We start from the raw sequence: 56331 nt of genomic DNA, 5'->3' as shown, positions 1-56331 counted from the left end.
GGATGACGAGATGTTCGCCTCCTTCAAGCGCTGCGCGGAGCTGGGCGCGCTGCCGCTCGTCCATGCCGAGAACGGCGACATCGTGCAGGCCATGCAGGAACGGCTGCTCGCCGACGGCCAGACCGGCCCCGAGGCGCACGCCTATTCCCGCCCGCCCGAGGTCGAGGGCGAGGCCGCCAACCGCGCCATCATGATCGCGGATGCGGCGGGCACCCCGCTCTACATCGTCCACGTCTCCTGCGAGCAGGCGCACGAGGCGATCCGGCGCGCCCGCCAGAAGGGAATGCGCATCTATGGCGAGCCGCTGATCCAGCACCTGACGCTCGACGAGACCGAGTATTTCAACAAGGACTGGCAATACGCCGCCCGCCGGGTGATGAGCCCGCCCTTCCGCTCCAAGGACCACCAGAACAGCCTGTGGGCCGGCCTTTCCGCCGGGTCGCTGCAGGTGGTCGCCACCGACCATGCCGCCTTCTCCGACGCGCAGAAGCGGATGGGCGTGGACGACTTCACCCGCATCCCCAACGGCACCGGGGGCCTGGAGGAGCGGATGGCGATGCTCTGGACCCAAGGGGTCGAGACCGGCCGCCTGACGCCCGAGGAATTCGTGGCGGTGACGAGCACCAACATCGCCAAGATCCTCAACATCTATCCGCAAAAGGGCGGCATCATGGTCGGCGGCGACGCGGACGTGGTGGTCTGGGATCCGGGCATCACCAAGACGGTCAGCGTTTCCACCCAGAAGAGCATCATCGACTACAACGTCTTCGAAGGGTTCGATCTGAAGGCGCAACCGCGCTACACGCTGAGCCGCGGCGACGTGATCTGGGCCTACGGACAGAACAGCCAGCCCCAGCCGGGCCGCGGAAAATTCGTGAAACGCCCTGCTTTCGCCAGCGCACACACGGCCCTGTCGAAATGGAAATCGCTGAACACGCCGCGTAAGATCGAGCGCGATCCGCTGAACATTCCGAGCGGGGTGTGAGGGACGCCGCAAATCGAGAGCCCGCGCCCGAAAGGGCTGCCCCGGCTGCTGGCTGGGGCACGTACCTGCAGGTCGTGTTCCTGTCATGGTTTATCGGGCTCGCGGGCATTGTCCTGCTCTACGGGGCATTCGTTGTAGGTGTCGTTCAGGGCGGGAGCCTGCAGGGTATAGGTCAATTCCTGTCTTTCGCGCTGTCCATTGCAGGATTGTTGTCGGTCCCCCTGCTCTGTTTGCATGTGGTTCCCGGCTACATCGTTTGGCGCTTGGTCATTGGTGCCGCCGAGCCCACGCCATCTCGGTTCGCGGCAGCGGCAGCAGTCACCGTCGCAAGCGCATCGATCTGGCCGTTTTTCTTGACTCTCGTCGCTGAAGATCTCGCGCCTCTGGCGCCGATGACCGTCGTATTGATCGCCATGCCAATCTCGGCGTTGGTCGGTTGGGAGATGGGACGTCGATGGCAGGCGGGCACTTTGGGAAACCGGCCATAAAGGATACTCTTTCGCCGGTGCTTGCTGTCCTCCAGAACGCGTGCAGCGCCGTTCCTAGCTTGGTCTTCGTCAGAAACGAAAAGCCCAACACCACCCTTGACCACCCGGTCAAAAATCGCGTCAACTTGCCCAACCCAGCCCGAGGACGCGCCTTGCAAGACCCCGTCATCTCCGCCCGGAACCTGTCCCTGACCTTTCAGACCAGCGACGGACCGATCCATGCGCTCAAGGACGTGGATCTTGACATCGGCAAGGGGGAGTTCGTCAGCTTCATCGGCCCGTCGGGCTGCGGCAAGACGACCTTCCTGCGCGTCGCCGCCGACCTCGAACAGCCCACGGCGGGGGAGATCACGGTCAACGGCATGACCCCCAAGGCCGCGCGCAAGTCGCGCGCCTATGGCTACGTCTTCCAGGCCGCGGGCCTCTACCCCTGGCGAACCATCGGCGGCAACATCCGCCTGCCGCTGGAGATCATGGGCTACTCGAAAACGGAGCAGGCCGAGCGGGTGAAGCGCACGCTGGAACTGGTGGACCTCGCAGGCTTCGAGAAGAAATATCCCTGGCAGCTGTCGGGCGGGATGCAGCAGCGCGCCTCGATCGCCCGCGCGCTCGCCTTCGACGCCGACATCCTGCTGATGGACGAACCGTTCGGCGCGCTCGACGAGATCGTGCGCGACCACTTGAACGAGCAGCTCCTCGCGCTGTGGGCCCGGACGGAGAAGACCATCGCCTTCGTCACGCATTCGATCCCCGAGGCGGTTTACCTCTCGACCAAGATCGTCGTGATGTCGCCCCGGCCGGGCCGGGTGACCGACGTGATCGACAGCCCCCTGCCGCGCGAACGCCCGCTGGAGATCCGTGACACGCCCGAGTTCATCGAGATCGCCCACCGGGTCCGCGAGGGCCTGCGGGCCGGGCATCTGGAGGACTGAGCCCATGTCTTCAGCTTCCTCCAAATACGCCCTGTCCCGCCCTTTGCCGCGGGTGCACCATGCGTATTTCGCGGAAGCTGAAGGGGAGGGCCGCGCATGAAGTCTCTCGGTCCCGTCCTCGTCGTCGTGCTGGCCATCCTCGCCATCTGGTACGCCGCCGCGATCCCGCTCAACGCGCAATGGGCGCGCGATCAGGCCGCGCGGGCGGATCGGGAACTGGGCACGGCGGAGCTGGTGGCAGAGACGTGGAACCAGGACCGCCCCCGGCTGCCGACGCCGCATCAGGTCGCGACCGAGCTGTGGGGAACCACCGCCGCCCCCTGCCTCGACGGGCGACGCGCGGGGCAGGTGTCGTGCGTGACCAACAACCGCAGCCTCTTCAAGCACATGTGGGTCACGCTCAGCGTCACGCTGGCGGGTTTCGGCATCGGCACCGCGCTCGGCATCGCGCTGGCCGTCTCGATCGTCTACAGCCGCGCGATGGACATGAGCGTCATGCCCTGGGTCATCGCCAGCCAGACCATTCCGATCCTCGCCATCGCGCCGATGATCGTGGTGGTGTTCAACTCCATCGGCATCCCCGGTTTCATCCCCAAGGCGATCATCGCGACCTATCTCAGCTTCTTCCCCGTCACGGTCGGCATGGTGAAGGGGCTGCGCGCGCCCACGCATATGCAGCTCGACCAGATGCGGACCTGGAACGCCACGGGGCTGGAGCAGTTCCTGCGCCTGCGGTTGCCCTCCTCGATGCCGTTCCTCTTCGCCTCGCTGAAGGTGGGCGTGGCGGCGAGCCTCGTGGGCACCATCGTCGGTGAGCTGCCGACCGGTGCGGTCGCGGGCATCGGCGCGCGGCTTCTCAACGGCAGCTATTACGGAAACACGATGATGATCTGGGCCGCGCTGATCGCGGCGGCTGTGATGGCCGCGGCGTTGATCGCGCTGCTGGGGTTGATGGAGCGGCTGACCCTGCGCCGCATGGGGTTCACGGCATGAGCGCGGCCTTCGTCCTTGCCGCCCTCGTCATCTGGCTCGGCGGCTGGTGGATGAACGTTCGCCTCGCCCGGCAGGCGGGGCGCCGGCTCGGCCTGCTGCCGCCGATCCTGTTCGGGATCGTCCTGCTGGTCATCTGGGAGCTGGTGGTGCGGGGCTTCGACGTTCCCGGCGCCATCCTGCCGCCGCCTTCCGCCATCGGCGCGGCCTTCGCGGGCAATCTCGACACGCTGTGGGACGATTTCGTGCAGACCTTCGTGAAAGGCGCGCTGTCGGGCTATGCCATCGGCTGCGGCGCCGCGTTCCTTGTGGCGCTGGCGGTGGACCGCTCGCCCTTCCTGCGGCGCGGGCTCTTGCCGGTCGGCAGTTTCGTCGCGGCGCTGCCGATCATCGGCATGGCGCCGATCTTCGTCATGTGGTTTGGCTTCGGTTGGCAGTCGAAGGCGGCGGTGGTCGCCGTCATGTGCTTCTTCCCCATGCTGGTGAACACGGTGCAGGGCCTCGCGAGTGCCGAGCGGATGCAGTCCGATCTGATGCGCACCTACGCCGCCTCGCCCTGGCAGACGCTGACCAAGCTCAAGCTGCCCGCGGCCGGTCCCTTCATCTTCAACGGCCTCAAAATCTGCACGACTCTGGCACTGATCGGTGCCATCGTGGCGGAGTTCTTCGGTTCCCCCACCCTCGGCATGGGGTTCCGGATATCCACCCAGGTCGGGCGGCTCGCGCTCGACGTCGTCTGGGCGGTGATCCTGGTCGCGGCCCTCGCGGGCTCGGCCTTCTACGGTGTGGTAACGCTCGCGGAGAGGGCGGCCACCTTCTGGCATCCGTCGCAAAGGGGAAGGTGACGGGGCCGTCCAACAAGGAGAGAGACATGAAATTCCTGAAGACTTTGGCCGCGACATCCCTGCTCGCCGCGCCCGCGATGGCGCAGGACGAGGTGACGCTGCAGTTGCAGTGGGTCACGCAGGCGCAGTTCGCCGGCTATTACGTCGCGCTCGACCAGGGCTTCTACGAGGCCGAGGATCTCGACGTGACGATCCAGCCCGGCGGCCCGGACATCGCGCCGCCGCAGGTGCTGGCCGGCGGCGGAGCCGACGTGATGCTGAACTGGATGCCCTCCGCACTTGCCGCGCGCGAGCGGGGCGTGCCGGTCGTCAACATCGCGCAGCCCTTCAAGCGGTCGGGCCTGATGCTGACCTGCTGGGCCGACAGCGGTATCGAGAGCCCGGAGGATTTCCGCGGCAAGACCATCGGCGTCTGGTTCTTCGGCAACGAGTACCCGTTCCTCAGCTGGATGAGCCAGCTGGGAATTCCTACGGATGGCGGCGAGGAGGGCGTAACCGTCCTGCGCCAGGCCTTCAACGTCGACCCGCTGCTGCAGCGGCAGGCCGACTGCATTTCGACCATGACCTATAACGAGTACGGCCAGGTCCTCGACGCGGGCGTGTCCGAGGACGAGCTGGTGACCTTCCAGTACGAGGATCAGGGCGTCGCGACGCTGGAGGACGGCATCTACGTGCTGGAGGAGAACCTCGAGGATCCCGAATTCGTCGACAAGATGGTCCGCTTCGTGCGCGCCTCGATGGAAGGCTGGAAATGGGCCGAGGAGAACCCCGAGGAAGCTGCGATGATCGTGCTCGACTATGACGAGACCGGCGCGCAGACCGAGGAACATCAGGTCCGCATGATGGAAGAGATCGCGAAGCTGACCGAAGGCTCGAACGGCGCGCTGGACGAGACCGACTACCAGCGCACGGTCGAGACCCTGCTGGCGGGCGGCTCCGACCCGGTGATCTCGGCCGAGCCCGAAGGCGCCTACACGCTGGAGATCACGGATCAGGCGCTGAGCGACTGATCGCGCCTGCGTATTTTGCAGGAAGATGAAAACAGGGCGTCCCGTCGCGGGGCGCCCTTTCGACATGAAAACCCGCCGCTACAGCTGCCACATCTGTGCGCTCAGCAGGACATGGCCCAGAAAATACGTGGTCCAGATGACCGGGCTCGTGAGATTCTGAAGCAGGCTTCCGTCGCGGACGAGGACCATTTCGACACCGTAGAGGGTGACGCCCGACAGGGCCAGCAAACTGCCCGCCTGCGCCTGCAATCCGCCTTGCGGAATCATGAACGCGGCAGTCACCAGTGCTATGAGAGTCACGCCGTAACCCATCCAGGCGGGGCGCAAGTCCGGCCGAAGCGTGCCAACCGTCATATGGCATATCGCGAAAACGGTCAGCGTTGCCGATGCGGCGACGAGGGTGGCCGGCCCGATGGCCAGACCCAATGTGCTCAGCGAGGTCATGTGCAGGGCATAACCGGGTATGTAGAGCGCCTGCGCCACGGTCAGAAAACGGGTGCTCGACCAGTTCCGTCCTAGCGGGATGCCTGTATCCGCGAGGCCGCAGAACAGGATCGCGAGCACCGTGGTGGTCGGCGCTCCCGCCCGTTCTGCCGCGACAGCCAGCAAGCCCATCGACAGACCCTTGAGCGGTGCAAGCCAACGGCCCTTGTAGCGCCAGCTCTGCGTCGTGCCGTAGAGGGTCGAGAACAGGAAGGCGAGGCTAAGCCAGATCATGGATGCGGGGCTCCTGTCATGTCAGCCTGATTTAAGCGCCTCTTTCATCGCGTGCCAACTGGCTTTCGGCGTCCGCTCCAGCGTGTCGAAGTCGACATGGACGAGGCCGAAGCGCTTGTCGTAGCCATGCGCCCATTCGTAGTTGTCGAGCAGCGACCACACAAAATAGCCCGCCAGCGGTGCGCCCTGGTCCATCGCCGCCTTGGCCGCGGCGAAATGGTCGCGCAGGTACTTGATGCGCTGCGGATCGGGCACCTCGCCGTCCAGCAGGTAGTCGTGCCCCGCCATGCCGTTCTCGGTGATGTGGATCGGCAGGTCGCCGGAATATTCGCGCGACGCCCACAGCAGGAAGTTCGTCAGGTGGTGCGGCGTCACCTCCCAGCCGAAGGCGGTCGTCTCCTCCACCGCGTCGGCATAGCCGATCTGCGGCCAGGGCCCGCCCGCGTTCACGATGCGGTGGCGCGAGTAGTAGTTGATGCCCAGCCAGTCGACCGGGGCCTGGATCGTCGCGAAATCCTCCTGCCAGCCGGTCGGCAGGTGCGGCTCCAGCCCTTCGAGCGCCGCCTCGGGGTATTCGCCCTTGAACACGGCGGACAGGAACCACTCGTTGTAGATGGCGTGGTTGCGGGCATGGGCGGCCAGCGTCTCGGGCCTGTCGTCCACGGGGTCGGAGCCTTCGAGATTGGTGACGATGCCGATATTGTCGATGCCCTCCGCGCGCAGCGCCTGCGTCGCGGTGCCATGTGCCAGCAGGACATGGTGCATGGCGCGCGCGGCGGCGCGGATGTCGCGCAGGCCGGGCGCGTGGATGCCCATGAAATGGCTGAGCCACGCGACGCACCACGGCTCGTTGATTGTCGCCGTCGCCTCCACCCGGTCGCCGATCCGGGCCATCACGGTGCGCGAATAGTCCGCGAACCATGCGGCCACGTCGCGATTGGTCCAGCCGCCCTTGTCCGCCAGCGCCGAGGGCAGGTCCCAGTGGTAGAGCGTGGCGAAGGGCCGGATGCCGCGCGCCAGCATCCCGTCCACCAGCCGATCGTAGAAGTCGAGCGCCTCGCCGTTCACGCTCTCGCCGTCCGGCATGACCCGCGCCCAGCTGGTCGAGAAGCGATAGGCGTCGAAGCCCGCATCGCGAATCAGGTCGAGATCCTCCTCCCACCGGTTGTAGTGGTCGCAGGCGATCCAGCCATCCTCCGCCCGCTCCACGTTGCCGGGCGTGGCCGCGAACGTGTCCCAATGCGACTCTCCGCAGCCGCCGAATTTCACGCCCTCGATCTGGTAGGCGGAGGTGGCGGTGCCGAAGGCGAACCCTTCGGGAAACTCCGCGCGGGTGAAGCCGAGCTTGCTCATGCAGGCGCCTTTCCGGTCGAACGACCTTGGATGAATTCGCATGTCCAGATCCGGCTCTCCACCGGCTTGCCCGCCAGCTGGTCGATCAGCATCCGCGCACAGGTGGCCCCGGCCTGCCCGATGGAGGAGCGGAAGGTGGTGAAGGGCGGCGGATCGCCCACGTTGCGCAGGAAGGACAGGTCGTCGTCATGGCTGATCAGCGAGACGTCGTGCCCGATCGTCAGCCCCGCCTCGCGGACCGCGCGTTCCACCCCGAGCGCCGAAATCAGGCTGGAGGTGAGGATCGCCGTGGGCGGCGCATCCTCCGCCAGCCAGCGATTCGTGACGTTGTAGGCATTGGTCTCGGTCATCTCCAGGTTCACCATGCGCGCGGAGGCGAGCTCGATCCCGTGCCGCTCCAGCGCCTGCTCGAAGCCGCGGCGACGGCGGCGGGCGAAGCTGATCGTCTCCATTCCGTTCAGCAGGCCGAAGCGGCGATGTCCCAGCCCGATCAGGTGTTCGGTCGCCTGCTCGAAGCTCGCACGGTTGTTGATGTCGAGATAGACCGGCGGATCCTCTCCGTTCACCGCACGCCCGTGCACCACGAAGGGCAGGCCCAGTTCCTTGAGCAGGTCGATGCGCGGATCGTCGAGCCGCGGCGCGTGCACGATCAGCCCGTCGACCGAGCGCTTGCGCGCCAATTCGCGATAGGCGTTCTCCTCCTGCTCTGCGGGGATCGCGCTCAGGATCGTCTCGTAGCCTTCGGTCGAGTAGATCTCCGACGCGCCGGCCATGAATTCGGCAAAGATCGGGTTGATCATCTGGTGCTCCGACAGCGGGATGACGTGCCCGATCGCCATCGACCGCCCCGTGGCAAGGCGTCGCGCCATGGCGCTCGGCACGTAGCCGTATTGCTGCGCGGCCTGCTCCACCCGCGCGCGGGTGGCGGCATTCACTTCGGGGTAGCCGTTGAGGGCGCGCGACACCGTGGTGGGCGACAGGCCCAGCCGTTCGGCCAACTCCTTCAGCGTCATCGCGTCCTCCACTTTCAAACCGCTTCGACGATATCCCTACCGAGGATCGCTATGGCAACGCAACTGCGTGGCGCTAGCTAATCACATGCTTGACTTGAAGCGGAGGTCTAAGCATCGTGCGCGGACCTCAAAGCGGTTTGGTGCCCACAACCGGACCGCTTGGGACGAATTTAGGAAAGCCGCCGCAGTGCGGTCGACAACGGGAGAAGAGAATGAAACGCAACCTGTTTGCTGGTGTGGCCGCCGCGGCGCTGATCGCGGGACCGGTCCTGGCCGAGGCCCACATGCCCTTCGTGCCGGGCGACGAGGATCGCTTCTCGTGGGATGCCTACGAGGAATACAAGGCGAACGCGCCCGACCTTTCCGGTCAGACCGTGACCGTCGCGGGCCCCTGGCTGGGGCAGGAGCGTGACCGCGTCGTGGCCGCCTGGTCCTATTTCGAGGATGCGACCGGTGCGACCGTCGAATATGCGGGCTCCGACAGCTTCGAGCAGCAGATCGTCATCGATGCCGAGGCCGGCTCCGCTCCCAACATCGCCGTCTTCCCGCAGCCCGGCCTGCTGCGCGTGATGGCCGAGCGTGGCCTGGTCGAGCCGCTGAGCGCCGATGACAGCTCCTGGATCGCCGACAACTACGCTGCGGGCCAATCCTGGGTCGATCTCGCCACCTTCGAGGTGGACGGTGAGGAAGAGCTCTACGGCATCTTCTACCGCGTCGATCTGAAGTCGCTGGTCTGGTACGTGCCCGAGAACTTCGAGGATGCAGGCTACGAGATCCCCGAAACGATGGAGGAGCTCAAGGCGCTGACCGACCAGATCGTCGAGGATGGCGGCACGCCGTGGTGCATCGGTCTGGGTTCGGGCGGCGCGACCGGCTGGCCCGCGACCGACTGGGTCGAGGACATGATGCTGCGCACCCAGCCGCCCGAGGTCTACGACCAGTGGGTCGCCAACGAGATCCCGTTCAACGACGAGCGTGTCGTCGCCGCGATCGAGGAATTCGGCTACTTCGCGCGCAACGACGATTACGTCGCCGGTGGCGCGGGCGCGGTCGCCACGACCGATTTCCGCGACAGCCCGCAGGGTCTCTTCAACTTCCCGCCCGATTGCTACATGCATCGTCAGGCGTCCTTCATCCCGGCCTTCTTCCCCGAGGGGACCGAACTCGGCACGGATGCGGACTTCTTCTATTTCCCCGCCTACGAGGAAATGGATCTCGGCCAGCCGGTGCTGGGCGCGGGCACGGTGCTCGGCATCACGAACGACAGCGAGGCGACGCGCGCCTTCATCGAGTTCATGAAGCAGCCGATCGCGCATGAGGCGTGGATGGCGCAGGGTGCCTTCCTGACCGCGCATTCGGGTGTGAACCAGGACGCCTATATCGACGATGCGCTGCGCGCACAGGGCGCGATCGTGCAGAACGCGACGACGTTCCGCTTCGACGGGTCGGACCTGATGCCGGGTGCCATCGGCGCCGGGGCGTTCTGGACCGGCATGGTCGACTACGCGGGCGGCGCGGATGCCGAAGCGGTCGCCACCGCGATCGAGGAAACCTGGGCCTCCCAGGAATGATCGGCGAAGGCGACCCCTGGCCGGGTCGCCTTTTGCTATGAAATCCGTCGAAGGGCGGGCACACTGCCCTTCGACACCGTGGCGAGAGCGCCCGTGCAAGAGACGCTCCGTCCGACCATAGGGGAGGATGCCTGCGATGAATCCCATCGTGCTCGCGCTGATCACAGTGGCCCTCGGGGTCGTGGCCTGCGCCGGATATTTCTTCGGATCGAACTGGATCCTCGACCGCATCTATCCCGACGAGGGGCCGAATGCGGGGCGCAACATCAACAAGGCGAACGCGATCCGGCCCTGGCTGTTCCTGGCGCCGACGATCCTGATCCTCGGCCTCTACCTCGTCTATCCGGTCTTCAATTCCATCTGGCTCAGCGTGCTGGACCGGCGCGGCGACAATTTCATCGGCGCGGACAACTACATCTGGATGTTCACCGACGACAAGTTCCGCGAGAGCCTGTTCAACAACGCGATGTGGCTGATCATCGTGCCTGCCATGTCGACCTTCTTCGGCCTGATCGCCGCCGGGCTGACCGACCGGATCTGGTGGGGCAACATCGCCAAGTCGCTGATCTTCATGCCGATGGCGATCTCCTTCGTCGGGGCGTCGGTCATCTGGAAGTTCATCTACGACTATCGCGGAGAGGGGTCCGAGCAGATCGGTCTGCTGAACGCCATCGTCACCGGCCTCGGCGGCGATCCAGAGGCGTGGATCACGCTGCCCTTCTGGAACGACATCTTCCTGATGGTCATCCTGATCTGGATCCAGACCGGCTTCGCGATGGTCATCCTGTCCGCCGCCCTGCGCGGCATCCCCGAGGAGACGGTGGAGGCGGCGGTGCTCGACGGCGCGGGGCCGCTGACCGTGTTCTTCAAGATCAAGATCCCGCAGATCGCGGGCACCATCGCGGTGGTCTGGACGACCATCACCATCTTGGTGCTCAAGGTCTTCGACATCGTCTTCGCCATGACCAACGGCGAGTGGGGCACGCAGGTGCTGGCCAACTACATGTACCGCATGACCTTCATCGACCTGCATTACGGGCGCGGGTCGGCCATCGCCATCGTCATCATGGTCCTCGTCATCCCGATCATGGTCTGGAACATCCGCAACGCGATGAAGGAGAATTCGTGATGGACGGCAGCGCAGGCAAGAGCCCGGCAATCGTCTGGATCGTCAACATCTCCGCATTGCTTCTGGTGCTGTTGTGGACGATCCCGACCTTCGGCATCTTCGTGTCATCCTTCCGCGATCGCGACGCGATCTCGACCTCCGGCTGGTGGACGGCGCTCAGCGCGTCCGAGCAATCGCTCGTCACCCGCGCGGCGCCCCCCGATGAGGCGGTGCAGGAGGGCGACGTCTGGGTCATCTCCGGCAACGTGTTCGAGGGGGGCGAGGGCACCGTCTCCGCCTTCGGCTTCCGCGCGCAGGAACCGACCGCGGGCAGTCCCGGCGGCGCACTGGAACTGCGCGACGGCGGCGTCTTGCAGATGCAGGAAAACGGCGACTACACGATCAGCTATCAGGAGCAGCCGGAGGGCAGCCGCGGCGACCGGGTGTTCTACACCTCTGCCGTGCCGCCCGAGTTCTCGACCGAGAACTACGAGAACGTGCTGACCTCGGAAGGCGTGGCACAGAGCTTCCTCAACTCGCTGACCGTGGCGATCCCGTCGACCGTGATCCCGATCCTGATCGCGGCCTACGCGGCCTATGCCTTGGCATGGATGCAGTTCCCGGGCCGTGTGCTGCTGGTCGCCATCGTGGTGGGCCTGCTGGTCGTGCCGCTGCAACTGTCGCTGATCCCGCTTCTGCAGTTCTATGGCTGGGTGGGTGATATCTTCGGCGTGCCGGCCAAAGGTTATATCGGAATCTGGCTCGCCCATACCGGGTTCGGCCTGCCGCTCGCGGTATATCTGCTGCGCAATTACATGGCGGGCCTCCCGCGCGAGGTGATCGAGAGCGCGCGCGTCGACGGCGCCACCGATTTCGGCATCTTCATGCGGATCGTCCTGCCGCTCAGCTTTCCGGCGCTGGCGAGCTTCGCGATCTTCCAGTTCCTGTGGACCTGGAACGACCTCTTGATCGCCAAGGTGTTCCTGGGTCAGACGGACAACCAGATGGTCCTGACGGGCCGGCTGGTGGAGCTTCTGGGCTCCCGCGGGGGGGATTGGGAGATCCTGACCACCTCCGCCTTCATCACGATCATCGTGCCGTTGATCGTGTTCTTCTCGATGCAACGGTATCTGGTGCGGGGGCTCCTCGCCGGATCGGTCAAGGGTGGCTGACGCATGAACATGGCAACACCGGTGGAGCGTGACGCGGCGCAGGTTGTCGACAAGGACTGGTGGCGCGGGGCGGTGATCTACCAGATCTACCCGCGCTCCTATCAGGATTCGAACGGCGACGGGGTGGGCGACCTTTCGGGGATCATCCACCGGCTGCCGCATATCGCCAGCCTCGGCGTGGACGCGATCTGGATCTCGCCCTTCTTCCGCTCGCCCATGCTCGATTTCGGCTACGACGTGTCGAACTATCGCGACGTCGATCCGCTGTTCGGCACGCTGGGCGATTTCGACGCGCTGATCCACCGCGCGCACGAGCTGAACATCAAGATCATCATCGACCTGGTGCTCAGCCACACCTCCGACCAGCACGAGTGGTTTCAGGAAAGCCGCTCCAGCCGCGACAACCCCCGGCACGACTGGTACATGTGGGCCGATGCGAAGCCCGACGGCACGCCGCCCAACAACTGGCTGTCGATCTTCGGCGGCTCGGCCTGGGAATGGGACGGCGAGCGCCAGCAATACTTCATGCACAATTTCCTGAAGGAGCAGCCGGACCTCAACCTGCACAATCCGGACGTGCAGGACGCGCTGCTCGACGTGGCGCGGTTCTGGCTGGACCGGAGCGTCGACGGTTTCCGCCTCGACACGATCAACTTCTACTTCGCGGACGAGGAGCTGCGGGATAACCCCGTCTGCCCGCCCGAGCTGCGCAACGACTCCATCGCGCCCAGCGTGAACCCCTATAACTGGCAGGAACATCTCTACGACAAGAACCGGCCAGAGAATCTCGACTTCCTGCGCCGCTTCCGCGCGCTGATGGACGAATACCCGGCGATCACCTCCGTGGGCGAGGTCGGCGACGCGCAGATCGGCATGCAGATCCAGGCGGAATACACCTCGGGCGACGACAAGGTGCACATGTGCTACGCCTTCGAGTTCCTGGCCCCCGACCAACCCTCGGGCAACCGGGTCAGCCAGGTCCTGAGCAAGTTCGAGACGGTCGTCAGCGAGGGCTGGGCCTGCTGGGCCTTCTCAAACCACGACGTCGTGCGCCATGCGAGCCGGTGGAACCTTGGCGAGAAGGCGCAGCGCGTCTATGCCGCCCTGCTGATGAGCTTGCGCGGATCCGTCTGTCTCTACCAGGGGGAGGAGCTGGGCCTCACAGAGGCCTATGTCAGCTACGAGGAGTTGCAGGACCCCTACGGTATCCGCTTCTGGCCCAAGTTCAAGGGCCGCGACGGCTGCCGCACCCCGATCCCGTGGTCGGGCGACGGACCTAATGGGGGCTTCACCGACGGCAAGCCGTGGCTTCCGGTCGCGATGGAGCACCTGTCGCGCTCGGTCGCCAACCAGGACCGCGACGACGCGTCGATGGTGTCCTTCTACCGCGACATGATCGCGTTCCGAAAGGCGCACCCGGCGCTGATCAAGGGCGGGTTCGAGATGGTGGAGAGCGACGCCGATGTCGTGTCCTTCATCCGCACCGCCGAAGGGGGCGAGCGGGTGTTCTGCGCCTTCAACCTGTCCAACACCGCCCAGCCGATCCGCCTGCCCGCGGGCGACTGGCGCCAGGATCGCGGCGCACCCTTCACCGCCACGATCAACGACAAGGGCGTCACGCTGCCGCCCTACCAAGCCTATTTCGCGCAAGAAGACAGATAACGGCGCGCGACCGACACCAAAGGGGAGACTGACATGGCATCGCTGCTGCTGGAGAACATCGCCAAGTCCTACGGGACGGTCGAGGTGCTCAAGAACATCGATCTCGACATCCAGCAGGGCGAGCTGATCGTCTTCGTCGGGCCCTCGGGCTGCGGCAAGTCCACGCTGCTCAGGATGATCGCAGGGCTGGAGACGATCACCGCCGGCGATCTCTATATCGACGGGACCCGGATGAACGACGTGCCGCCCTCGAAGCGCGGCATTGCGATGGTGTTCCAGTCCTACGCGCTCTACCCGCACATGACGGTCTACGACAACATGGCCTTCGCGCTGAAGGTCGCGAAGATGGACAAGGCCCAGATCGACGAGCGCGTGCGCAACGCGGCCAAGATCCTGCAACTCGACCCCTATCTCGACCGGCTCCCGAAGGCCCTGTCGGGCGGCCAGCGCCAGCGCGTCGCCATCGGCCGGTCGATCGTGCGCGACCCGAAAGTCTACCTTTTCGACGAGCCGCTCTCCAACCTCGACGCGGCGCTTCGCGTCGATACCCGCATCGAGATCGCCCAGCTCAAGGAGCGGATGCCCGAGCGGACGATGATCTACGTCACCCACGACCAGGTGGAGGCGATGACGCTCGCCTCGCGCATCGTGGTGCTCAACAACAAGACCCACACCGTCGCGCAGTTCGGCAGCCCGCTGGAACTCTACCAGCGGCCCGAAAACACCTTCGTCGCGCAGTTCATCGGCTCGCCCAAGATGAACCTGCTGCCCGGCACGATCCGCGCGGGCGATGCGGGCCATACCGGCGTGGACGTCGCCGCCGGCGGCGTGGCCGAGGTTCCGGTCTCCGCCGCCAATGCCAGCGAGGGCGAGCGGGTGCAACTCGGCGTCCGGCCCGAGGATTTCGTCGTCGCGCGCGAGGGGGACCCGGTGATCTTCGAGGGCACGGCCTCGTACACGGAAAAGCTGGGCGAGGTCACCGTGGTCTACTTCGACGCACGCGACGGCGAGGATCCGGTGATCGCCAAGATCCCCGGCATCGCCGATGTCTCGAAAGGCACGCATCTGCGCCTGACTGCGGCGCCGGACAAGCTGCACCTCTTCGACACGGACGGGCACAGCTACTTCTACAAGTAGGCTTTTCATGCCGCTGCGTCATTCGGGGCTGGGCGTGGCGGCAAACGCAGGCTAAAAGCGCTTCGGACGCGCCCATGCGCCCGACTGACGATGGATGCCAAGCCCCATGTTCCTGATCTGCGGCGACAACCTGTTCGACATGTTCATGCAGCCGGGGGCGGAGCCGTCCGCCGCCGATTTCGCCGCTCGCGCGGGTGGCTCGCCCTTCAACGTTGCGATCGGCATGCGCCGCCTCGAAGGGGCCGCGGGCTACTTCTCGGCCCTTTCCACCGACCCGCTGGGCCGTGCCCTGCGCACCGTGCTGGAGAACGAGCGGGTGGACCTGCGCCATGTTCGCGATACCGAGCGCAAGACGACGCTCAGCCTCGTCACCCTCGATGCCGAGGGCGTGCCCGCCTACACGTTCTACTCCGAAGGGGCCGCCGATACCGGCGTGACGGTCGCCGATCTGCCGGAACTCGACGACGATCTGCGCGGCATCCATTTCGGCTCCTACTCCATCGTCCTGCCACCCACCGCTGATGCGCTGGCGGAGCTTGCCTCCCGCGCCGACTGGCGACTGGTCTCGCTCGACCCGAACATCCGCCCGACCGTCGAGCCGGACATGAGTGTCTGGCGCGAGCGGGTCGAGACGCTGATGGAGATGACGGACGTGCTCAAGATTTCGACCGAGGACCTGGGCCTGCTCTATCCCGGTGTCACGCCCGCGGAATTCGCGATCAAGGCGTTCAAGGCCGGCGTCGATCTGGTCGCCGTCACCGATGGGGGCGAGCGCGCGCTCGGCTGGACCTCCGCTGGCGTCGAGGCCGAGGCACGCCCACCGCAGGTCGACGTCATCGACACGGTCGGGGCAGGGGACACTTTCATGGCCGCCCTGCTGACCCGGCTGTCGCAGGCGCAGGACATGCGCGCCCATATCGCCGATCTCGACGCGGCAGGGCTGGAGGAGTTGCTCGCCTTCTGCGCACGGGCCGCGGCCATCACCTGCACTCGGCAGGGCGCCGACCTGCCGCGCCTGTCCGACCTTTAACGCCCCTCTAGCGGAGAACGCACATGGTTTCGCGCGTCATCCCGGTTCAACCGTTCGACCTCGTCATCTTCGGCGCCACCGGCGATCTCGCCCGGCGCAAGATCCTGCCGGGCCTCTATCGCCGCATGGTCGCGGGCCAGATGCCGACCGGGGCGCGCATCATCGGCGCCGCACGCTCCTCCCTCACGACCAAGGCCTTCCGCGAGATGGTGCGCGAGGCGCTCGACACCTTCGTCGGGACCAGCGAGATCGACGAGGAGATCGCCGCCGCCTTCCTCACAGCGCTCGATTACGTGGCCATCGACGCGACCGGGGAGGGCGGCTGGGCGGAGCTCGGCAAGAAGCTCGACAAGGGCGACAACGCCGTGCGCGCCTTCTACCTCTCCGTCGGCCCCTCCCTGTTCGGCCCGATCGCCGAGCGCCTGCAATCGACCGGCATCGCCACAAGCACCAGCCGCATCGTCGTCGAGAAACCGCTGGGCCACGACCTCGAAAGTGCGAAGGCCCTCAACGCCCAGCTCGCCGAGAGCTTCGACGAGCGGCAGATCTACCGGATCGACCACTACCTCGGGAAGGAGACGGTCCAGAACCTGATGGCCGTCCGCTTCGCGAACTCCCTGTTCGAGCCGCTGTGGAACGCGCGGCACGTCGACCACGTGCAGATCACGGTCAGCGAGGATATCGGCGTCGGCGGGCGCGGCGGCTACTACGACAAATCCGGCGCGATGCGCGACATGGTGCAGAACCACCTGATGCAGCTTTTGTGCCTCACGGCAATGGAGCCGCCCGCCCAGTTCGACGCCGACCGCGTGCGCGACGAGAAGCTGAAGGTCATCCGCTCGCTCGAGCCCGTCGATCCCGACGACACCGTGCGCGGACAGTATCGCGCGGGCCCCGACGGCCCCTCCTACAAGGAGGATGCCGAGAACCCCGACAGCCGGACCGAGAGCTATGTCGCGCTCAAGGCCTGCATCTCGAACTGGCGCTGGACCGGCACGCCGTTCTACCTGCGCACCGGCAAGCGGTTGCGCGCGCGGATGAGCGAGATCGCGGTGGTGTTCAAGGAGCCGCCGCACTCGATCTTCCCCAAGCTGCCGCCGCACCAGACCAACGCGCTGATCATCCGGCTGCAGCCCAACGAGGGCATCACCCTGCGCATGACGATCAAGGAGCCGGGGCCGGGCGGCATGCGCCTCGCCGACGTGCCGCTCGACATGAGCTTCGCCGAGGCGCTGGGCCCGAGTGCGGAGGCCATGCCCGACGCCTACGAGCGGCTGATCATGGACGTGATTCGCGGCGACCAGACGCTGTTCATGCGCGGGGACGAGGTCGAGGCCGCCTGGGCCTGGGCCGACAAGATCCTCGACGACTGGGAGGAGGAGCGCGACATCCCCCGCCCCTACGACGCGGGCGGCTCCGGCCCCGAGGACGCGCTGCGCCTGATGCACCGCGACGGCCGTCGCTGGCGGGAGATCGAGGGATGATGCGCTATGACAGCCGCGAGGCGCTGATGACCGGTCTCGCCGACATAGTCGCCGGTCAGCTGCGCGCGGCCCTCGCCACGCAGGACCATGCCACCCTCGCGGTACCGGGCGGCACCACGCCCGGCCCCTTCCTCGACGCGCTCAGCCGCGCCGATCTCGACTGGCCGCGCATCCGCGTCATGCTGACCGACGAGCGGTTCGTGCCAGAAAGCTCCGACCGCTCCAACACCGCGCTTCTGCGCCGCAGCCTGCTGCGGGGTGCCGCCGAGGGCGCGCAGCTGATCCCCTTCTACCGCGAGGCCGACCGCCCCGAGGACGTGTTCGAGGAGCTGACGGCCACAATCGCCGCCGCACTGCCGCTCGATGTCTGCGTGCTGGGCATGGGGGCGGACATGCACACCGCCTCGATCTTCCCCGGCGCCGACCGGCTGGGCGACGCGCTCGACGCAGGGGCGCCGCCCGTGCTACCGATGCGGGCCCCCGGCGCGCCCGAGCCCCGTCTGACACTCACCGCCCCGGTCCTCTCCGCCGCACGCCACCTGCACATCCTGATCCAGGGTCAGGACAAGGCCGAGGCGCTGGAACAGGCGCAGGCCGAGACCGATCCGAGCGCGGCACCCGTCCGCGTCGCGCTCGACGCAGGGGCGACGGTGCATTGGGCCGCCTGACCCACCGTGACACCTTGACCTGAGCCGCCGTTCCTCCACCGTCAGGCCAAACAGGGGAGGACACATCATGGGCACGCCCGTCACCATCCGCCACGACGGCGAAATCGCCATCGTCGAGATCGACAACCCACCGGTCAACGCCGTCGGCCAGGCAGTCCGGCAGGGACTGTGGGACGCCGTCGCCACGCTCGACGCCGACCCGCAGATCGAGGCGGTGCTGCTGACCTGCGCGGGCCGCACCTTCATCGCCGGGGCGGACATCCGCGAATTCGACGGCGGCGCGCTGGAGCCGTGGTTGCCCGAGGTGGTGGAGCGTATCCACGCGGCCCGGAAGCCCTGGACCGCCGTCCTCTTCGGCACCGTGCTGGGCGGCGGGCTGGAAACGGCGCTCGGCTGCCATTACCGCATCGCACATCCAGACACGAAGCTCGGCCTGCCGGAAGTCTCCCTTGGCCTCGTCCCCGGCGCGGGCGGCACCCAGCGCGTGCCGCGCATCTCCGGCGCCGCCGCCGCGGTGAAGCTGGTCACGACCGGCGCGCCGATCTGCACCGAGGAGGCGGAGCGGATGGGCCTGATCGACCGCATCGTGACCGACCTGCCCGCTGACGCGCTGCACTTCGCCCGCGATACGGCGGCAAAACCCGTCCCGCGCCTCGACCCCGGCCCGGCGCAGACCGACCTCACCTCCGAGGACTGGGAGGAACTGCGCGAAGACGTGACGCGCAAGGCGCGCGGCCAGATCTCCCCCGTCCGTGGCTTCGACACCGTGCGCAAGGCCTTCGAGACCGACCTCGCCGAGGGGATGAAGCTGGAGCGGCAGGCGTTCATGGACCTCAAGGCGAGCGCGCAATCGCAGGCCCTGCGCCATGCCTTCTTCGCCGAGCGGGCAGTCGCCAAACCCGCGGCACTCGACGGTGTCACCCCGCGCGAGGTCGCCTCGCTCGCCATCATCGGCGGCGGGCTGATGGGATCGGGCATCGCCACCGCCGCGCTGACCTCCGGCTTGCCGGTCACGGTGGTCGAGCAGTCGGAGGAGGCCGCGGCGGGTGCGCGGGACCGGATCGCGGGCAACCTCGCCTCCGCCGTCAAGCGCGGCAAGATGACCGAGGACCAGCGCGACGCGACACTGGCCCGCCTGACGACCGCGACCGGCTACGAGGCGGTGGCCGAGGCCGACATGGTGATCGAGGCGGTGTTCGAGGACACGGACGTCAAGCGCGCCGTCTTCGACGCGCTCGCCACCCACGCGCGCGGCGATGCGATCCTGGCCACCAACACCTCCTATATCGACCCGACCAGCTTCACGGGCGCAGTGCCGAACCCGGATCGGATCATGGGGCTCCACTTCTTCTCGCCCGCTCACATCATGCGGCTGGTGGAGGTCGTGCGCACGCCCGACACCGCGGCGGAGGTGCTGGCCGCGGGCTTCGCGCTCGCCAAGCGGATGCGCAAGGTGGCGGTGCTGTCGGGCATCTGCGACGGTTTCATCGGCAACCGCATCCTCGGCGCCTATGGCCGCATGGCGGGATACCTGTTGGAGGACGGCGCCAGTCCCGCACAGATCGACGGCGCGATGAAGGCCTTTGGAATGCCGATGGGCCCGTTCGAGATGTTCGACATGGCAGGCCTCCAGATCGGCTATTCCAACCGCAAGCGAGAGGCCGCGACGCGTCCCGCCGACCAGCGCTATTCCCGCATCCCCGACCTGATCGTCGAGGACGGCGCACTGGGCCAGAAGACGGGCCGGGGCTACTACGCCTATGACGACGGCAGCCGCGTCGCCCGCCCCTCGCCCGAAACCGACGCGATCATCGCATGCGAGCGGGAAGCGCGCGGCATCGCCCCGCGCAGCTTCTCCGACGAGGAGATCGTCGCCATGCTCCACGCCGTGCAGGTGAACGAGGCGGCTGCGATCCTGGAGGAAGGCATCGCCGAACGTCCGCTCGACATCGATGTGGTCAAGATGATGGGCTACGGATACCCGCGCTGGCGCGGCGGCCCGATGCAGGAGGCGGATGCCCGCGGCACCGACACGGTGCTCGCCACCATGCGTGGCATCGCCGAGGCCGATCCGGGCAGCTGGACCGTCTCTCCGCTGCTGGCGCGCCTCGGGGCCGACGGCACGCCGTTCTCGACCCTCGATAAATGATCGGGGCCGCGCCGCGTCTTTCCTACCCCCGGTGGAAAGGCTGCGGCACGGCCCGCGACCGGTCGGCGCGGGTCCCCCCGAACCCGGTGCGCCGACAAGGCGTTGCGTCAGTTCGGCAGGCCCGTAGGCGTCCGCGTCAGCGTGTCGACCTCCGCCGCCATCCGGATCAGCCGTGCGGCCAGCGCCGGACCGCGATCGCCGATCATCTCGTAAGCCGCATGTTCCAGCAGCTCCGCCGCGATCTGCAGGGCGCGCACGCCATCGGTCTGACGCCTGTCCCGGTCCAGCGCGGCCTTCAGAATCTCGGTCGTGTCGGGCATCGAGCGCACTCCCCCCCCGTGTCACATCACCGCACCAGCCATAAGCCGTTTCGGTCCGACGGGTCATAACGGAGCCACGTTATTTTATGTCGCCACGCTCCACGTCGCTGCGTCGCACGCGCTGCACGCGCGGCTGGATCAGGCTGGACCCCAGCCCCACGATCGCCGCCGAGGTCCGGTCCGTGACGCCCAGCTTGTCGTAGATCTTGCGCAGGTGGGCATCGACCGTGTGCGGCGAGATGTTGAGCACCTGCGAAATCTGCGAGTTGCTGCGGCCGCGCGCGATCCAGCGCAGGATCTCCCGCTCGCGCGGGCTGAGTTCGGGCCGTTGCCAGACCTCGTTATCGGTCATCTCGCAATAGCGCTGATGCGCCACCTGCGCGGCCATCTGCAATTCCGAGATGACACGGGCCGAGCTCGGGACTGTCCCCTGCGGAAAGCCCAGTCCGACATAGCCGTTCCGCAGGCCGGGACCGAAGACCTGGATCGCCAGCCCGTCGCCGATCCCGCGATCCTGCATCGTCTCCAGGTAGTCGCGCTGCCGCCGCGCCAGCGAGGCGAGCCGGGCCGTGTCCGACCACCGGAACGGCCGCGTCATCTGCGCGGCCAGTTCCGGGATCGGATCGACCTTGTAGAGCTCATCCGAAATGTACTCGCAGACCCAGTCCTCGGGAAAGCCGTCGGCCATGATGTCGATCCGCGCACCGTCGCCTGCGCGGAAGTGGTGGTAGCTCATCTTGTCCGCCCCCTGCGCCTGCATGTAGGCGAACGTGTGGTCCCACAGCGCGACGGGGGTCTGCGCGGACAGGCTGCCGGCGATGAACTCCTGAAGTCCGGTCTCGACCATTGGCCTCTCCCGATCGCGAGGACGGATGCAGCATCAAGCGATCACGTTATCCCGATCCGGCCAATTCCCCTAGTTGCATTTCGGCTACCGTCGCAAATGCAGAAGGCCGCACGGGGTGCCTCCCCGCGCGGCCTTCGCGATGTCGTGCCGGAAAACCCGGATCAGGCGTTGACCGAGTCCTTCAGCGCCTTGGCGATCGTCACCTTCACGGCGCGGTCGGCTTCCTTCTTCATCTGCTCGCCCGTGGCGGGGTTGCGCACCATCCGCTCGGGACGGTCGCGGCAGAACACCTTGCCCACGTTGGGGATGGTGACGGCGCCGCCGGCGGTCACTTCCTTGGTGATGATCTCGGACAGCGCGTCGAGAAACTCGCCAGCGGATTTCTTGTCGCTCTCGGTGGACTCGGCGAGGGCGGCGACGAGCTGGGTCTTGGTCATCGGTTTCTGAGTCATGAGTTTCCCTATACGTCTCTCATTGTCGTTTGTCGTGCGGCCGGGTCGGGCCGTGGTCGCGCAATATTGACCTTATTCGGCTGAGGCTCGCAACGCTTTTCCTGCCCGTTTTCGGTGTGAAATGTCCCTTGATCGCGGGGCAGAATCACAAGAAAGCGGTCTCGTCGAAGCTTCGCAGCTTGCGCGAGTGCAGTTTCTCCAGCGGCATGTCGCGCAGGGCCTCCATCGCCTTGATGCCGATTTCGAGGTGCTGTGCCACCTGGCGCTTGTAGAAATCGGTGGCCATGCCGGGCAGCTTCAGCTCTCCGTGAAGCGGCTTGTCGGACACGCAGAGCAGCGTGCCGTAGGGCACGCGGAAGCGAAAGCCGTTGGCCGCGATCGTGGCGCTTTCCATGTCGAGCGCGACCGCCCGGCTCTGGCTCAGCCGCTGCACGGGGCCGGACTGGTCGCGCAGCTCCCAGTTGCGGTTGTCGATGGTGACGACGGTGCCGGTGCGCATGATCCGCTTCAGCTCGTAGCCCTCCAGCCCCGTCACCTTCTCCACCGCGTCCTCCAGCGCGACCTGGATCTCGGCCAGCGCCGGGATCGGCACCCAGACCGGCAGGTCGTCGTCGAGCACGTGGTCCTCGCGCACATAGGCATGGGCGAGCACGTAGTCGCCCAGGCTCTGGCTGTGGCGCAGGCCCGCGCAATGGCCCAGCATCAGCCAGGCATGGGGGCGCAGCACCGCGATATGGTCGGTGATGGTCTTCGCATTGGACGGGCCCACGCCGATATTGACCATCGTGATGCCGTTCCCGTCCTCGCGCGTCAGGTGATAGGTCGGCATCTGCGGCATCTTCGCGGTCGGCGTGCCGGTGGCCCCGTCGCGGGTCGTGACGGCCCCGCCCGGCTCGACGAAGGCGACATAGCCCGAGTCCGCGTCGTCCAGTTGCGCCTTCGCCCAGGTCACGAACTCGTCCATGTAGAACTGGTAGTTGGTGAACAGGACGTGGTTCTGGAAATGGGTGGGGCTGGTCGCGGTGTAGTGCGCCAGCCGCGCCAGCGAATAGTCGATGCGCTGCGCGGTGAACGCGGCCAGCGGCCGCCGCCCCATCGCGTCGCGCCCCGCGACACCGTTGACGATATCGTCGTTGGTGGTCTCGAGGTCGGGCACATCGAACACGTCGCGCAGCGGCCCGCCCAGCCGGTCCTCGATCGCGCCCTCCACATGCGCGCCCTCGGGCAGCGCGAAGTGCAGCGGGATCGGCGTGTCCGACACGCTGACCTGCACCGGCACATTGTGGTTCTTCATCAGCAGGCCGATCTGCTGGACCAGGTAGTTACGGAACAGGTCGGGCCGGGTCAGCGTCGCGCTGTAGGTGCCCGGCTCGCTGACATGGCCGAAGCTCAGGCGGCTGTCGACCCAGGCGAAGCTGGTCGTCGTCATCTCCAGCCGCGGGTAGAACGCGCGGTAGCGGCCCTGCGGCTCCGCGCCGTTCATCACCTCGGCGAAATGCTCGCGAAGGAAGGTGGTGGCGCGGTCGTAGATCGCGATGATCGCCGCGACCGCCTCCTCGGCATCGGTAAAGCTGTGGGCGGGGGCCGTCTCCGGCGTCAGGACCGAAACTTCGGCTTGGGCAAAGGGAACGCGCATCTGTGTATCTCCGGCGAGGGTCTCGTCGCCCTCTTTACTCGATCTGTGCGACGGTGCTGTTGCGACCGTCCGGGATACGCATCTGCGCTATCACCCCGCGCGCCGAAAGGGAATGCCCCAGATGGGCGCGGGCGTTCCGTTAACCTTGCCTAACGCACCTTGACCCTTTCCCCGCGGGGAAAGAGGAATACCGCCCCGTCCGACAGACCGGCGCCGCTGCCACCGGAAGCCCATTCCCCGCGGGTAAAGGCTAAGCCCTTGATATCCCGTCGGCGCCCCCACGACCGGGACTGTACGGCGTCCCGGTCTCCGGTGCGCTCCGCCTCTGCGGGGACCGCGCGGCGCTAACCGCTTACCCGCGGGGAAAGATCAGCGCACGAACAGGTCCACGGTCTCGAACCGGGTCACGTCGACCAGCCCGATATCCGAGATGCGTAGCTCCGGTATCACCACCAGCGCCAGCAGCGAGTGCTGCATGTAGGCGTTGTTCAGATCGCACCCGCAGGCCCGCATCGCGTCCATCATGCCTTGCGCCTTCTCGGCGACCTCTTGCGCGGGCGCATCCGACATCAGCCCGCCGATCGGCAACTCGACCATCGCGATCTCCTCGCCATCGCGGAACAGGCAGATGCCGCCCCCGACCGCGCGCAGCCGGTTCGCGGCCAGCGCCATGTCGCGCTTCGAGGTGCCGACGACGATCATGTGGTGGCTGTCATGCGCGACGGTCGAGGCCATCGCCATCTCGCCCCGATAGCCGAAGCCCGACACGAATCCGTTGGTCACGCCGCCCGTCGCGCGGTGCCGTTCGACCAGCGCGATCTGGCAGACGTCGCCTGCGGGATCCATCGCCACGATCCCGTCGTCGACCCGCAGATCCGCCTCCAGCGCCTTGGTCGGTGCCTGGTTCTCCACCACGCCGATGACACGGGCGCGCACGGCGTCCCCCTCCGCCGCGATGTCGAAGTCCCCCGCTTCGAGGTCGCGCGCCATATTTACCGTGGCCCGCGCGTGCTGCGGCCAGTCGAACGCCACGGGCAGATCGGCGAGCGTGCCGCCTTCGGCCACCACGCGCCCGCGCGCGATCACCATTTCGATCGGCAGATCCCGCAGGTCCGAGGTCAGGATCACATCCGCGATCCGCCCCGGCGCGATCGAGCCGATCTCGCGCTCCAGCCCGAAATGCGTGGCGGTGTTGATCGTCGCCATCTGGATCGCGATCACGGGGTCGAGCCCGCAGGCGATGGCGTGCCTCACCACGCGGTTCATGTGCCCGTCATTGACCAGCGTGCCAGAATGGCAATCGTCCGTGCACAGGATGAAGCCCCGCGGGTCGAGCCCCTTCTGCGTCACCGCGGTCACCTGCGCCTCGACGTCGTACCAGGCTGAGCCGAGACGCATCATCGCCTTCATCCCCTGTCGCACGCGGGCGATGGCGTCGGCCTCGCTGGTGCCTTCGTGATCATCCGCCGGGCCGCCCGCCGCATAGGCGTGGAAGGCGGGACCGAGGTCGGGGGAGGCGTAGTGCCCGCCCACGGTCTTGCCCGCATCCTGCGTCGCCGCGATCTCCGCCAGCATCTGCTGCGAGCCGTTGATGACACCGGGGAAGTTCATCATCTCGCCCAGCCCGATGATGCCGGGCCAGGTCATCGCCTCGGCCACCTCGTCGGGGCCGAGCTCCGCCCCTGTCGTTTCCAGCCCCGGCGCGGAGGGCGCGCAGGACGGCATTTGCGTATAGATATTAACGGGTTGAGCCAGTGCCTCGTCATGCATCAGGCGGACGCCTTCGAGGCCGAGGACGTTGGCGATCTCGTGGGGGTCGATGAACATGGAGGTGGTGCCGTGGGGGATCACGGCGCGGGCGAACTCGGTGACGGTGAGCATGCCGCTCTCGACATGCATATGCGCGTCGCACAGCCCCGGCAGCATGTAGCGGCCCTGCGCCTCGATCACCTCGGTGGCCTCGCCGATACAGTGGGACGCATCGGGGCCGCAATAGGCAAAGCGACCGGATTTGATCGCGATATCATGGTCTTGCAATAGCTCGCGGGTATAAACGTTGACCCAGGTGCCGCCCCGGATCACGAGGTCCGCAGCCGCTCGCCCGGCGGCAACGGCGACGAGATCGGGGGCCAGCTCGGCCCAGCTTGCAACACCGTAATCCATGACGACCTCCTGTCTCGAAAGGCCGCATGGTGCGGGGGAAGAGGGAGAGCGTCCAGCCCGGAAATGGCGGTCTGCGATGCGTATGGAATGCGTATGGCACGCGTATGGCAGATTTCGGGCTTGCCCGCGCCGGACCCGACGCGGCAGGGCGACATGTCGCGAGGGGCGGCGCCGCACCGATCCGGTCCTGCGACCATCGGGGACGCATGGTCCGCAGCGGTCTCGGAAGCGGTCAGCCCGTGGCCTGCAACAACGCCATCGCATCTTCGTCCGACAAAATGCATGGAGCGTATTCCTGGGCTGCGCGGATCGTCCCGGCCGCCGCCGCCCATCCGCGCGTGCCATCCGGATCCGAACGGGCCAGGGTGTCGAGAATCCGCAGTTCCACCGCCGGGAGGTCGACCTCGCGCACCCGAGGGAGGAGCGCTTCGAGCCGCGCGGGATCGACGTCGGGGGCGTCCCGAAACGCATGGCAGGCCAGCGCGGCCTCGGCGGACAGCCGGATGAACAGGCTGAGCTCCTCGCTCCGAACCGCGGCGAGGAGCTGCGCCTCGGCCTCGGCCTCGGTCGTTTGCAGTCCGGGGGGCTGCAGGGCCAGTTCCGCGGATCGCGTGTCCGCCCATTGGACGAAGTGCAGGAGCTCGGAGTCGCGCGCGACCTCGGCGGACCTCGCGAAGATCCGCATGGCGTCCTCGCGGCGGTCCGCAGCGGCGAGCACCTCGCCCAGCGACAGGAAGGCGACGAACAGGTCGACGGGGCGGCCCGTCGCCTGGCCGGCGGTGACCAGCTCCCGCCCGCGACGAACGGCCATTTCGGCATGACCCAAGGCGGCATGACAGCAGGTTTGCAGGTGGCGGAGGAACACATACCGGGTCAGCACGAAATCCCCCCGCTCCCGCGTGCGATCGTCCCAGAAGGAGCCGACCTTCTCGAGCGCGGCGAGGGTCGCGGCGAACTTGCCTTGCGCGAAATACGACCGGGCGCGGACCATCGCGGCCTCTGCTTGCAGGGTGCGATCTCCGATCCGGTCGGCGGCCGCGGCGGCTTCGTCGCAATAGGTCAGCGAGGCCGGGAACCGGCCATTGTCGGACGTGTAGTAGGACAGGTGGATGCACGCATCCACGAGGAGCCGGTCGTCGCCGAGGTCGCGGGCGATCTCGCGAGAGCGTTTGAGGTTTTGCCACATCGTCTCGGTATGGGCGAGGGGGTGCAGCGGGCGCTGCCACGCGAGGATCTGCGCCTCGGTCCGGCGATGTTCGGGTGTCGGGGGAAGGGCGCGGGCGCTTTGGAGCGCGATGGCGAGCATCGCGTTGGCGAGCGGATAGGACGATCGCGCGACGGCCTGCTCGGTCGCGCAGAGCGCCAGCTCGACCGCCTTGGCGAACTGGTCGCTTTCGAGCGCATGATGCGCGAGCATTGCGCTGAGGGTCTTGTCGCCCGCGCGCCAGTCCGCGTGCCGCAGATCGACGACCCTGGCGTGCAGGTCCTTGCGCCGGCCTGTCGGGATCGCCTGGTAGGCGGCCTCCTGAACCAGCGCATGCTTGAAGCCGTAGACGCGCTGCGGCAGCGACCGGATGCGGTAGAGCAGGTCGCCGTCCGCGAGTTCGGCGATGGCAGCCTCGTAGGCATCGGGGCGGAGCCCGGACAGCGGTTGCAGCAGATCGTCGGCAGGTTCCGATCCGAGGATGGCGGCGGCCTCGATGGTCCGGCGCAGATGGGGTGGAAGGGCGTCGATGCGGCGGGTGAGCAGGCTCGCCACCGTCTCGGGGACCGGGCGATCCTCCCCGTCCAGGGCCGGGTCGAGCCGTGCGATCTCTTCGAGGAACAGCGGCACGCCTCCCGATCGTGCGGTGATGTCGCCGGACGCATCGCGGCCGAGGTGGGCGAGCAGGCGGATGCTCTCGGCCTCCGACAGGGGAGCGAGCGTCAGGGCGCGCAGGCCGGTGACGGTGGAGAGGTTGAGGTCGGCGCCGGGGCGCAGCGTGACGATCACCAGCGGGCCGTCGCGGTCGAGCGACCGGACGATCCGATGGGCGAGCGTCGCGCCGTCCTCGTCCGCCCAATGCGCGTCCTCGATCAGCAGCACCGCATCGCGGCCCGCCAGCAGTTGAACCGCAAGCAGCAACGCATCGGCGATTGCCTGCAGGTGTAGGCTCCTGGGCATCTCGCCGGTGCCGCCCGTGTCGTCGCGCGTCGCGAAGAGCGCCTCGACCGGGGCGATCCGGCGGCGCAGGGTGGGATCGGGGATCACCGCATCGAGGGCGGTCACGGGATCGTCGGCCACCCTGTCCCCGATCAGCGAGGCCAGCACGGAGGCGAAGCGGGCGATGCCGCCGCCGATCTCGCTGGAGTGGAACTGCACGCGCAGCAGGTGCACGGGCCCGAGCCGGGTGAGCGCCTCGTGCACGAAACGCGATTTCCCGATCCCGGCCTCGCCCGTGATCGCCACGGCCCTCGGACCGGCTGCCGCGGCGAGGGCGTGGACCTCGTCGAGCTCCCGCTCCCGCCCGATGAAGGGGGTCAGGCCACGTGCCTTGCGGATGTCGAAGCTGCCGCGCGAGAGGATCTCCCCGACCAGTTGCCAGACCGGAACCGGTGCCTGCCCGTCCGACTGAAGGGGGGCCGCCGCCGTGAACGAGAAGGCCCCGCAGCAGGCCGCAGCCACCCTGTCGGTGAGCAGGACGTCGCCGCTGGCTGCCGCCTCGGCGAGGGTCTGTGCGAGGTGGACGGCCGGAGAGCCGCCCCGGTCGTCGCCGATCAGGGCGCGGGACGTGTCGACGCCCACGGCACAGTCGAGACGCGCGATCTCGAACGCGGCGAAGGTGGCGGACAGGGCCGGGCTCTCGTCGGGGCGATCCACGCCGAAGATGCAGGACAGGCGGTGCCCGGCCCGGCCCTGGACCAGACCTCCCTCACGCCGCACGGCCCGCTCGATGGCGTCGGAGGCTTCGCGGCTGGCGGCCTCCGCATCCTCTGGGTCGCGGTGGCGCAACGCGGCCAGCAGGCGGTCCGAGACGATGTGCATGACGGCCACATGCCGAAGGTGGGGCAGGGTCGCGTCCGCCTCCCGGTCCGGGGGCGAGGCGGTGGGGGCGCGCGGTGCGGTGGCGATCGCCGGCTGCGTCCGGTCCTCTGACGCGGGCGGTTCCGCCCGGATTTCCTCGTAGAGCGCGGTGGTGGAGGGATCGACCGAGACCGACAGATCGGCGCGGATCCGTCGGCCCGTCTCGCGAAAGAGCTCCAGGGCCGCGTTGCGGCGGCCTTGCCGCCAGAGGGCGGTCATCAGCATCCGCAGGGCGTGCTCGTCATAGCCGTCGAGCACGAGATGGCGCCGCGCGAGGCTTTCTAGATCGGAGAAGCGCCGCCCCGACAGCGCCGCGGCCTCGGCCCGTTCCAGCCGGGCCATAAGGCGGGCGCGCAGGTCCGCCCGCGCCGCGTCGAGCCGATCCTCAATCTCGGACTCGAACCCGCTCATGCCCTCGAGCGGCTGGCCGAGCGGAAGCGCCGACACCGCGTCGACGCGATCGAGCGCATCGATGTCGCGCGCGATCCGGTCGCCGTAAAGCTTGATCCAGCCGGGGGTCACGACCAGGGCATCCGAGGGCTCCAGCGCCGTCTTCAGCCGAAAGATCGCCTGCCGGAGCGAGGACCGTGCCTGCGCGTCGGGCTGTCCGGGCCAGAGCAGGGCCGCGAGTGTCGACCGGCTGAGCGCGACGTCGGGCTCGATGGCGAGGAGCGCCAGAATCGCTTCGACCTTCCGCGTCGGCAGGCGCACGGGCACACCGTCGAGGCGCAGCTCGAACTGACCGAACAGGTTGATGGCGACGCGCTGTTGCATGGCTCCCGTCGCTGAGACGTGCGGTGATTCTGGTGGCACGGCCCATTTGGGGGCCGAACGACCGGCGGGTAAACGAAGTTCGCGGTCTGCGCGGTTCTTTTAACGGCACTGTAACGGCAGGCCGACCCTGCGGGAAACGGAGGATGTGCACAGGAGCGGGCGTCAATCGAAAGGCACCCGTCATGTTCAAGTTCATCTGCAATTCGCTGCGTCGACGTCGCCGTCGCGGTCCGACACTTCCCACGAGCACCCACATGTGCCGCGATCTCGGGATCGACCGACGCGGGTCCGAGGAGGCGTTCCGCTCCGCCCGCGACTCCAATCCGGGGGGGTGGCTGTGATGCGCGCGCTTTACCGGAACGGGCTTCCGCAGGTCGAAGGGGCCGAGCTGCTGACCGATGCGGGGCTGGAGACGACCCTGATCTTCCTCGAGGGGCATGATCTGCCATGCTTCGCGTCCTATCCGCTTCTGGGCACCAGCGAGGGGCGGCAAGTGCTCAAGAGCTATTTCCAGCGGCATCTCGCCATCGCGGCCGATCACGGCACGGGCTTCCTGCTCGAGGCGCCGACCTGGCGGGCCAGCCGGGACTGGGGGGCGCAGCTCGGCCACTCGCCGGACGATCTGGCCCGGTTCAACAAGAGCGCCATCGACCTGCTGGTGGAGGTGCGGCGGGAGGCGTCGAGCGTCTCGCCGATCGTGATCTCGGGCAATATCGGCCCGCGCGGTGACGGCTACCAGCCGGACATGACGATGAGCGCGGAGGAGGCGCAGGCCTTCCACGCCGAGCAGATCGGCTGGTTCGTGGACACGGAGGCCGACATGGTCAGCGCCTTCACGATCTCGACCGTGAACGAGGGCGTGGGCATCGTGCGCGCGGCGGCCGAAGCGGGGATGCTCGTCGTCCTGTCCTACACAACGGAGACCGATGGACGCCTGCCGGACGGAACCCCTTTGGGCGAGGCCTTCGAGCGGACCGACGAGCTGACGGACGGGGGAGCGGCCTATTTCATGATCAACTGCGCCCATCCCGATCATTTCCGGGCCGCGCTTGAATCCGATGCCGCGTGGTTGCAGCGCGTCCTGGGTGTGCGGGCGAATGCATCGCGGCAGAGCCATGCGGAACTCGACGAGGCGGAGGAACTCGACGCGGGGAACCCGGCCGAACTGGGGCGCGACTACGCGCAACTCAAGCGGATGCTTCCCAACCTGCGCGTCTATGGCGGCTGCTGCGGCACCGACCATCGCCATATCGAGGCGATGGCGGATTGCTGCTGCCGGATCCGGGCGGCCTGAGCGGAGGCGGCGCAGGCAGGCATGGTCGGCGACCCGTTTGACACCCGGTCACGGTCCGGGACCAGGCGCATCCGATCAGCCCGCCAGTCGGGCTGCGGCGTTGCGAGGCCGGAGATGCGGGTGCGCTCGCGAGCATCTACCGCGCGCGGCTGTAGTGCATCTGGTCCCGCGCGCCTGCCGTCCGGAGCAGGTCGCGGCCCGACGCGCGGGGTGTCGCCTGCATCCACGGCGATGTTCGGTTCACCCGCTTGCCCCTGAACGGGAGCGGTGCGCCCGTCGGCCTCGGCGTTCTCTGCGCTCCGGGCCCTGTCCGTGTCTCCATGCCGACCCGGTTGTCGCCGGTCGGGGCATCGGCATCCCAAACATATCTGCCTCGCCCTGCCGCAGCGGGGCGCGGCGTCTCACACATGAGGACGATCCGATGATGACACTCGAAGAGCCGTTCCGGCTCGCGACCGAGCGCGACGCTCCGCAATTGGCGGAACTGGTCAACCATGCCGGGGAGGGCCTGCCGCTGCATGTCTGGACCGGTCTCGCCCGAGAGGGGGAGGATCCGTGGGCGATCGGGCGCGCGCGGCAGGCGCAGAAGGCGCATGCGGGCGAGGTCATCGTCGTGGACGAAGGCGGCGGGGCGGTTGCCTGCCTGACCGGCTATGCGATCGGGTCGGAGCCTCAACCCATCGGCACGGACATGCCCGCGCTGTTCCGACCCCTGCAGGAGCTGGAGAACCGCGCTCTCGACAGCTGGTATGTCAACGTGCTGGCCTGTCTGCCGGCAGCACGGGGGCAGGGGATCGGGTCGCGGCTGCTACTGCTGGCGGAGCGGATCGCGATGGCGCAGGGGATCGGGCGGCTGAGCCTGATCGTGTCGAGCGGCAATGCGGGCGCGCGCAGGCTCTACGACCGACATGGGTTCGCGGAAGTCGCGCGGGCGCCGCTCGTCAAGGAGGGGTGGGAGACCGGGAGCGACGCGTGGATCCTGCTCGCCCGGCCGGTTGCGGGGGCCGGAGCGTCCTTTGCCAGCCCCGAGGCGTCACATGTCACCACGTGGCGACGGACGTAGCGATGAGCGGTCGACCGCTTCGCATCCGCAAGGCCATCGCGAAGGATGCGCACATGCTGGCGCGTCTTTTCGACGAGGCCGATGGCGGACTGTTACGACCCCGCTGGGCCGCCGCGGCGGCGCCGGGTCAGACGCCCTATGCGGTCGGCGCGGTGGAGATCGTCTCGAACAGGACGCGGACCGCGCTGCGCGACGCCTGGGTCGCGGAGGAGGCCGGAACGGTCGTCGGCACCGTCCTAGCCTACCGGATGGTGGCGCAGAAGATCGGGACGGACCAGCCCTATGCGCGCCTCAAGGCTCATGTGGTCGGCAGCTGGTATGTCGACTCGCTCGCCATCGTAGAAGGTCGCCGGGGCGCAGGGCTGGGCCGGTTGCTGCTGCAAACAGCCAAGGAGGCGGCGCGGCGGGCCGGATGCACGACGATGTCTCTTCTGGTCTATGACACCAATGCGGCGGCGGCGGCCCTCTATGCCCGGTGCGGTTTCTTGGAAGCCGGTGCCGGATCGCTGACCCCCGATCAACCGTCCGGGGCGCGGTCCATCCGGCTGCTTCGGTGCGGTATCGGAGAGGCGTCCGAACCCGCCGTGGAGAGGGCACGCGCTCAAGGGATCTAACCTCGTCCATGATCGTCCTCGCGCGCGGTCGTTGCCACGATTTGAGGCGGAAGCCCCGCGGTTCGGCGCACCGAAATGACCACACGACGCGCTGCATCTACCAAATGGGAGTAGGCCGGTCCCGTGGCCCACGCCTACGACTCGGCGCACAAGGTCGATCACCGGAGTGCCCATGACCCGATTTTTCAGCTTCGCCCTTCCGCTGCTTCTGGGCTCCGCCCTTCATGCGCAAGAGGCCGTCACGGCCCGCACGATCATCGTCATGGACGGCTCCGGCTCGATGTGGGGGCAGATCGACGGCGTGCCCAAGCTGGAGATCGCGCGCCGCACGGTGGGCGAGGTGCTGGCGGACCTGCCGCGGGAGCGGGAGATCGGGCTGGTCGCCTATGGCCACCGCACGCGCGGCGATTGCGCCGATATCGAAGTGATGGTTCCCCCTGCCGCGGGCACTTCGGGCGCCATCCTCGGCGCGGTCGAGGCCATGCGGTTCCAGGGACGCACGCCGCTCTCCGCCGCCGTGCGCAGGGCTGCCGAGACCCTGCGCTACACCGAGGATCCCGCGACGGTCGTGCTCGTCACCGACGGGCTCGAGACCTGCGAGGCCGATCCCTGTGCCCTGGGACGCGAGCTGGAGGAGGCGGGCCTCGATTTCACCGCGCATGTCGTGGGCTTCGGCCTGACGGAGGAGGAAGGGGCACAGGTCTCCTGCCTCGCCGAGAACACGGGCGGGCGATATTTCGAGGCGTCGGACGGGGCCGCCCTGACCGATGCGCTGGATCAGACGCTGACCGCCGCGGCGCCGCCGATTGTGGAGGTCGCGCCCCTGCCGGACGCCACGCTGGAGGCGGCGGACAGTGCCCCGATCCTTGCCTATATCGATGTGGCGTGGACCGGACCGGGGGCCGAGGATGACTACCTGGAGATCGTCGAGGATGTCGAAACCCCGGGCCGCTGGCTGACCTTTGCCTATGTGGACCCCGACAGCGACACGGTCTCGCTGCAGATGCCGCCCGGCCCCGGCGATTACCTGATCCGCTACGTCTCGACCGAACGGCAGCACGCCGTTCTGGCGGAGCGTCCCATCACCGTGACCGAGGCGGAATTCGTGCTCGACGGTCCGGCCGGTGCCGCCCCCGCCGAGACGATCGAGGTGTTCTGGCGCGGCCCCGGCGGCGCGGAGGATTACATCGACATCCAGCGCGCCGACACCGAGGCGACCAGCGGCGAGACGTCCTGGGCTTGGGCGCGCGACGGCAACCCCGCCGCGATCCGCGTCCCGGTGGAGCCGGGCGACTACAACCTGCGCTACGTCGTGCAGGGCGTGAACAGCCGCGCCGTCGGGCTTGCGATCCCCTTCACCGTGACGGAGCCGAAGGGCGAGATCGTGGCCCCGGCAGCCGTGCGGCCCGGTGCCGAGTTTCCGGCGCGCGCCGAGGGGCCGGTCGACAGCGACTTCTGGGTCGATATCGTTCCTCCGGGCTTCGCGGCGTTCAGCGGGGAGATCGACTATTTCTACCTGTATGACGGCGGAGTGCCCGGCGTGGTCGAAAGCTCGCTGACCGCGCCCGAGGAACCGGGCAGCTACGAGCTGCGCTATGTCGTCGAGGACATGCGGGGCAACCGCACCGTGATCCGACGTCAACCGGTCGAGGTGCGCGCCGATGCGCCCGAAACGGAGGAGCTGCCGGGTCTTGCAAGTGAGACCGAGGCGACGGCGGAGCCGACCGCCCCGCCGCCGCCCCCCCCGCGCGCGCCGACTTCGACAACAGCTCCAACCGACGCCGGTGCCCCGGCCGACGCCCCCGCCCCGGCAGAGACGGCGCCCGCGCAGGACGCGGACCTGGGCGAGGATGTCGGGCAGGTCTGCGACGGCCCCGCTCCTTGCGACGTCACCCTCGCCACCGGCCTCGCCGTCACGCTGCCGGGCGGCTGGTTCACCGACATGGCGCACACGGTGGCCGAAGGCACCCGCGTCCGCTTCATGGGGCCGAAGGGCACGCCGACGCTCACCCTCAACGTGCCCGAGGCGCAGGGCACCTGCACGACCACCGCCGCCGGGCGTCTGTGTGGTCCCGATCGCAACGCCGAGGCATTCGGGCTGATCGCCGCCTCGCTGGGCGCGGCGCAAAAGGTCGGCGCGGATCGGCCGACGACCCCCGACGCGGCCATGTCGAATATGCTCGACGAGATCCTCGGCGCGGCCTCGGGCGGCAATTCCGAAGGGGCCGACATGATCCGCCAGGTGCTCGACGGCATGTCGATGGAGGACATCATGGAAATGGGCCGGACCGGCACGATGCCGGATGCCGACACACCCGGCGCCGAAGCGGGGCAGGCCATTCCCATCCCGCTCGGCGGTCGCGACCGCGACGCCCTTCTCGATCAGATTCTGGGACGCTGACCATGACATCGCTTCGCCGTACCGCCGCGCTTGCCCTCACCTTGTCGACGCTGCCCGCCCTCGCGCAGGACGGGCAGTCGAAGGTGCTCGTCGCGCAATGCACCGCCGGACAGGGCTGCGCCTGCGTGCTCGGTGCCACGACGATGGAGGAGACCGCCGTCCTGCTCGGCGTCGCCCCGCCGCCCGAGGGGTACGTGCTGCTGTCCACCGGCGAGACGCTCAGCTTCGATCCGCGTGGGCTCGACGCGCTGCACCGCGCGCATGGCGGCGATGGTGATTGCGAGATCGACCTGTTTCCGGACGAGCCCGCGGGCGAAGCCATCGTGCCGCGCGACGGGCTGTGGGCGGCGGAGGTGCGCGACGTCGCCTTCTCGCAATGCAACCCGATGATGGAGAGGATGCTGACCGCGTCCGGCGCGCTGAACCGCCCGCCCGAGAGCCGCCGCCTCGCCTGGGGCGGGCGGTTCGATCCGTCCGTGCTCGACCTCTACGCCGATCCGGGTCACCGCACCGTCTGGCGGCCTGCGGGCCCGAACGGCTGGACCGGTTCGATCTTCGAGGAAAGCGCCTGCGACGGCGACACCTGCAGCGGGGTCGGCGTCGAGGCCGAGATGCGGATCGCCTCGCCCACCCATATCCGGTCGAGCACGGTGCTCGACATCTCCAGCATGGTCCCCGACGCGGGCGGCATGGCGGAGATGGCTGCAATGGGCCTCGCCGCGTGCGAGGTCACCATGTCCTTCGATATCCGCCATATGGGCGACTGAGCGGGCCGCGGCGGGGTGGACGGGGGATTTCGGAGTGTCGCGCCGATGAGCGCTGTCCTGGAGGTCAGACCGTCACGGATCCGAGATCGGGGACCGCCTGGGCCCGGCTTGCATCGCTGTGATCCAGCGCGATTTCCTGTCCTGAAAGGCCGCTAGGTCGGGGGCAGTCTGGCAATGGCGATCTTCGATGGGTCTGGGAGGGTATGGCTGATTATGGGCGGAGTGGATGATTTCGGCGGGCTGGTTGGCCCCTACCTCGAACCTCCCAGGTCAAAGTACTGCACGCAGATCAGGCTCTGTTGACGAAGCAGAGGTGGCAGGCGGCGGTCTTGTCGTATCTCGTTGCGATACGGCATGCGTTCTTGAGCGTAATGATCAACCGCTCGACGGGGTTACGAAGGGCGTAGAGAGGTCGTCGATGGGCAGCCGCACCTAGCGGATTTTACGCATGGGAATGACTGGCGCGCCGCTACGCGCCTCGACATCGCTGCGTATGCAAATGGCAGCGTACCCTCTGTCGGCCAGCGGCACCTTCGGGTCCGGCCCGCCTCTCAACACCGGGTCGTACCCCTTGTAGTCCGGGATACAGCCGCCGGTGAACTCGGCCTTCATGGGCAAGCCGCCGCCATTGGTTCGGAGGTGAGCCTTGTTCGTAAAACCACCCTTTGAACGCCAAAAACCCTCTTTTTGAGTCTCCCCCTTGCACCTGCAGCACGACGGATGCGTCCAGACGATGGGACTGTCGATCATCTGGACATTGTGCGGCGCATCTTCGGTGTCGTTCAGAGCGTCGAGCAGCAGTTCCCGGATACGCGAGAGCGTCCAGCGCCGGATCTGTCGGTAAACAGACGCCCATTTGCCTAAGTGATCCGGAAGATCCCGCCATTGCGCGCCGGTACGGGCGATCCAGAAGATACTATCGAGGACAAGGCGATGATCACGGGGCGGACGGCCACGCTCGAACCCGGCTTCGGTCAGAAACGGCTTAAGGAACACCCATTCGGCGTCACTTCGCTACGACATCCTGCATCAAAGATTTTTAATAAATAAATCATTTTAAATAGTATCAAACTATAATTGTATTGGTTGTTTAATGCTTCGCCGTTTTCAACAAAAATCTGACTTTTTGAGTCTTCTAGACCGGTGTCAGGAGTCCAATTGACGAAGGATTCGCCCAAAGTTCGTGCTGCGCATCGACTTGGAGATAATGAATGTCCGGCTCCAGCAAGCCGCACTGCAGAGACACAGGTCCGCTCGGACTCCTGTCGAGGGCTGTGTCCTCGTCCGGGGGAGGGAGGTCGACCGGTTCGGGGCCGACATGCGGAAACTTCGCAATACCCCCTTTTGCCCTCTCGGCGGATCAAGGTCGGGATACGCGACGATGCAAAAGGCACAATGGACCGCGAGCGGATCGCTTACGAGACGTATGTCAGTGAGCGGATTGTAGCGGATCCCGTTCGGCTGATCCCTTGCTGCGGATTGGCTGGAGACGGCGCGGTTGCCGTCCGTCCACCTTAATCCTGCGGCCGGTGCGGCTGAACCGAGCGCCCCTCACTGTCGAAATTGCTTCGTCGAAGCGTCACCGAGGCGTCATCCTCGGCGTGTTCTCTCTCCCGGTCCGCGAATGCGTGACCCTGTCGGGAAGAGAGAGCCCATGCTGAGTATCGAGAAGCTGACCAAGCGATTTGGTCCCGCCACAGCCGTCGACGCCGTGTCGATCGAGGTGCCGCGTCCCGCGATGATCGGCGTCATCGGCAAGTCCGGGGCGGGGAAGTCCACGCTGCTGCGCATGCTCAACCTGCTCGAACGTCCCTCCGAAGGTGCGATCCGGTTCGAGGGGCGGGACGTGACGACCTTGCGTGGAGCCGAAGCGCGGGGCTGGCAGGCCGACTGCGCGATGGTCTTCCAGCAGTTCAATCTCGTGCCCCGTATGGATGTGGTCTCCAACGTCCTGCACGGAACGCTGAACCGCACCGGCACGCTGCGGGCGCTCTTCGCGCTCTGGTCTCAGGAGGACGTGCATCGCGCGATCGATATCCTGGCCCGTCTCGGGATCGCGGATCATGCCGCCAAGCGCGCCGAGGCCCTGTCGGGTGGACAACAGCAGCGCGTCGCGATCGCCCGCGCGCTGATGCAGGATCCGAAGATCATCCTCGCGGATGAACCCATCGCCTCGCTCGATCCGATGAATGCCCAGATCGTCATGGACAGCCTGCGGGCCATTCACGAGGAGGATGGCCGTTCGGTCATCTGCAATCTGCACACGCTCGATACCGCACGGCGCTATTGCGACCGGGTGATCGGCATGAATGCAGGGCGGATCGTCTTCGACGGCACGCCCGATCAACTTACCACCGGCGTCGCACGCGACATCTACGGCGCGGGCGACGACTTCTCCGAGGCCGCGACCTCCACGGCGCTGCCGGGCCGAGGCCCGGTCGAAACCGTGCGCGAAGCCGCGATCCACGAGGCCGAAGCGGCCGTCTGACCTTCGTTTTCCATCCGCCCGATCACCGCCCAAGCGCGGGGTCGGGCACTACTACAGCGGGAGAGACCCATGACCAAGACCATCGCAATCGCCCTTGCGGCATCCACCGTGCTGGGCGGCGCGGCCTTCGCCGAAGGCCATATCAGCCAGTTCAACATCGGCGTGCTGGGCGGCGAGAACGCGCAGGACCGTCTGGCCAACAACCAGTGCCTGGCCGACTACATCTCCGAGGCGCTCGGCGGTGTCGAGGTCAACATCTTCACCCCCGCCGACTATAACGGCGTGATCCAGGGCCTGCTGGGCGGCACGATCGACATGGCATGGCTCGGCGCGTCCTCCTATGCCGCGACCTATCTGCAGGACCCCGAGGCGGTGACGCCGGTTCTGGTGAAGACCAACCTCGACGGCTCCTACTCCTACCACTCCATCGGCTTCGCCCGTGCCGACAGCGGCATCACCTCGCTGGAGGACATGCAGGGCAAGGTCTTCGGCTTCGGCGATCCCAATTCCACCTCCGGCTTCCTGATCCCCTCCGTGGAGATCCCGCAGGCGACCGGCTCCACCATGGACTCGGGCGACTACTTCCAGGAAGTCACCTTCACCGGCGGTCACGAGCAGACCATCGTCGCGGTCAACAACGGTGACGTCGACGGTGGCGTGACCTGGGCCGACGGCCTGGGCGACTGGGAAGACGGCTACAACTCGGGCGCGCTGCGCCGTGCCTCGGATGCGGGCATCGTCGACATGAACGACCTCGTGGAGATCTGGCGCTCCAACCCGATCCCCGAGGGGCCTGTCGTCGTTCGCCAGGCTCTGCCCGAGGACGTGAAGACCACCGTGACCGATCTGGTGCGCAACCTGATCGACACCGACCAGGACTGCGCCTATGGCGTGGCCGCGGGGGAAACGGCGGGCTTCCAGGACATCGGCCACGACGCCTATGAGACGATCATCGAAGTGCGTCGCCGCATCATCGAGAACGAGGGCTGACAGGCCAAAGGGGGGCGGGCCGCGATGGCCCGCCTCCGCTCCTCCTGTCCACGGATGACTCCATGACCGACATCGCCCGATCCCCCGACGCGCTGACCGACCTGCGCGCCGCCTATGATGCACAGGTCCGCACGAAGCGCCTGTGGAACGGCGCGGCTCTCTCGATCTTCGTGGTTCTGCTGGTCTCCGCCTTCATGGTCGCGAACGACCGCAACGCGGGCGGGTTCTGGGCCGGGATCGACAACGTCTTCGACTTCCCGTCCGAGGTCGTCGCCGAAGCGTGGGAGAAGCGTGCGGCGATGCCGGGACTGATCGGCGAATATTTTCCCTCGCTGATCGAGACGCTGAATATCGCCGCCGCCGCCACGTTGATCGGCGGGCTGGTGGGAGCCTTCCTCGCCCTCCTGGTGACGCGTGGGCTTGCCCCGGTGCCTTGGCTCGTCGCACCGCTGCGGCGCGTGCTCGACACCCTGCGCGCGATTCCCGAGATCGTCATCGCGCTCGTTTTGATCTTCATCCTCGGCGGTGGGCCCGTGCCCGCGATGGTCGCCATCGCCCTGCACACGATGGGCGCGCTCGGCAAGCTCTTCTCCGAAGTGGCCGAGAACGCCTCCCAGAAACCGGTCGAGGGTCTGCGCTCCGTCGGGGCGAGCTGGTGGCAGCGCATGGCCTTCGGCGTCCTGCCGCAAGTCGGGCCGAACTGGCTGAGCTATGCGCTGCTGCGCTTCGAGATCAATATACGCGCCTCCGCGATCCTCGGTTTCGTGGGGGCGGGCGGCATCGGCTACGATCTTCGCAACGCGATGGCGTGGGGGCCGGGCCGCTTCGACGAGGCCGCCGCCATCTTCATCCTGCTCTTCGCGACGATCGTCGCCGTCGATCAGGGCGGCTCCGTCCTGCGAGAGCGGATGACCAAGGGAGCACGGGCATGACCCTCGCACAAGACGCGGCAGCACCGATCGCGCAACGCCGCGCGGCTGTGGAAAAGGTCCTCGGCCGCACACGGCTGACCATGCTGGGCGGGCTGGGGGTCATCCTGGCCTATCTGGTCTACGTCTTCTTCGCCTTCGACGGCCCCGGCCTCCTTGCCCGCGCGGACGGGGAGAATGCGCGGATCCTGATATCGGACATGGTCTCCTACAAGGTCCATGTCAGCCGGGACAACCGAACGGGCGACATCGAGGTGGCGTTCGAGGGAGAGCGCAAGGGACGCTACCCCGACGGGGAAAGCCCGGCATGGGTGATCCTCGGCGCGGACACCGTCGTGGATCTCGGCAACGGTCATATCGTGACATATGGTGCCGACAACTTCGTGCGCTACAGCGTGCCGGGCTATGGTGACATCACCGCGCAGCCCAGCCGCGCTGGCGGTGTGAATGCCGCCCTCCCCGCGCAAGAGGTCCCCGACTGGATCAACGCCTCGCGCAACCGCATCGTCGTGGATACCGATGCGGGTCGGTTCATCGTCACGCGCAACCGGACGGAGGTCTTCCGCTATTTCGCCGGGTGGGAATTGTTCTTCTTCACCCTCGACAGCCCCTATTCGGGGTTGAGCGCGGGCGAACTCCTCGGTCGTGCCTTCGCCGGCGAAGGCGGCGCGATCTGGGAAGGGTTCTGGGGCAACGTGATGTGGAATCACGGCCGGGTCGCCTGGGCGATCTTCGAGACGATCCTGATGGCGTTCATCGGCACGGCGGGGGCGGCGCTGATCGCGCTGCCGGTCTCGTTCCTCGCCGCGCGCAACTTCGCGCCCCTCGGTGCTTTGCGATTTGCCGTTCGACGCGTCTTCGATTTCGTGCGCGGCGTGGATGGACTGATCTGGACGGTCGTTCTGTCGCGCGCCTTCGGACCCGGTCCCCTGACCGGCGCGCTCGCGATACTCGTCACCGACACGGGAACCTTCGGCAAGATGTTTTCCGAGGCGCTGGAGAATGTCGATCCCAAGCAGGTGGAGGGCGTGCGCTCCACCGGTGCGGGCGGGCTGATGCGCGCCCGGTTCGGCGTGATCCCGCAGCTCGTACCCGTCCTGTTGAGCCAGGTGCTCTACTATCTGGAGTCCAACACCCGGTCCGCGACCGTGATCGGCGCGATCACCGGCGGGGGGATCGGGCTTTTGCTGACCCAGGCGATCATCACGCAGAAGGATTGGGAGGAAGTCACCTATTACATCGTTCTGATCGTGCTGATGGTCTTCGCGATGGACAGCCTGTCGGGCTGGCTGCGACGACGGCTGATCAAGGGCCGGGCGGAGGACTGACATGGCACGGCTTACGCCGGAGGCGCCGTTCCTCCACCCTGAATGCGAGATCAGCGACACGACCTTCGGGCGCTATTGCGAGGTGGGCCGGGGTACACGGCTCGCAAATGTCGAGCTGGGCGATTACTCCTACACGGACCGGTATGCCGACATTGCCAATGCACGGGTCGGCAAGTTCTCGAACATCGCGGCCTTTACCCGGATCGGAGCCACCGATCACCCGATGGACAAGGCCTCGCTGCATCACTTCCTGTACCGCTCGCAAGATTACTGGGACGATGCCGAGAAGGACGCGGCCTGGTTCGGGCATCGCGCCTCACGGATCGCCGTGATCGGACACGATACGTGGATCGGAGGGCATGCGATGGTCAAGCCGGAGGTCACGATCGGCCATGGTGCGATCGTCGCCGCCGGTGCCGTCGTGACTTCGGACGTGGCACCCTACACGATCGTGGCGGGCGTCCCGGCGGTTCCGCTGCGCCCCCGTTACCGCGAAGGGGTTGCCGAACGGATGATGGAGCTCGCCTGGTGGGACTGGGACCATGAGACGCTGCGCGCCCGGCTCGACGATTTCCGAACCCTGTCCGCGGCCGATTTCCTCGACCGCTACGCGTGATAGGGCGTTGGCGGGATCCTGTCCTTGGCAAACCGTGTGAGTGCCAGTCCGACCGGCACTCCTACGCCGTTGCGACCGCTTCCGCCGTGTGGACCGGCGTGCCCGGACCGGGTGCGAGCGCCTGACACCTTGCGACCGTGCCGAGACGGTCTCTAGCGTCAGAAGCTTGCGATCCGGCATCTTTCCCGCAGCCGCGATGGACTGTCTGAAGTGCGGAAGCCAACCCAACGAATGATCCATCGTTGCGAGAGTAATGACGGTTTCCGCACCTCTGCGCGAGTGAACGGGACCTTCCCCGACGGTCGTGGTCCCTCCGCAATCTCGCGACGCTCGTGTCGGCTATCCGGGCCCGGAGTGTCATGGAAAATTCATTCCGTTGCAGATGGCGTTCAACGTCGCATGACGTTATAATTTGTCGAGTTGTCTAGTAATCGGAAAGGTTGTCGAGATGGAACGCCGCGAATGGCTCTCGATCCTTGCAACAGCACCGCCCGAGCGTCTCCTGACGCTCGCCGAACCCTTCAGCCGACCTGTCGAGACGCTTCGGGCGCCCGAGATCGGATCGGTGATGGTTCGTGGGCGCGCCGGTGGCACAGGTGCCGCCTTCAACCTCGGTGAAATGACGGTGACGCGCGCCTCGGTGCAGCTGGGGGATGCGGTCGGTCATGGCCATGTTCAGGGCCGGTCCCGCCCCGCGGCTGAGGCTGCAGCGCTTCTCGACGCATTGCTGCAAGGGGACGAGGCCGGTGCAATCCAGCGCGATGTCCTCGCCCCGTTGCAAAGGGAGCGCGCCGAGGCACGACGCCTGCGCGCGGCCAAGGCCGAAGCCACGAAGGTCAATTTCTTCACGTTGGTGCGGGGAGAGGTGGAATGAACGATCTTGGCGGCGGTTTCGGCAATCCAGCGCATGACGGGGCTCGTGCCTTCCGCGCTCTGCTCGACGCGATGGCACGGCCCGGTCGTATCGTGACGGCGCAGGCAGCGGCCGCACCGGGGCTATCCCCGGCGGCGGCGACGGTCGCGCTGACCCTGTGTGATCCGGATACGCCGGTCCATCTTGCAGGCGAGGCGGTGCGCGCGGCGGAGTGGATCGGCTTTCATTGCGGCGCACCGCGCGCCACGCAATCGGCTTGCACATTCGCGTTCGGCGCGTGGGACGCCTTGACCCCCCTTGCCCCCTATCCCATCGGCACGTCGGACTATCCGGACCGGTCCGCCACGCTCGTCGTGGAGGTCCCGACGCTTTCGGGGGAAGGGCCACGGCTCACCGGGCCCGGCATCGACGGCGAGACCACCCTCAGCCTGCCCGACGCGGGCGCGTTGCGGGCCAATGCTGCAGGCTTTCCGCTCGGGCTCGACTTCATCTTCACATGCGGGGACAGGCTCGCCTGCCTGCCCCGTTCGACCCGGATCGGAGAGGCCTGATGTATGTCGCGACCAAAGGTGGTGAGGCCGCCATCGATGCAGCCCATGACTGGCTTGCGGAAGAACGCCGGGGAGATCCGGCGGTCGCCGAACTGGGTATCGACCAGATCGCAGAGCAGCTGACCATCGCCGTCGCGCGGGTGATGAGCGAGGGCGCACTCTTCGACCCCGAGCTCGCGGCACTCGCGTTGAAGCAGGCCCGCGGCGACGTCGTCGAGGCGGTCTTCCTCGTCCGCGCCTATCGCACCACGCTGCCGCGCTTCGGAACGACCCGACCCGTGGAGACGGGGCAGATGAGGTGCGACCGGCGAATCTCGGCGACTTTCAAGGATCTGCCGGGCGGTCAGGTTCTGGGGCCGACCTTCGACTACACCCACCGCTTGATCGATTTTGCGCTGGCCGCCGAGGGCGAGCCGCCGCAGGCGGAGATGGCTGCGCCGGACGACACCCCCAAGCCGCGTGTCACCGAGATGCTGGGCCAGGAGGGCCTCATGGAGCCGGCATCGCGCGACGAGGGAGAACCGCTGGACATAACGCGCACACCGCTGGATCTGCCCACCGACCGTGCGACCCGGCTTCAGGTGCTGGCGCGCGGGGATGAGGGCTTCTTGCTCAGCATGGCCTATTCCACCCAGCGCGGTTACGGCCGGACCCATGCTTTCGTGGGCGAGTTGCGCATCGGCGCCGTCAGCGTGGAGATGGACATTCCCGAGCTCGGCTTCGCCATCGAACTGGGAGAGATCACGCTGACCGAATGCGAGACCGTCAATCAGTTCACCGGATCGCGGACGGAGCCTCCGCAATTCACGCGGGGCTATGGTCTCGTCTTCGGGCAGGCGGAACGCAAGGCGATCTCCATGTCGCTCGTCGATCGTGCGCTGCGGTGGCGGGAACTGGGTGAGGACGATGTCGGCGCGCCCGCACAGGACGAGGAATTCGTCCTGATGCATTCGGACAACGTGCAGGCGACGGGCTTTCTCGAACATATCAAGCTGCCCCATTACGTCGATTTCCAGGCCGAACTGGAATTGATCCGACGACTGCGGCGCGAGGCGGAGGAGGCGGCACGGCAAATGCCGCATGCGGCGGAATGAGCGTGCGCGCCGTCATATGGGATATCGGCGGGGTGCTGGTGGACTGGCAGCCCCATCTGGCCTGGTCCGCGGAACTGGGGGAGGAAGGCGCCCGCGCCTTCATGGAGCGCATCGGTTTCGCCGCCCTCAACCTTCGGGCCGATGGGGGAGAGCTCTTTGCGGATCTCGCACGAGAGATCGACGATGACGAAGATGCCGCGCGACTGGCCGCCTACCCCGCGCTCTACCCCCGCACCGTTCAGGGCCGTGTGACTGGAAGTTGGGACGTGCTCGACGATCTGACCGCGTCGGGCATTCCCGTCCATGCGATCACCAACTGGTCCGCGGAGACATGGCCCGTTGGACTCGAGGTCCACCCGCGCCTCGGCAATGTCTTCGGCACACTCGTCGTGTCGGGCCGTGAGCGGATGCTGAAGCCCGAGGCCGCCATCTTCGACCTGCTTTGCGAACGCGCCGGGCTCGCACCATCCGAATGTCTCTTCGTCGATGACGGACTGCACAATGTCGAGGGCGCGCGCGCCGTGGGCATGGCGGGCCATCATTTCGGTGGAGCCGCGCGCCTGCGGGCCGATTTGACCGAAAGGGGATTGCTGTGAGCGACTATTCCTTCGCCTATCTCGATGAGCCGACGAAGCGCATGATCCGCCGGGCGCTGCTCAAGGCGCTGGCCATTCCGGGCTATCAGGTGCCGTTCGCCAGCCGCGAGATGCCGATGCCCTATGGATGGGGCACGGGGGGCGTGCAGGTCACCGCTGCGGTGCTCACGCCCGAGGATGTGCTGAAAGTGATCGATCAGGGCGCGGACGATACGACCAACGCCGTCTCGATCCGCCGCTTCTTCGCCAAGGTCGCGGGGGTCGAGACGACGACGCGGACCAAAGAGGCGACCGTGATCCAGACGCGCCACCGCATCCCCGAGGAACCGCTCACGGACGGCCAGATCCTCGTCTATCAGGTCCCCATCCCCGAGCCCCTGCGGTTTCTGGAGCCGCGTGAGACCGAGACGCGGAAGATGCACGCGCTCGAGGAATACGGGTTGATGCATGTGAAGCTTTACGAGGATATCGCCCGCCACGGCCATGTCGCGACCTCCTACGCTTATCCGGTCAAGGTCGAAGGGCGCTACGTGATGGACCCGTCCCCCATCCCCAAGTTCGACAATCCCAAGATGACGATGGATGCGATCCAGCTTTTCGGCGCGGGCCGGGAAGCGCGGATCTATGCAATTCCGCCTCATACCGAGGTGGTGAGCCTCGATTTCGAGGACCATCCCTTCGATCCCTCCCATGCGCCGCATCCCTGCGCCCTTTGCGGCGCCGAGGGCGTGTATCTCGACGAGGTGGTCACCGACGATCGAGGCGGACGGATGTTCGTCTGCTCGGATAGCGACTATTGTGAAACACGGCGGGAGAACGCGGCATGAGCCTCTTACTCGACGTCTCGGGCCTGACGGTGCGTTACGGACGCCGGATCGGATGCGAGGATGTGACCTTCGACCTGGCTGCGGGCGAGGTGCTCGGGGTCGTCGGCGAAAGCGGTTCCGGCAAGACAACGATGCTGCGCGCGCTTGCGGGCTTCCAGCCGATCGATGGCGGCGCGATGCACTATGCCGGCCGCGATCTCGGCGCCATGGCCGAGCCGGAGCGGCGCAGGTTGCTGCGCACGGACTGGGCCTATGTCCATCAGCACGCCCGCGACGGGTTGCGCATGGGTGTGAGTGCGGGTGGAAATGTCGGCGAGCGCCTGATGGCTGGCGGGGCGCGACACTACGGTTCGATCCGCGCGACGGCTGCCGACTGGCTCGCACGGGTGGAGATCGATCCTGCGCGCATGGATGACAGGCCGACGCAGTTCTCGGGCGGAATGCAGCAGCGCCTCCAGATCGCGCGCGCCCTCGTCACCTCGCCGCGTCTGGTGCTGATGGACGAACCGACCGGCGGCCTCGACGTGTCGGTGCAGGCGCGCCTGCTCGACCTGCTGCGCGGCCTGGTGCGCGAAATGGGGCTCGCGGCCATCGTCGTGACCCACGATATCGGCGTGGTCCGCCTGCTCGCCGACAGGCTCATCGTGATGAAGGACGGACATGTCGTGGAACAGGGACTGACCGATCAGGTGCTCGACGATCCCCAGCATGGGTACACGCAGCTTCTCGTCAGCTCGGTGCTGGCAGCATGAGCGCGATCGTCGTGAGTGGTCTGGAAAAGACCTTCGTCCTGCACAATCAGGGCGGCGCCCGCATCGGCGTGTTGCAGGACGCGGCTCTGAGCGTGGCGCCGGGAGAATGCGTGGCGCTCGGCGGGGACTCCGGGTCGGGCAAATCCACCCTGCTGCGAATGCTCTCGGGCAATTATCTGGCCAGCGAGGGTTCGATCCGCATCCTCGACACCGAATTGGTCGGTGCGCCTGCGCGCGTGATCTCCGCTTTGCGAACCGATCGGCTGGGGCATGTGTCCCAGTTCCTGCGAGTCGTCCCCCGCGTTCCGGCACGCGACGTGGTGGCGGAACCCTTGCGCGCCGTCGGCGTCCCGCCCGACGAGGCGCGGGCCCGCGCCGAAGGGCTTCTGGACCGCCTGAACCTGCCCGAGCGGTTGTGGTCCCTCTCGCCTACCACGTTCTCGGGCGGCGAGCAGCAGCGGGTCAACGTCGCGCGCGGCTTCGCCCATGCCTATCCGGTCCTGCTGCTCGACGAGCCGACCGCGTCGCTCGATGCCCGCAACCGCGACGTCGTGCTGGGTCTGATCGAGGAGGCGAAGGCGCGCGGCGCGGCGATTGTCGGCATCTTCCACGATATCGAGGCGCGAGACCGGGTCTGCGACCGCGTCATCGACGTTTCGAGCTTCGCACGGGCTGCGGCATGACGGGACGGCTCGTGGCAGTCGTCGGCCCGTCCGGGGTCGGCAAGGACAGCGTGATTGCCGGCATGATCGCCCGTGATCCGGGACTGGCCTGGGTGCGCCGTGTCATCACCCGCCCGCCCAGCGACAGCGAGCCGTTCGAAAGCGTGACCCGCGAAGAGTTCGCGCGCCGCAAGCGCGCCAACGCCTTCGTTCTCGACTGGCGGGCGCATGGCCTCGACTACGCGATTCCGGGCACGACGGTCGAGGAGGTCGAGCGCGGCGCGACCCGGATCGCGAACCTGTCGCGGTCGCGTCTGGTCGCCGCCGCGGACGCTTTTCCGCGACTGACAGTCCTCAACATCACCGCCCCGCCCGAGGTTCTGGCCGACCGCCTCGCCGCACGTGGTCGGGAGACGGCCGAGGAGATCGCAGCGCGCCTCGCCCATCGCGCCCCCTTGCCCGAAGGGCTCGACATCATCGAAATCGACAATGGCGGCACGCTGGATCAGGCGGTGACGGATGCGCTCGACGCGCTCTCCCCGGTCAGGTCGTAGCGATGGAGAAGCGCAAATCCGCCATCCCGCTCCTCGCAAAGCGCGAGACTGTCCAGTCGGAACGGCTGGGGCGGCGTGAAATGCGCGCGCGCCGCGGCGATGACGGCATCCGTGTCCGCGACCCGGCCAGAGAGGGTGATGTGGAAGTGAAACTCCTCGAACACGTAGGGATAGCCCCACCGCGCGAGCATCGCGTCCTGCCGGGCAGTCAGGCCCGCGCTGCGGCGGCGCGCGATCTCCGCCTGCTCGGCGGGTCTGCGAAAGGCGTCGAGGCCCTCGACGCATGCTGCCGCGACCCGCGGCAGATCACTCCCGCCTTCGGGACGGAAGGCGACGAACTGGCCCAGCGACCGGGGCACGAGACGGTCGGCCGCAGCGGGCGCGAGCTGCGCTGCCAGCGTCGTGAGGGCTGCATGGAGAGCTGCAAGCGTCTTCCCTTCGGCCAGCCGGAACGGGGGCTTGAGGGTCGCATGAAACCCGTACCTGCGCGGTGTCTCCGTCCACTCCGCAGGGGCGGCCGCGGTCGCAACGTGGCGAGCGGCAGCCACATCCCATCCCAACCACTCGGCACCCTGACGCCCGAACGCACCATCGGGCAGGCAATATATGGCATATCGTGACATGGTTACTCCCTTCGACACCTCCATCCTATCCAATCGCGACAACCGCGTGACAAGCGGATGCCTCGCCAATGCAAGGCTCGTGCTCGAAGACCGGATCGTGCACGGCGCGGTCTTCTGGCGCGGGACCCATATCACCGACCTGCGCGAAGGCACCGATGTCCCGAAAGGTGCCACAGATTGCGCGGGCGACTATGTCATTCCGGGCCTGGTCGAGCTGCATACCGACAATCTGGAACGTCACATCCAGCCGCGCCCCGGCGTCGACTGGCCGCACGTGGCGGCGCTGCTGGCCCACGACAACGAATTGATCGGCTGCGGCATCACCACCGTCTTCGATGCCATGCGCGTCGGCTCGATCACATCCGATGGCGGCGTGTCCTATGCGGAATATGCACGCGGACTGACCTCCGAGATGGCAGCCCTGCGCGAGGCCGGGATCCTGAAGGCGGACCACAAGCTGCATCTTCGCGCCGAGATCTGTTCCGAGACGCTGCTGGACGAGCTTGCGACCTTCACCCCGGAGGACGAGGTCGGCCTTCTGAGCCTGATGGACCATACGCCCGGTCAGCGGCAGTTCCGCGACATCTCGAAGCTGCGCGCCTACGTGATGGGAAAGCGGGGAATGGATGAAACCGGCTTCCAGAACCATATCGCCGGGCTGAAGGACCTGCGCGACAGGTTCGGCGCGCAGCACGAGACAGGTGCCGTCAGCGAGGCCGAACGGCTCGGCGCGGTTCTGGCCAGCCATGACGATACGACGGAGGAGCAAGTCGCGATCTCATCGGGGCATGGTGTCGCCCTCGCCGAGTTTCCGACGACGCGCGAAGCGGCGGAAGCCTGTCGCCGATATGGAATCCCAATCATGATGGGCGCACCGAACATCATCCGCGGCGGCAGCCATTCGGGAAACGTTTCCGCGCTCGAACTGGCCCGCCACGATCTGCTCGACATCCTCTCTTCCGACTACGTTCCGTCCGGCCTGCTCCTCGCAGCTTGGCAGCTGGCCACGGAATGGTCGGACCTGCCCCGTGCGGTTGCAACGGTCAGCGCCACTCCGGCGAGGTCCGTGGGCCTTACGGATCGCGGCATCATAGCGATCGGCGCACGGGCCGATCTCATGCGCATCAAAGTGCACGACGGAACGCCGATCACGAGGCGAGTGATCGCCGGAGGAAACTTTGCTGCATGACTGTTTCGCCGAAAGTGACCTTCTCGCGATGTTCGGGACATCGCGAACTTGGATTTTCCACCCTCGAATGGACGAGAGAGGAAGGCCCGGAAGCGGATGCTTTACGGCATCATCTCGGCGACCGATAGTGTCTTACGGTGCTCCTACGCCACGCCGTGGGACACTATCGGCCGATTCAACGATGGTCCCTGGACGTCCTATGCGACCAAGTCGCTGACTATCGAAAGTTTCGGGAGTTCACCGTCGTCGAAGACCAAAGCCGGTTCTGCCCCGGCCAGATTGTCGATGTATCGATCCCTGGGTGCACGCATGGCACGGTTTTCCGATGATCTGGCCCTTAACATGGGCCTTGCGGAGGAGATTATCCTCGACGACGCCCTAAAGGCATCGGCAAGGCCGTATTCGACTGGTCCGAGCGGACCGGCGTGGGCCTGCAGTCTATCGAGCAAGGCAAGTCAGTGCAAAACGCGTTCGGGGAGCGTTTCTACGGTCGGATGCGCGACGAGCTGCTGAATGAGATCATGTCTCTCGACTTGGCACACGCCCGGATCGTGATGACCGCCTGGGCAGCCGACTACAACACAGAACGACCGCGTTCCGCCTTTGCCTCCAAACACCGGCTGATTATTCGCGGACACTGACAACTGCAATTGCCCGCCCCGCTGAGCGAGATGAAAGCTCCGTGCGTCGGGCGATTGCTCAACCGGCGTCAACCGACGTGAATACCAACCCGACTCCGGTCGTGGCTGATGGACGTTCAGTATCAGGTCAGCGGGACCGAGAGACGCTCCTGTCGTCAAGCGCATTCACTCGGGTCGATCGGCGCGTTCGATACGTATTTCGAATGGGGAATCCTGCAGGAGCGCGTCGACGGTTCCGTCGAAAGCTCCGAGGCGTACAAGCCCGCGAGACGATTGGAAGGGCTTGTAGAAGATCGCAAGATTGCCCCAGGGAGCATAGAATGTGATGTCGCCTGCGGAGGGCTCGTAGCTGGCCGGCGCGTCGCTGGTGTCGATCGCGCGTGGCAGGTCCGAGACCTTCTCGATGCCGTGGTAGTCCGAAAGCGTGAGGTCGAGCGGCAGCAGAGCGGCGAAGTCGCGTCCGGCGGTCGTATCGTCCAGAGCTGCGGCAAGTGTGGCCTCGCCGACGGTGACGGTGATCGGGATCATTCCGGCTTTCTCCTGTGCGTGGGCGTCGACCCGCATGATGAGTGTGGCGCAGAGGCCGAGCGCTGCTATGCGTCTAAGTCTATCGAGCATGGTGCCTCCGCTACCTCGTGATGGCAGGAACCTAGTGGCATCGCGCTCTCTTTATAATCGGCTCCGGCTGACATACGCCGATGAGCGCCGCTCATGAGACCGGTTCATGAGCGCATCCTGATCCAAACCCATGATCCGAGCTCCCGTCGGCCTCATCTCGTGATGCGGGAGCGCCGCAGCGCGACCCTCCATCCGGCCGCACGGCGGCCTCTGAGATCAAGGAGAAGACCAGAATGACCCGACTTCTCACCCCTACGCTCGCCCTCGCTCTGGCCGCTCCCGCGGCATTCGCGCAGTCGATGGTGATCACCCACGCCGAAGACCGCGCTGGCCAGATCGGCAGCGAGGACGTCTTCACCGGCACCGTTTACGTGGCCCCGGTCTTCGATCCGGACATGGCTTCGGTCTCTGCGGGCGAAGTGACCTTCATGCCCGGCGCACGCTCGGCCTGGCATACGCATCCCGGCGGCCAGAAGCTGGTGATTACACACGGCACCGGCTGGACGCAGGAACGCGGCGGCGAAAAGATAACCATGCAGGCCGGTGACGTGTTCTGGTGCCCGCCGGATGTCGAGCACTGGCACGGCGCGACCCTCACTACATCGGTCACCCACTACGCGATCCAGGAGGTCGTGGACGGCTCGGCCGTCGAGTGGGGTGAGCACGTGACAGATGAGGAATACGGCGGCTGACCGCAGCGGGACGGGCGGTGGACGACATGAGCGCGGCGCATATATCGCAGCGGGACATCGTACCCGAACCGCAGGTCCACGCTGCCCACATGCTTCGAGAAAACATCACCGACCTGATCGCGCTCGCCGCGGTGGCGGAAGAACGCAGCTTCACCCGTGCCGCGGCGCGTCTCAATGTGTCGCAATCGGCGCTGAGCCATACCATCAAGGCGCTGGAGACCCGTCTCGGCCTCAGGCTTCTGACCCGAACGACCCGGTCGGTCGCGCCCACGCTCGAGGGGGAGGACCTGTTGGCGACGCTCAACCCCTGCTTCGAGAAAATCGAGGCGCGGCTTCTCGCGCTCAACGAGTCGCGCGACCGGCCGACCGGGACCGTGCGCATCTCCGCCACGGACTACGCTATCGAGACCCTGCTCTGGCCCAAGCTCGCGCCCGTGCTGCGCGAGCATCCTGCGGTGCGGATCGAGTTGGTGAACGATTATGGCTATACCGATCTCGCCGCCTCGCAATGCGATGCCGGCGTGCGCTATGGCGATCAGGTCAGCGACGGCATGATCGCCGCGCGGATCGGTCCTGACGAGCGCATGATCTGTGTCGGCGCGCCGTCCTATTTCGACGACAGGGGCGTGCCCGAGGTGCCAAGGGAGCTGACGGAGCATGCCTGCGTGAACCTGCGGCTGTCGAACCACGGCGGTCTTTATGCGTGGGAGTTCGAGGATCCGGACGGCACCGAAATCAACGTGAAGGTTCAGGGGCAAGCCTGCTTCAACGCGATCGGCCCGGTCATGCAAGCGGCGATCGACGGGATCGGGTTGGCGCTGGTGCCCGAACGTCTGGCGACACGGGCGCTGGCCGACGGGAGGCTGAGAACGTGCCTCGAAGCGTATTGCCCGTCTTTCCCGGGGTTTCACCTGTTCTACCCAACCCGCCTGCGCCCTTCATCCGCGTTTCAGGTCGTGCTGGAGGCCCTTCGGGAACCTGCTCGATGATTGATGAGCGACGCTCATGGATGGCTTGACCGGGCATCCCATGACGGATCGGTCGGAGCGACCCATGTCAGACGGGTGACAGCAACACGCCTGACAGGAGACGCTCCATGAAGACGCACCTTGCCGCATCCGCCCTCGTCCTCGGCTTCGCCGCGACCGCCGGTTCCGCGCAGGACCTCGGCGCCACGCTTCCAGATGCGGTGGGGCAGGTCGCGCCCAAGCTCGAAGCCTACGCACAGGACGATCTCTTCGGCAGCGTCTGGGCCGACGAGGCGCTGTCCATGCGGGACCGTGCGCTGGTGACTGTCGCGGCCAAGATCACCCGGCACGAGACCGGGGGCCTGTCCGAGCATATCGCGCTCGCGCTCGACGCCGGTGTGACGCCTGCCGAGATTTCCGAGACCATCACGCACCTTGCCTTCTACACCGGATGGGGCAACGCCGTCGCCGCCGCGGAGGCTGCCGCCCCCGTCTATGAAGAGAGGGGCGTGACAGAAGCCGATCTGCCGGCCCTCGCCCCCGAGCTTCTGCCGCTCGACCAGGAGGCCGAGGATGCGCGTCAGCAGAACGTCCAGTCGACCTATGGCGACGTGAGCCAGGGCGTGGTGGACAATACCGAGCAGTTGCTTTTCCTCGACCTGTGGCTGCGCCCGGCGCTGGAGCCGCGCGACCGCAGCCTCGTGACCGTGGCCGCTCTGATCGCTGCAGGCCAGCCCGAGCAGATGACGTTCCACCTGAACCGCGCGATGGACAACGGCCTGACACAGGAAGAGGCTGGCGCGATGCTGGCGCATCTCGCGTTCTACGTCGGCTGGCCGCGCGTGTTCTCGGCAATGCCGGTGGCGGCCGACGTGTTCGAGAGTCGCTCCGAATGATCCCGGCACCGGTGGGGCCAGACCCCGCAATCTATGCGACGTAGGGAGAGGCCGGCATGAAGATCGCCATTCTCGGATCGGGTCGGATGGGCGCCACGCTTGGACGCCTCTGGGCTTCCTGCGGCCATGACGTGACTTTTGCCTATTCCCGCGATCGCGCCAGATTGGACCGTCTTGCGAAAGAGACCGGCGGAGCCGCGGGGTCCGTGCGAGAGGCGGTCGATGGCGCGGACGCGGTGTTGCTCGCCGTTCACTGGTCGCGGATCCGGGACGTGCTGGAGCAGGCCGGTGATCTTGCGGGGCAGATCGTTCTGAACTGCTGCGTGCCGCTCGATGACGACGACAGCGCGCTGGTTCTCGGCCCCGAGACCTCGGGCGCGGAGGAACTGGCGCGGATGCGGCCCGAAGCGCGGTGGGTGTCATGCTTCAACACCAGCCCATCGGAGTCGTTCGAGCCGGTCTTCGCTTGCAAGGAAACCGGACCGCGCCCGCATTCAATCGTCTATGGCGACGACGACGGAGCGAAAGATGTCGCCCGCGACTTGATCGGCGATATCGGGTTCGAACCGCTTGAGGCCGGTGGGCTGAGCACCGGACGCTATGCCGAGCCTTTCGCCATGATCACCGCGGTCCTCGCCTACGGTCAACCGGGCGGACCCGCTTTGACCTATCGATTCGACAAGTTGCGCTGAGCGCGGCCGTATTTAAGGAGACCAACATGAAGATCACACGCGCAGGTCAGACCGCCTCCGCCCCCGGACCGGAGGACTATTTTACCGGCACCGTCCGTCTCGACCCGATGTTCCAGGCCGAAGAGCCCGGACGTGTCGCGGGCGCCCACGTCACCTTCGAGCCGGGCGCGCGCACCGCATGGCACACCCATCCCGCCGGACAGACGCTTATCGTCACCTTCGGCCGAGGTCTGGTGGCTCGCGAGGGCGGCGAGATCGAGGAGATCAGCCAGGGCGACATCGTCTGGTTCCCGGCCGGCGAAAAGCACTGGCACGGCGCCGCACCGGACACCGCCATGAGCCACATCGCAATCCAGGAGAGCATCGACGGCTCGCCTGTGACGTGGATGGAGAAGGTCTCGGACGAGGAATACCAGGGCTGAGCGCCGAAAGGTCCGCATCGAACTGCGTTCCGAACACTGATTGCCCCGCCCGATAATCGGCGCGGGGCGTTTCACGTCTGCGACGCGGTCATCTCGACACCTCGCGTGAACGTGCCCCGATTGCGATCTTTGATGAGCAGGCCTCATGAGCGCGTGGATCTCTGCTTCGATTATCCTGAAGGCCGGTCGCCCTTATCTGTCGGTCACGCAAGGCGGCTCCGGCTGCCAAGGACAAACCAGGGCCGACAGTGGCCCGACCGCGAAAGGAGACGGACATGATCCTGCAAGAGACACAGACCCTGCCGAACGGAGTCGAGATTCCCAAGCTGGCTCTCGGCACCTGGATGATCGACGATGACAAGGTAGCGGACGCGGTGCGGGCCGCCGTGGAGATCGGCTATCGCCACATCGATACTGCGCAGGCCTACGGCAATGAGCGTGGCGTAGGCGAAGGCATCCGCTCCTGCGGCGTCCCGCGCGACCAGCTTTTCGTCCAGACCAAGCTCGACGCCGGTGTCAAGGACTACGAAGGCGCCAAGTCGGCGATCGAAGGTTCGCTCGAAACGCTCGGTCTCGACTATATCGACCTCCTCGTGATCCACAGCCCGCAGCCGTGGGACCAGTTCGGCAGCCACGACCGCTTCTTCGAGGGCAACCTCGCCGCGTGGAAGGCGATGGAAGAGGCGCTCGAAGCCGGCCAGGTCCGCTCCATCGGCGTGTCGAACTTCCAGAAGGCCGACCTCGACAACCTGCTTCAGAACGCGACGGTCAAGCCCATGATCGACCAGGTTCTTGCCCATGTCGGCAATACGCCGTTCGATCTGATCGCGTATGCTCATGATCATGACATGCTGGTCGAGGCCTATTCCCCCATCGGCCACGGCAAGATCCTCGAGAACGCGGAGATCAAGGAGATCGCCGCCAAGTACGACGTGAGCGTGCCGCAGCTGAGCATTCGCTACGTGCTGCAGTTGGGGCTGCTGGCGCTGCCCAAGACCGCAAACCCCGAACACATGAAATCCAATGCCGAATTGGACTTCGAGATTGCCGATGCGGACATGGACGCGCTCAAGGCGATCACCGCAAGGGATTACGGCGACGCCAGCGTCTTTCCGGTCTACAGCGGAGCTGCCTGAAGATCTGGCGCTATCCAGTCCGACCTGAACGTCTCGAACTGACGATACTCAGTTTTGTCGGCCTGCCGCGTGCAGGCCGGCTTGCTTTGAATTCCGGGCGCCTGCGCAGATTGCATTCCAAATGGGGGCGGACCGGGAAGGACACTGTCCGCTCTGGATTTCAGGACTCATTTTCTGCGCGCCCACCGCCTCGCAGGCAGCGGGTCTCCTCCCGATTGGATTCCCACGTGCCGGGTAATCTGAGCAGGTGCGGCAAGCGTCCGGAATGGGCCGCCGCTGCATCTCAACGCTCCCCGAGATGGCCAGCGCATCCTCAAGTTCGACGCCGAGATAACGCACTGTGCTGTCCATCTTCGCATGCCCCAGCAGGAGCTGCACAGCTCGTAGATTGACGTGGTCCCAGAAAATCGAACGGTCGGCTAGGGAGTATCCCGAACCTTTGAAGGGATACGAGAATGGCGAAGCGCCGGAAATTCACCGATCA

At 66.8% G+C, this 56331-nt stretch carries 53 protein-coding genes (1 of these 53 only partly in view); 40 read left to right on the top strand and 13 right to left on the bottom strand.

Going from position 1 to position 56331, the window contains the following annotated elements; all coding sequences use genetic code 11:
• Positions 1-985, top strand: partial view of a dihydropyrimidinase gene (hydA, locus tag RX333_RS04175; RefSeq protein WP_316013661.1) — the 3' portion only. 476 nt of this gene lie to the left of the window's left edge; only the last 985 of its 1461 coding nucleotides appear in the window; the start codon falls outside the window, past its left edge; its stop codon occupies positions 983-985.
• 247 nt (positions 986-1232) lie between these two features.
• On the opposite strand, the gene RX333_RS04170 is transcribed toward hydA, so the two are convergent.
• Positions 1233-1694, bottom strand: coding sequence for a hypothetical protein (locus RX333_RS04170; protein WP_316013755.1), 462 nt, complete (start codon positions 1692-1694; stop codon positions 1233-1235).
• On the opposite strand from RX333_RS04170, the gene RX333_RS04165 reads away from it, so the two are divergent.
• From RX333_RS04165 to RX333_RS04150, 4 genes are all read left to right on the top strand, one after another.
• On the top strand, positions 1626-2405 hold the full coding sequence (locus tag RX333_RS04165; RefSeq protein WP_316013660.1) for an ABC transporter ATP-binding protein: 780 nt from the start codon (positions 1626-1628) through the stop codon (positions 2403-2405). The genes RX333_RS04170 and RX333_RS04165 overlap by 69 nt on opposite strands.
• Before the next feature lie 96 nt (positions 2406-2501).
• The gene (locus tag RX333_RS04160; protein ID WP_316013659.1) at positions 2502-3398 is read left to right on the top strand and encodes an ABC transporter permease; all 897 of its coding nucleotides are present in this window, start codon (positions 2502-2504) and stop codon (positions 3396-3398) included.
• Positions 3395-4240 (top strand): ABC transporter permease, encoded by an 846-nt coding sequence (locus RX333_RS04155; protein ID WP_316013658.1) that lies wholly within the window; start codon positions 3395-3397, stop codon positions 4238-4240. Before RX333_RS04160 ends, RX333_RS04155 begins: the two co-directional genes overlap by 4 nt.
• Positions 4241-4266: 26 nt before the next feature.
• Entirely contained in the window at positions 4267-5250 is a 984-nt protein-coding gene (locus RX333_RS04150; protein WP_316013657.1) for an ABC transporter substrate-binding protein, read from the top strand.
• A 78-nt stretch (positions 5251-5328) separates the two neighbouring features.
• Here RX333_RS04150 and RX333_RS04145 read toward each other — a convergent pair whose 3' ends face one another.
• From RX333_RS04145 to RX333_RS04135, 3 genes are read right to left on the bottom strand one after another with little or no spacing between them, the layout of a single operon-like run.
• Complete coding sequence (locus RX333_RS04145) at positions 5329-5967, bottom strand: hypothetical protein (RefSeq protein WP_316013656.1); 639 nt, start codon at positions 5965-5967, stop codon at positions 5329-5331.
• Between the two features lie 21 nt (positions 5968-5988).
• The gene (locus RX333_RS04140) at positions 5989-7320 is read right to left on the bottom strand and encodes a GH1 family beta-glucosidase (protein WP_316013655.1); all 1332 of its coding nucleotides are present in this window, start codon (positions 7318-7320) and stop codon (positions 5989-5991) included.
• Positions 7317-8333 (bottom strand): LacI family DNA-binding transcriptional regulator, encoded by a 1017-nt coding sequence (locus RX333_RS04135; protein WP_316013654.1) that lies wholly within the window; start codon positions 8331-8333, stop codon positions 7317-7319. The genes RX333_RS04140 and RX333_RS04135 overlap by 4 nt, the downstream gene beginning before the upstream one ends.
• A gap of 212 nt (positions 8334-8545) precedes the next feature.
• On the opposite strand from RX333_RS04135, the gene RX333_RS04130 reads away from it, so the two are divergent.
• The 9 genes from RX333_RS04130 (at position 8546) to RX333_RS04090 (ending at position 20314) form a co-directional block, all read left to right on the top strand.
• The gene (locus tag RX333_RS04130) at positions 8546-9904 is read left to right on the top strand and encodes an ABC transporter substrate-binding protein (RefSeq protein ID WP_316013653.1); all 1359 of its coding nucleotides are present in this window, start codon (positions 8546-8548) and stop codon (positions 9902-9904) included.
• A 136-nt stretch (positions 9905-10040) separates the two neighbouring features.
• The gene (locus tag RX333_RS04125; protein ID WP_316013652.1) at positions 10041-11033 is read left to right on the top strand and encodes a sugar ABC transporter permease; all 993 of its coding nucleotides are present in this window, start codon (positions 10041-10043) and stop codon (positions 11031-11033) included.
• Positions 11033-12184: a carbohydrate ABC transporter permease gene (locus RX333_RS04120; RefSeq protein WP_316013651.1), complete on the top strand. Its 1152-nt coding sequence runs from the start codon at positions 11033-11035 to the stop codon at positions 12182-12184. Before RX333_RS04125 ends, RX333_RS04120 begins: the two co-directional genes overlap by 1 nt.
• A 3-nt stretch (positions 12185-12187) precedes the next feature.
• Positions 12188-13846 (top strand): alpha-glucosidase family protein, encoded by a 1659-nt coding sequence (locus tag RX333_RS04115; protein ID WP_316013650.1) that lies wholly within the window; start codon positions 12188-12190, stop codon positions 13844-13846.
• A gap of 33 nt (positions 13847-13879) precedes the next feature.
• Positions 13880-14983, top strand: coding sequence for a sn-glycerol-3-phosphate ABC transporter ATP-binding protein UgpC (locus tag RX333_RS04110; protein ID WP_316013649.1), 1104 nt, complete (start codon positions 13880-13882; stop codon positions 14981-14983).
• A gap of 106 nt (positions 14984-15089) precedes the next feature.
• Positions 15090-16013, top strand: a complete 924-nt coding sequence (locus RX333_RS04105) for a carbohydrate kinase (RefSeq protein ID WP_316013648.1) — start codon at positions 15090-15092, stop codon at positions 16011-16013.
• A 23-nt stretch (positions 16014-16036) separates the two neighbouring features.
• Entirely contained in the window at positions 16037-17497 is a 1461-nt protein-coding gene (zwf, locus tag RX333_RS04100; RefSeq protein WP_316013647.1) for a glucose-6-phosphate dehydrogenase, read from the top strand.
• A complete protein-coding gene (pgl, locus tag RX333_RS04095) occupies positions 17494-18165 on the top strand; it encodes a 6-phosphogluconolactonase (RefSeq protein ID WP_316013646.1) in 672 nt (223 codons plus the stop codon). The genes zwf and pgl overlap by 4 nt, the downstream gene beginning before the upstream one ends.
• A gap of 67 nt (positions 18166-18232) precedes the next feature.
• Entirely contained in the window at positions 18233-20314 is a 2082-nt protein-coding gene (locus RX333_RS04090; protein ID WP_316013645.1) for an FAD-dependent oxidoreductase, read from the top strand.
• A gap of 107 nt (positions 20315-20421) precedes the next feature.
• Here RX333_RS04090 and RX333_RS04085 read toward each other — a convergent pair whose 3' ends face one another.
• The 6 genes from RX333_RS04085 to RX333_RS04060 form a co-directional block, all read right to left on the bottom strand.
• A complete protein-coding gene (locus RX333_RS04085) occupies positions 20422-20634 on the bottom strand; it encodes a hypothetical protein (RefSeq protein ID WP_316013644.1) in 213 nt (70 codons plus the stop codon).
• A 79-nt stretch (positions 20635-20713) separates the two neighbouring features.
• Positions 20714-21481 (bottom strand): LuxR family transcriptional regulator, encoded by a 768-nt coding sequence (locus RX333_RS04080; protein ID WP_316013643.1) that lies wholly within the window; start codon positions 21479-21481, stop codon positions 20714-20716.
• Positions 21482-21642: 161 nt separating this feature from the next.
• Complete coding sequence (locus tag RX333_RS04075) at positions 21643-21933, bottom strand: HU family DNA-binding protein (RefSeq protein ID WP_316013642.1); 291 nt, start codon at positions 21931-21933, stop codon at positions 21643-21645.
• A gap of 145 nt (positions 21934-22078) precedes the next feature.
• On the bottom strand, positions 22079-23569 hold the full coding sequence (locus RX333_RS04070; protein ID WP_316013641.1) for an AMP nucleosidase: 1491 nt from the start codon (positions 23567-23569) through the stop codon (positions 22079-22081).
• A gap of 369 nt (positions 23570-23938) precedes the next feature.
• Entirely contained in the window at positions 23939-25732 is a 1794-nt protein-coding gene (ade, locus tag RX333_RS04065) for an adenine deaminase (RefSeq protein WP_316013640.1), read from the bottom strand.
• Positions 25733-25964: 232 nt separating this feature from the next.
• Entirely contained in the window at positions 25965-29570 is a 3606-nt protein-coding gene (locus RX333_RS04060; protein ID WP_316013639.1) for an AAA family ATPase, read from the bottom strand.
• A 340-nt stretch (positions 29571-29910) separates the two neighbouring features.
• On the opposite strand from RX333_RS04060, the gene RX333_RS04055 reads away from it, so the two are divergent.
• The 5 genes from RX333_RS04055 to RX333_RS04035 all read left to right on the top strand — a co-directional run bounded on the left by RX333_RS04055 (position 29911) and on the right by RX333_RS04035 (position 35709).
• The gene (locus RX333_RS04055) at positions 29911-30864 is read left to right on the top strand and encodes a homocysteine S-methyltransferase family protein (RefSeq protein WP_316013638.1); all 954 of its coding nucleotides are present in this window, start codon (positions 29911-29913) and stop codon (positions 30862-30864) included.
• Positions 30865-31285: 421 nt separating this feature from the next.
• On the top strand, positions 31286-31927 hold the full coding sequence (locus tag RX333_RS04050) for a GNAT family N-acetyltransferase (RefSeq protein ID WP_316013637.1): 642 nt from the start codon (positions 31286-31288) through the stop codon (positions 31925-31927).
• A gap of 53 nt (positions 31928-31980) precedes the next feature.
• Complete coding sequence (locus tag RX333_RS04045) at positions 31981-32541, top strand: GNAT family N-acetyltransferase (protein ID WP_316013636.1); 561 nt, start codon at positions 31981-31983, stop codon at positions 32539-32541.
• A 172-nt stretch (positions 32542-32713) separates the two neighbouring features.
• Entirely contained in the window at positions 32714-34942 is a 2229-nt protein-coding gene (locus RX333_RS04040; protein ID WP_316013635.1) for a vWA domain-containing protein, read from the top strand.
• A gap of 2 nt (positions 34943-34944) precedes the next feature.
• Positions 34945-35709, top strand: coding sequence for a hypothetical protein (locus RX333_RS04035; protein WP_316013634.1), 765 nt, complete (start codon positions 34945-34947; stop codon positions 35707-35709).
• 289 nt (positions 35710-35998) lie between these two features.
• Here RX333_RS04035 and RX333_RS04030 read toward each other — a convergent pair.
• Positions 35999-36705 (bottom strand): IS5 family transposase gene (locus RX333_RS04030; RefSeq protein WP_410056043.1). Its coding sequence is split into 2 segments (ribosomal slippage): positions 35999-36144 and positions 36144-36705, totalling 708 coding nucleotides; the frame shifts between segments, so codons are not numbered across the junction.
• Positions 36706-37363: 658 nt separating this feature from the next.
• On the opposite strand from RX333_RS04030, the gene phnC reads away from it, so the two are divergent.
• From phnC to phnN, 13 genes are all read left to right on the top strand, one after another.
• Positions 37364-38197, top strand: coding sequence for a phosphonate ABC transporter ATP-binding protein (gene phnC, locus RX333_RS04025; RefSeq protein ID WP_316013633.1), 834 nt, complete (start codon positions 37364-37366; stop codon positions 38195-38197).
• 69 nt (positions 38198-38266) lie between these two features.
• A complete protein-coding gene (gene phnD, locus RX333_RS04020; RefSeq protein WP_316013632.1) occupies positions 38267-39187 on the top strand; it encodes a phosphonate ABC transporter substrate-binding protein in 921 nt (306 codons plus the stop codon).
• Between the two features lie 62 nt (positions 39188-39249).
• Positions 39250-40119 carry a phosphonate ABC transporter, permease protein PhnE gene (phnE, locus tag RX333_RS04015; RefSeq protein WP_316013631.1) on the top strand — a complete coding sequence of 290 codons (870 nt, stop codon included), beginning with the start codon at positions 39250-39252 and terminating at the stop codon, positions 40117-40119.
• Positions 40116-41444: a phosphonate ABC transporter, permease protein PhnE gene (phnE, locus tag RX333_RS04010; RefSeq protein ID WP_316013630.1), complete on the top strand. Its 1329-nt coding sequence runs from the start codon at positions 40116-40118 to the stop codon at positions 41442-41444. The genes phnE (RX333_RS04015) and phnE (RX333_RS04010) overlap by 4 nt, the downstream gene beginning before the upstream one ends.
• A 1-nt stretch (position 41445) precedes the next feature.
• Positions 41446-42060, top strand: a complete 615-nt coding sequence (locus tag RX333_RS04005) for a chloramphenicol acetyltransferase (RefSeq protein WP_316013629.1) — start codon at positions 41446-41448, stop codon at positions 42058-42060.
• Between the two features lie 448 nt (positions 42061-42508).
• A complete protein-coding gene (phnG, locus tag RX333_RS04000; RefSeq protein ID WP_316013628.1) occupies positions 42509-42934 on the top strand; it encodes a phosphonate C-P lyase system protein PhnG in 426 nt (141 codons plus the stop codon).
• Entirely contained in the window at positions 42931-43485 is a 555-nt protein-coding gene (phnH, locus tag RX333_RS03995) for a phosphonate C-P lyase system protein PhnH (protein ID WP_316013627.1), read from the top strand. The genes phnG and phnH overlap by 4 nt, the downstream gene beginning before the upstream one ends.
• The gene (locus RX333_RS03990) at positions 43485-44579 is read left to right on the top strand and encodes a carbon-phosphorus lyase complex subunit PhnI (RefSeq protein ID WP_316013626.1); all 1095 of its coding nucleotides are present in this window, start codon (positions 43485-43487) and stop codon (positions 44577-44579) included. Before phnH ends, RX333_RS03990 begins: the two co-directional genes overlap by 1 nt.
• Complete coding sequence (locus RX333_RS03985; RefSeq protein WP_316013625.1) at positions 44576-45175, top strand: HAD family phosphatase; 600 nt, start codon at positions 44576-44578, stop codon at positions 45173-45175. Before RX333_RS03990 ends, RX333_RS03985 begins: the two co-directional genes overlap by 4 nt.
• Positions 45172-46002 carry an alpha-D-ribose 1-methylphosphonate 5-phosphate C-P-lyase PhnJ gene (locus tag RX333_RS03980; protein WP_316013624.1) on the top strand — a complete coding sequence of 277 codons (831 nt, stop codon included), beginning with the start codon at positions 45172-45174 and terminating at the stop codon, positions 46000-46002. Before RX333_RS03985 ends, RX333_RS03980 begins: the two co-directional genes overlap by 4 nt.
• Positions 45999-46754, top strand: a complete 756-nt coding sequence (gene phnK, locus RX333_RS03975) for a phosphonate C-P lyase system protein PhnK (protein ID WP_316013623.1) — start codon at positions 45999-46001, stop codon at positions 46752-46754. Before RX333_RS03980 ends, phnK begins: the two co-directional genes overlap by 4 nt.
• On the top strand, positions 46751-47437 hold the full coding sequence (phnL, locus tag RX333_RS03970) for a phosphonate C-P lyase system protein PhnL (protein ID WP_316013622.1): 687 nt from the start codon (positions 46751-46753) through the stop codon (positions 47435-47437). Before phnK ends, phnL begins: the two co-directional genes overlap by 4 nt.
• Positions 47434-47970 (top strand): phosphonate metabolism protein/1,5-bisphosphokinase (PRPP-forming) PhnN, encoded by a 537-nt coding sequence (phnN, locus tag RX333_RS03965; protein ID WP_316013621.1) that lies wholly within the window; start codon positions 47434-47436, stop codon positions 47968-47970. Before phnL ends, phnN begins: the two co-directional genes overlap by 4 nt.
• Here phnN and RX333_RS03960 read toward each other — a convergent pair.
• Positions 47922-48593 carry a DUF1045 domain-containing protein gene (locus tag RX333_RS03960; RefSeq protein WP_316013620.1) on the bottom strand — a complete coding sequence of 224 codons (672 nt, stop codon included), beginning with the start codon at positions 48591-48593 and terminating at the stop codon, positions 47922-47924. The two genes, phnN and RX333_RS03960, sit on opposite strands and share 49 nt — an antisense overlap.
• A gap of 46 nt (positions 48594-48639) precedes the next feature.
• Between RX333_RS03960 and RX333_RS03955 the strand changes: the two genes are divergently transcribed.
• Positions 48640-49782, top strand: coding sequence for an alpha-D-ribose 1-methylphosphonate 5-triphosphate diphosphatase (locus RX333_RS03955; protein ID WP_316013619.1), 1143 nt, complete (start codon positions 48640-48642; stop codon positions 49780-49782).
• A gap of 425 nt (positions 49783-50207) precedes the next feature.
• Complete coding sequence (locus RX333_RS03950; protein ID WP_316013618.1) at positions 50208-50423, top strand: transposase; 216 nt, start codon at positions 50208-50210, stop codon at positions 50421-50423.
• A 165-nt stretch (positions 50424-50588) separates the two neighbouring features.
• Here RX333_RS03950 and RX333_RS03945 read toward each other — a convergent pair whose 3' ends face one another.
• Positions 50589-50951, bottom strand: coding sequence for a cyclophilin-like fold protein (locus RX333_RS03945; RefSeq protein WP_316013617.1), 363 nt, complete (start codon positions 50949-50951; stop codon positions 50589-50591).
• A gap of 323 nt (positions 50952-51274) precedes the next feature.
• Between RX333_RS03945 and RX333_RS03940 the strand changes: the two genes are divergently transcribed.
• From RX333_RS03940 to RX333_RS03915, 6 genes are all read left to right on the top strand, one after another.
• Positions 51275-51733, top strand: coding sequence for a cupin domain-containing protein (locus RX333_RS03940; RefSeq protein WP_316013616.1), 459 nt, complete (start codon positions 51275-51277; stop codon positions 51731-51733).
• A 26-nt stretch (positions 51734-51759) separates the two neighbouring features.
• Positions 51760-52722 carry a LysR family transcriptional regulator gene (locus RX333_RS03935; protein ID WP_316013615.1) on the top strand — a complete coding sequence of 321 codons (963 nt, stop codon included), beginning with the start codon at positions 51760-51762 and terminating at the stop codon, positions 52720-52722.
• A gap of 107 nt (positions 52723-52829) precedes the next feature.
• Positions 52830-53597, top strand: coding sequence for a carboxymuconolactone decarboxylase family protein (locus RX333_RS03930; RefSeq protein ID WP_316013614.1), 768 nt, complete (start codon positions 52830-52832; stop codon positions 53595-53597).
• Positions 53598-53653: 56 nt separating this feature from the next.
• On the top strand, positions 53654-54289 hold the full coding sequence (locus RX333_RS03925; RefSeq protein ID WP_316013613.1) for an NADPH-dependent F420 reductase: 636 nt from the start codon (positions 53654-53656) through the stop codon (positions 54287-54289).
• A 26-nt stretch (positions 54290-54315) separates the two neighbouring features.
• Positions 54316-54711, top strand: a complete 396-nt coding sequence (locus RX333_RS03920; protein ID WP_316013612.1) for a cupin domain-containing protein — start codon at positions 54316-54318, stop codon at positions 54709-54711.
• Between the two features lie 275 nt (positions 54712-54986).
• Entirely contained in the window at positions 54987-55847 is an 861-nt protein-coding gene (locus tag RX333_RS03915) for an aldo/keto reductase (protein WP_316013611.1), read from the top strand.
• Positions 55848-56331 lie beyond the last annotated feature (484 nt).

The organism is Roseobacter sp. HKCCA0434, from assembly GCF_032464675.1.
GTDB lineage: Bacteria > Pseudomonadota > Alphaproteobacteria > Rhodobacterales > Rhodobacteraceae > Pontivivens.
This window is presented reverse-complemented; position numbering and strand designations above follow the sequence as displayed.

What these genes read in the sequence shown, in the direction of transcription:
- RX333_RS04170 (WP_316013755.1), bottom strand. Translation starts at nt 1,694, where the DNA reads ATGGATCGGTCCGTCGCTGGTCTGAAAGGTCAGGGACAGGTTCCGGGC.
- RX333_RS04160 (WP_316013659.1), top strand. Translation starts at nt 2,502, where the DNA reads ATGAAGTCTCTCGGTCCCGTCCTCGTCGTCGTGCTGGCCATCCTCGCC.
- RX333_RS04155 (WP_316013658.1), top strand. Translation starts at nt 3,395, where the DNA reads ATGAGCGCGGCCTTCGTCCTTGCCGCCCTCGTCATCTGGCTCGGCGGC.
- RX333_RS04150 (WP_316013657.1), top strand. Translation starts at nt 4,267, where the DNA reads ATGAAATTCCTGAAGACTTTGGCCGCGACATCCCTGCTCGCCGCGCCC.
- RX333_RS04145 (WP_316013656.1), bottom strand. Translation starts at nt 5,967, where the DNA reads ATGATCTGGCTTAGCCTCGCCTTCCTGTTCTCGACCCTCTACGGCACG.
- RX333_RS04140 (WP_316013655.1), bottom strand. Translation starts at nt 7,320, where the DNA reads ATGAGCAAGCTCGGCTTCACCCGCGCGGAGTTTCCCGAAGGGTTCGCC.
- RX333_RS04135 (WP_316013654.1), bottom strand. Translation starts at nt 8,333, where the DNA reads ATGACGCTGAAGGAGTTGGCCGAACGGCTGGGCCTGTCGCCCACCACG.
- RX333_RS04130 (WP_316013653.1), top strand. Translation starts at nt 8,546, where the DNA reads ATGAAACGCAACCTGTTTGCTGGTGTGGCCGCCGCGGCGCTGATCGCG.
- RX333_RS04125 (WP_316013652.1), top strand. Translation starts at nt 10,041, where the DNA reads ATGAATCCCATCGTGCTCGCGCTGATCACAGTGGCCCTCGGGGTCGTG.
- RX333_RS04120 (WP_316013651.1), top strand. Translation starts at nt 11,033, where the DNA reads ATGGACGGCAGCGCAGGCAAGAGCCCGGCAATCGTCTGGATCGTCAAC.
- RX333_RS04115 (WP_316013650.1), top strand. Translation starts at nt 12,188, where the DNA reads ATGAACATGGCAACACCGGTGGAGCGTGACGCGGCGCAGGTTGTCGAC.
- RX333_RS04110 (WP_316013649.1), top strand. Translation starts at nt 13,880, where the DNA reads ATGGCATCGCTGCTGCTGGAGAACATCGCCAAGTCCTACGGGACGGTC.
- RX333_RS04105 (WP_316013648.1), top strand. Translation starts at nt 15,090, where the DNA reads ATGTTCCTGATCTGCGGCGACAACCTGTTCGACATGTTCATGCAGCCG.
- zwf (WP_316013647.1), top strand. Translation starts at nt 16,037, where the DNA reads ATGGTTTCGCGCGTCATCCCGGTTCAACCGTTCGACCTCGTCATCTTC.
- pgl (WP_316013646.1), top strand. Translation starts at nt 17,494, where the DNA reads ATGATGCGCTATGACAGCCGCGAGGCGCTGATGACCGGTCTCGCCGAC.
- RX333_RS04090 (WP_316013645.1), top strand. Translation starts at nt 18,233, where the DNA reads ATGGGCACGCCCGTCACCATCCGCCACGACGGCGAAATCGCCATCGTC.
- RX333_RS04085 (WP_316013644.1), bottom strand. Translation starts at nt 20,634, where the DNA reads ATGCCCGACACGACCGAGATTCTGAAGGCCGCGCTGGACCGGGACAGG.
- RX333_RS04080 (WP_316013643.1), bottom strand. Translation starts at nt 21,481, where the DNA reads ATGGTCGAGACCGGACTTCAGGAGTTCATCGCCGGCAGCCTGTCCGCG.
- RX333_RS04075 (WP_316013642.1), bottom strand. Translation starts at nt 21,933, where the DNA reads ATGACTCAGAAACCGATGACCAAGACCCAGCTCGTCGCCGCCCTCGCC.
- RX333_RS04070 (WP_316013641.1), bottom strand. Translation starts at nt 23,569, where the DNA reads ATGCGCGTTCCCTTTGCCCAAGCCGAAGTTTCGGTCCTGACGCCGGAG.
- ade (WP_316013640.1), bottom strand. Translation starts at nt 25,732, where the DNA reads ATGGATTACGGTGTTGCAAGCTGGGCCGAGCTGGCCCCCGATCTCGTC.
- RX333_RS04060 (WP_316013639.1), bottom strand. Translation starts at nt 29,570, where the DNA reads ATGCAACAGCGCGTCGCCATCAACCTGTTCGGTCAGTTCGAGCTGCGC.
- RX333_RS04055 (WP_316013638.1), top strand. Translation starts at nt 29,911, where the DNA reads ATGCGCGCGCTTTACCGGAACGGGCTTCCGCAGGTCGAAGGGGCCGAG.
- RX333_RS04050 (WP_316013637.1), top strand. Translation starts at nt 31,286, where the DNA reads ATGATGACACTCGAAGAGCCGTTCCGGCTCGCGACCGAGCGCGACGCT.
- RX333_RS04045 (WP_316013636.1), top strand. Translation starts at nt 31,981, where the DNA reads ATGCTGGCGCGTCTTTTCGACGAGGCCGATGGCGGACTGTTACGACCC.
- RX333_RS04040 (WP_316013635.1), top strand. Translation starts at nt 32,714, where the DNA reads ATGACCCGATTTTTCAGCTTCGCCCTTCCGCTGCTTCTGGGCTCCGCC.
- RX333_RS04035 (WP_316013634.1), top strand. Translation starts at nt 34,945, where the DNA reads ATGACATCGCTTCGCCGTACCGCCGCGCTTGCCCTCACCTTGTCGACG.
- phnC (WP_316013633.1), top strand. Translation starts at nt 37,364, where the DNA reads ATGCTGAGTATCGAGAAGCTGACCAAGCGATTTGGTCCCGCCACAGCC.
- phnD (WP_316013632.1), top strand. Translation starts at nt 38,267, where the DNA reads ATGACCAAGACCATCGCAATCGCCCTTGCGGCATCCACCGTGCTGGGC.
- phnE (WP_316013631.1), top strand. Translation starts at nt 39,250, where the DNA reads ATGACCGACATCGCCCGATCCCCCGACGCGCTGACCGACCTGCGCGCC.
- phnE (WP_316013630.1), top strand. Translation starts at nt 40,116, where the DNA reads ATGACCCTCGCACAAGACGCGGCAGCACCGATCGCGCAACGCCGCGCG.
- RX333_RS04005 (WP_316013629.1), top strand. Translation starts at nt 41,446, where the DNA reads ATGGCACGGCTTACGCCGGAGGCGCCGTTCCTCCACCCTGAATGCGAG.
- phnG (WP_316013628.1), top strand. Translation starts at nt 42,509, where the DNA reads ATGGAACGCCGCGAATGGCTCTCGATCCTTGCAACAGCACCGCCCGAG.
- phnH (WP_316013627.1), top strand. Translation starts at nt 42,931, where the DNA reads ATGAACGATCTTGGCGGCGGTTTCGGCAATCCAGCGCATGACGGGGCT.
- RX333_RS03990 (WP_316013626.1), top strand. Translation starts at nt 43,485, where the DNA reads ATGTATGTCGCGACCAAAGGTGGTGAGGCCGCCATCGATGCAGCCCAT.
- RX333_RS03985 (WP_316013625.1), top strand. Translation starts at nt 44,576, where the DNA reads ATGAGCGTGCGCGCCGTCATATGGGATATCGGCGGGGTGCTGGTGGAC.
- phnK (WP_316013623.1), top strand. Translation starts at nt 45,999, where the DNA reads ATGAGCCTCTTACTCGACGTCTCGGGCCTGACGGTGCGTTACGGACGC.
- phnL (WP_316013622.1), top strand. Translation starts at nt 46,751, where the DNA reads ATGAGCGCGATCGTCGTGAGTGGTCTGGAAAAGACCTTCGTCCTGCAC.
- phnN (WP_316013621.1), top strand. Translation starts at nt 47,434, where the DNA reads ATGACGGGACGGCTCGTGGCAGTCGTCGGCCCGTCCGGGGTCGGCAAG.
- RX333_RS03960 (WP_316013620.1), bottom strand. Translation starts at nt 48,593, where the DNA reads ATGTCACGATATGCCATATATTGCCTGCCCGATGGTGCGTTCGGGCGT.
- RX333_RS03945 (WP_316013617.1), bottom strand. Translation starts at nt 50,951, where the DNA reads ATGATCCCGATCACCGTCACCGTCGGCGAGGCCACACTTGCCGCAGCT.
- RX333_RS03940 (WP_316013616.1), top strand. Translation starts at nt 51,275, where the DNA reads ATGACCCGACTTCTCACCCCTACGCTCGCCCTCGCTCTGGCCGCTCCC.
- RX333_RS03935 (WP_316013615.1), top strand. Translation starts at nt 51,760, where the DNA reads ATGAGCGCGGCGCATATATCGCAGCGGGACATCGTACCCGAACCGCAG.
- RX333_RS03930 (WP_316013614.1), top strand. Translation starts at nt 52,830, where the DNA reads ATGAAGACGCACCTTGCCGCATCCGCCCTCGTCCTCGGCTTCGCCGCG.
- RX333_RS03925 (WP_316013613.1), top strand. Translation starts at nt 53,654, where the DNA reads ATGAAGATCGCCATTCTCGGATCGGGTCGGATGGGCGCCACGCTTGGA.
- RX333_RS03920 (WP_316013612.1), top strand. Translation starts at nt 54,316, where the DNA reads ATGAAGATCACACGCGCAGGTCAGACCGCCTCCGCCCCCGGACCGGAG.
- RX333_RS03915 (WP_316013611.1), top strand. Translation starts at nt 54,987, where the DNA reads ATGATCCTGCAAGAGACACAGACCCTGCCGAACGGAGTCGAGATTCCC.